Here is a 56,350-nt window from a genome sequence, read left to right on the forward strand (position 1 = left end):
AAGTCGACTGGCACTTCACCACCGACGACGCACGCGTGAAACTACGCCACCTCTACCCCACCACACAGCGAAATTAAGCTGCGACAATCTACTAGTAGGACAGACGATGCTCATGGGGCCGTCGTGCCATCCGTCACCTCGGCGATCACATGGCGGGCGATCGCGGCCATGACCGGGTTGGTGACCCGGTAGTAGCGCAGCTCCAGCAGCGCGGTCGACAGCGCCCAGCCGCGTCCGCGCGCCCAGCTGGCGTCGTCCGCCTCGGCGGGGGAGACGGCCGCGACGGCGGAGCGGAAGGCGGGGCGCGCGTGGCGGGGCAGCACGTACCAGGCGGTGATCAGGTCGACCGCGGGGTCGCCCAGCCCGAGACAGCCGAAGTCGATGACCGCGCTGAGGCGTCCGTTCGCCACCAGGACGTTGCCCGGCTGCAGGTCCGCGTGGATCCACACCCTCGCGCCGGGCCACTCGGGGGCGGCGAGCGCGGTCTCCCAGACGGCGGTCGCCGCGTCGACGTCGATCGGTTGGTGCAGTTCGCCCACCTCGTGCAGGTCCGCGATCGCGCCACGGGTGACCGCGTCGCGGGCGGAGAGGGGTTCGGCGCGGTAGGAGGCAGGGCCGCCCTCGGGGTCGATCCGGTGCAGGCTGGTGACGAACGCGGCGAGGTCGGTGGCCACCTGCCCGCCGGCCTGCCCGACGGCCGGGTTCACGCCGTCGAGCCACCCGTAGACGGACCAGGCCCAGGGATAGCCCTCGGCAGGCGTCCCCACGGCGAGCGGAGCCGGGACCGCGCACGGCAGTTGCGATGCCAGCCGCCGCAGCCAGGCCTGCTCCTTGTCGATGTCGGCGGCGGCCCCGGCGATCCGCGGCAGCTGGACGACCATCTCCTCGCCCAGCCGGAACATGGCGTTGGAGGTCCCCGCCGAGTCGACCTGCTCGACGGGCAGCCCGGCCCACTGCGGGAACTGGTCGGCGACCAGCCGACGGACGAGGGTCAGATCGATGTCCCTCTCGTGCGCGTGCATCTTTTCGGCGGCCATGGGGCCATCCGATCGTTTGCGCGCGGAACGGGTCAACTCATTTGGGCCGCTCATTCGGGCCGCGCGGCCAGACGCCGTATGTCCCGCACGCCGCGCGGCGGACGCGTCCGGCGGGCAGACTGCCGAGTGGCCCGTCCCGACGACGCGAGGGATCCTGACATGCGAGCCGACATCGTGCCCGGCGGGGTCTTCCCCGACTACGAGCTGACCGACCACACCAAGGCCCGTCGACGGCTGAGCGAGATCCAGGGCATCGATCCGATGATCCTGATCCTGTCCCGGGGCCACTTCTGCCCCAAGGACCACCAGCAGCACCTGCAGTTGGCGGCGCACTACCCGGAGATCGCCGTGGCCTACACGCAGGTCGTCACCATCGCGACCGACAACCTCTTCGAACTCAACGAGTTCCGCGCCTCGGTCGGCGCGCAGTGGACCTTCCTCTCCGACATCGGGCGCAAGGTGCAGCGGGACCTGGAGATCCAGGAGTACACCGACAGCCACCACGACCCGATGGTCCCGCACACCCTGGTGCTCAAGCCGGGCCTGGTCGTGCACAGCGTCTACAACGGCTACTGGTACTGGGGACGTCCGTCGATCGAGGACCTGCGCCGCGACCTGCGCCACGTGACCAGCGAGATCCGCCCGGACTGGGACCCGAGCCTTCCGGAGCTCCGCGCCGCCTGGGAGGCGGGCGACCACAGCAAGCACTACCCCTATCAGCCCCACCAGTGAGCCCTGTTCGTGAGCCTGACGAGTGAGGGAGCCGTGATGCGGGAGTTCCTGGTCGAGATGACCACCGTGATCCCCGAGGGAACCGCCCAGGAGGAGGTGGACCGGCGGCGGGCCGCCGAGCGGGTGCGGGCCGGGGAGCTGGCCGCCACCGGGCACCTGTTCCGGCTCTGGCGGCCGGTCGGCGAAGCGCGCAGCATCGGCGTCTGGTGCGCGGAGGACGAGGCCGACCTGGAAGAGAGCGTGCTCGGGACGCTGCCGCTGCGGCCCTGGATGACCGCCGTGGTCACCCCGCTCGAGTCGCACCCCAACGACCCCGGCCTGGCCGGGAACCACCCTGCGGCCGAGAACCATCCAGAGGCCGGGATCCACCCTGCGGCCGGGAACCACCCTGAGGAGGACCACTGATGACCACCTACCGAGTCGCCCAGGCAGCACAGCAGGGCGGTCCGCTGGAGCTCGTGGAGCGGGAGGTGCGGCAGCTGGGATCGGGGCAGGTCCGGGTCGCCGTCGACGCGTGCGGGATCTGCCACAGCGACGCCGGCTTCGTCAGCGGCGGCTTTCCCGGCCTGCGCTTCCCTCTCGTCCCCGGCCACGAGATCGCCGGACGGATCGAGGAGCTCGGCGAGGGAGCCGCCGGTCCGCAGGGTCCGCGCGGGACGGAGACGGTCTGGCGCGTCGGCGACCGGGTCGCGGTCGGCTGGTTCGGTGGCAGTTGCGGCTTCTGCCCGGCGTGCCGGAGGGGCGACTTCGTCGTCTGCAGCCGCCTTCAGGTGCCCGGCTGGGCCTACGACGGCGGCTATGCCGACGAGGTGGTCGTGCCGGTGGACGCGCTGGCCCGGATCCCGGACGAGCTGAGCGCCGCCGAGGCCGGACCGCTGGCCTGCGCCGGGGTGACCAGCTTCAACGCCCTGCGGCACAGCCCGGCCCGTCCGGGCGACCTGGTCGCGGTGCTCGGCCTGGGCGGCCTTGGGCACCTGGGTGTCCAGTACGCGGCGGCGATGGGTTTCGAGACCGTGGCCATCGCCCGCGGCGGGGACAAGGCGGCGTTCGCCCGGCAGTTGGGCGCGCACCACTACGTCGACAGCACGGGCGACACACCGGTCGCGGAGGCACTGCAGGCGCTGGGCGGGGCCAGGGCGGTGCTGGCGACGGCGACCAGCTCCGCGGCCATCGCGGCGGCGATGGACGGGCTCGGCCCGCGCGGCGAGCTGATCGTGGTCGGGGTGGACACCGAACCGCTGGGCATCACCCCGGTCCAACTGGTGCTGCACGGCAAGGTCGTGCGCGGTCACCCGTCCGGCACGGCGCAGGACGTGGAGGACACCATGCGGTTCAGCGCCCTGCACGGCATCCGGCCGATGGTGGAGCTGATGCCGCTGGACCAGGCACAGGCGGCCTACGACCGGATGCTCTCGGGCGCGGCCCGGTTCCGGATGGTGCTCAGCGTCCGGTAGAGCTTGCCCGGTCGAGCCTGTCTGGCCGAACCTGTCTGGCCGAGCCTGGCCGGACGCAGCCCGGCAGGACCGGAACTGTGAAGGAGACCGCCGTGACCTCGCCCCTCGCCGCTCTGGGAGCCCTCGGAGCCGCACTGCCGATCGTCGCGGCGCCCATGGCGGGCGGTCCGACCACGCCGGGGCTGGTCGTCGCCGCGGCGCGGGCCGGTGGCCTCGGCTTCCTGGCCGCCGGGTACAAGACGCCGGAGGCGGTCGCCGAGGAGGTGGCACAGGTGCGCGCGGAGGGGGTGCCGTTCGGGGTGAACGTCTTCGCGCCCAACCCCGTGCCCGTCGACCCGGCCTCGTTCCGCCGCTACGCCGAGGCGCTGGCCTCGGAGGCTCGCGCCGTCGGGCTGGAGCCCGAAGCCCTGGTCGCCGGGCGCATCGTCGAGGACGACGACCGGTGGGCGGAGAAGATCGACCTGCTGCTCTCCGACCCGGTGCCGGTGGTCAGCTTCACCTTCGGGATTCCCGAGACGGGTGTCGTCGCCGCGCTGCGGAAGGCGGGCAGCGTCGTCGTACTGACCGTCACCTCCGCGCCGGAGGCGGAGCTCGCGGCGGCGGCCGGGGCGGACCTGCTGGTCGTCCAGGCGTCCGCGGCAGGCGGGCACTCGGGCACGTTGACGCCCGAACTGCTGCCCGCCACCACGGCGTTGACGGAGCTGGTCGGGCTGCCGCTGATCGCCGCCGGAGGTGTGGCGACGCCGGAGACGGTGGCCGAGGCGCTGGCCGCCGGGGCGGTGGCGGTCGCGGTCGGCACGGTGCTACTGCGCTCGGACGAGGCGGGGACCTCCGCACCGTACCGGGCGGCGCTGGCCGATCCGGCGCGTCAGGAGACCTTGGTGACCCGCGCCTTCACCGGGCGTCCGGCGCGTGCGCTGCGCAACCGGTTCACCGACCGGTACACCGTGATCGCCCCGGACGGCTATCCCGCGCTGCATCACCTGACCAGCCCGGTTCGCCGGGCGGCGGTCGCGGCGGGCGACGCGGAGCGGATCAACCTCTGGGCGGGCACCGGCCACCGCCATGCGACGGACGAGCCCGCCGCGCGCATCCTGTCCCGGCTGGTCGGGCGGGCGTGACCGGGGTATGACCGGGGGTGTGACCCGATTCACCCCGCTGAGGCCGCTTTGGCCCCATTGCCACTGAAATCGCATGACCGCTGAAGTCGCGGAGTCGGCGGCCCGGTTGGGCTGACTTCACAGAACCTCCACGGAAAAGACAGCCGTTCGCCCCCAAGTGAAGGTATTTCGCAGAAGGGAACACATGTGCCCACGGCGCGTTGACGCCCTCACGGCCTGAACTAGTGTGAGCGGACCCCCGCAGCTCACCCCCTCAGGTGTCGACCGGCCTTCGGCACATGAGGCAAACCTTCAGTCTGTTCCCTAAGGACCTCCAGGCGTGAACGTCTCGTTGCTCCACCCCCACGGCGTGGGATCTCGTCCTGTGCACCGGAACCGGAATGTCGAGGGCCGTCGGTGAAATTCGGACGGCGCAGGGCCAGGCCGGGAGAGGTCGACGACTGGTCCCCTTCCGAGGAGTTGGACCCGCTCGGTCTGGGCATGCGGCCCGAGGTCCCCGAGACTCCCGTGATTCCGGCGCAGTACACCCCGGACTCCCTGTACGAGTACGGCTTCGAGGAGCCGGCCACCCCGCCGCCGCTGACGGACCGGGAGGTCGCGCAGCTGCGCGCCAGCCTGGAGCTGGTCAGTCCGCTGGCGTCCGACCTGACCGTGTACTTCTACGCGATCCTGTTCCAGCGGCACCCCGAGGTCCGGCAGCTCTTCCCGGCCAACATGGACGTCCAGCGGGACCGGCTGCTGCGCGGCCTGCTGCGGATCGTGGACCTGGTCGACGACCCGGACAACCTGGTGCGCTTCTGCGCCCGACTCGGCCGCGACCACCGCAAGTTCGGCACGCTGGCCGGTCACTTCCCGGCCGTCGGCGACGCGTTGCTCGACGCGCTGGCCCGCTTCGCCGGGGACCGGTGGACGCTGCAGCTGGGCGACATCTGGGCGCGCGCGTACGGCGTGGTCGCCCAGGTGATGATCGACGCGGCGGAGGAGGACGCGGCGCTGGGCCCGGCCGTCTGGGAGGCCGACATCATCGCCCACCGCCTGCGCGGACCGGGCATCGCCGAGATCACCCTGCTGCCGCGCGCGCCCTACCCGTTCGCCGCCGGGCAGTACGCCGCCGTCGAGACACCGTGGCAGCCGCGGATGTGGCGGCACTACTCGCTCGCCAACGCCCCGCGCGACGACGGCACGTTGACGCTGCACGTGCGCGCCGTGGAGGGCGGGCAGGTCAGCCCGGCGCTGGTGCACCAGGCGCAGCCCGGCCACGTGCTGCACCTCGGCGCGGCACAGGGTGAGTTGACGCTGGACCCGCAGATGGAGCGCGACCTTCTCTGCGTCGCCGGAGGGACCGGGTTGGCCCCCGTCAAGGCCCTGGTCGAGCAGGTCGCGAAGAACGGCGGCGAGCGCTTCGTCGACGTGTTCATCGGCGCGCGTACCTCCGAGGAGCTCTACGGGTTCGACGACATGCTGAGGCTGGCGCAGCGCAACCACTGGCTGTCGGTGCGCGCCGCCGTCTCGGACGAGCCCATCGCCGGGCTCAACGGCTCGCTGCCCGAAGTGCTGCGTCAGTTCGGGCCGTTCCACCGGCACGAGGTCTACCTGGCCGGGCCCAGCGAGATGGTCACCACCGCGGCGCAGACCCTCGTCCGCCAGGGCGTGCGGCGCGATCGGATCCACCACGACCCGTTCGACGTACCCGTGTTGGAAGCCGCGCTGCTTCCCGGTCGGCTCCACGCGGGGGTGCCCGCATGACGACCACCGCGGCAGGCGGGGACGTGCTGACGGCCGCCGCCTCCTTCGTGCGCGACTTCGACCGCGAGTACCCGGGGGCGATCGACCCCCGGGCGCGGCTGCGGGAGATCGAAGCCTCGGTCACCGCCTACGGCACCTACAGCCACACGCCGGAGGAGCTCGCCCACGGCGCTCGCGTGGCCTGGCGCAACTCCGCGCGCTGCATAGGACGGCTCTACTGGAACAACCTGATGGTGCGTGACCTGCGCCATATCAGCCATCCCGACGAGATCGCCCGCGAGTGCTTCGAGCATCTGCGGATGGCCACCAACGGGGGCCGGGTGAGACCCGTCATCAGCGTCTTCGCACCGGACCTGCCGCACCGCCCGGCCGCCCGCATCCTGGGTGAGCAGCTCGTCCGCTACGCCGACGACCCGGCGAGCACCGAACGCCGGGCCCTGGCCAAGGACTTGGGCTGGAAGGGCGGCGAGGAGCGGTTCGAGGTGCTGCCCCTGCTGATCCAGACCTCGCCGGACCGGGCTCCGGAGTTCTACGAACTCCCCGACGACGTGGCGCTTGAGGTTCCGCTGTCGCACCCGTACCACTTCGGCTTCGCCGAGCTGGGCCTGCGCTGGTACGCGGTGCCCGCGGTGTCGGACATGACCCTGGAGATCGGCGGCATCACCTATCCGGCCGCGCCCTTCAACGGCTGGTACATGGGCACCGAGATCGGCTCCCGGAACCTCGCCGACACCGACCGGTACAACCTGCTGCCGACCGTCGCCGCGCTGTTCGGCCTGGACACCCGCAACGAGCGCACCCTGTGGCGCGACCGCGCGCTGGTGGAGCTGAACCTGGCGGTGCTGCACTCGTTCCAGGAGGCCGGGGTGACCCTGGCCGACCACCACAGCGAGTCCGAGCGGTTCCTGGCCCACATCGAGCGCGAGGAGCGCCACGGACGACGGGTGCCCGCCGACTGGACGTGGATCGTGCCGCCGCTGTCGAGCGGCTCGACCGCGGTCTTCCACCGCTACTACGACCCGCCGGACCCGACGGCCCGCCCGGCCTTCCTGCGCCGGCCCACGCCGTGGGCGGCGGCCCACCCCGACGGCTGCCCGTTCACGGGCGGCGGGGGCGGCGCCGGGCACCCCGGGGGCGAGGTCGGCTACGGCGGTGGCGAGGCCGGGTACGGCGGGGGCGGCGCCGGGTACGCCGGGGGTGCTCAGAGCTCTCGCGGTCGTCACAGCGGCAACGGTCATGGCGGCAGCGGTTTCGGGGGCGAGGACCTGCCTGCGGGCTGGTGAACACAGACCCCGTGTCCGCCCGGCTGCCCTCGGGCGGACACGGTCAGCCCGCCGCCGGGCCCCCGTCGGGAGTGACCAGCGGCGGGGGCTCGGGCAGACCGTGGGCGACGGCCCAGGCGCGGGCGTGGGCGATGCGGTCGACGGTGGTCGGATGGCTGCCGAAGAGCAGCGCCGCCAGCCGATGCGGCTCCAGATCCGCCAGGTTGAGCACCGCGAGCCTGCGCTGCATCGCGACGACCGTCCCCGGCTCGCGCGTCAGGTCCAGCGCGAAACCGTCGGCGCGGGTCTCCACGCGGCGGCTGAAGACCAGGTGGAGCGGCCCGACCAGGGTGCCGAAGACCGTGGCCAGGGCCAGCACCAGGGCCAGCGAGCGGGGATCGTCGGCCCGGTCGACACCGGCCGCGTCCAGCAGCGCGGGCCAGTGCAGCGCGCCCGCGACCACGCCGACGGTGGCGGCGGCGTGCACGGCGCCGAGCAGGGTCCCGGCCGGCACGTCACGGTGGGCGGCGTGGCCGAGTTCGTGCGCGGTCACCGCGGCGACCTCCTCCGGCGGCGCCTGCTCGACGGTGGTGTCCCAGACCACCACGCGCCGGGTGCGCCCGATGCCGGAGACGTACGCGTTGGTCGCGGTCGTCCGGCGGGAGGCGTCGCTGACCAGAATGTCCCGGACCGGCACCCCGGATGCCGCCACCAGCGTCGTCAGGCGGTGGCGCAGCTCGCCGTCGGGCAGCGGCGTGAACCGGTTGAAGAGCGGCTCGACCAGCACGGGCAGCAGGAACGAGAAGAGGAGGACCAGCACGGCCGCGCCGACCGCCGCCAGGATCCACCAACTCCCGGGCAGCGCCCGCATCGCCGCGTAGAGGGCGACCGCGATCCCGGCGAAGAGGACCGCGCCGATCGCGAAGGACTTGGCCGCATCGGCGGCGAAGAGCCGCCAGGAGCGCGTGGACAGCGACCAACGCCGGTTGATCCGCTCCGTCCGCGCGGAGACCGGCAGCGCGAGCAGCCAGGAGACCAACTGCAGGGCGACCGCGCCGAGCGCGGCGGTGGCGATCCAACTGCCGCCCGCGAGCCGCCCGGCGGCGTGGACGAGCCCGGCGCCGAGCGGGGTGAACCCCAGCACGCAGGGAGCCACCAGGCCGAGCGCCGCGGAGGTGTAGCGCAGCGGCATCACCTCGCGCTTGCGCGCGCGGGAGCGGTCGATCTGCTCGGGGGTGAAGTCGTCCTCCGGACCAGGCATGGGTCCAGTGTGGGGCGTCGCCTCGACCTGCGGAAATCCGGTGCCCAAAGGGTGTGGAAAACGGGCGCGATCCCGGCCGCCGGACGCCGAGCTGACGCACCACCACGCTTTGTGGTTCAGTGTGGGTCGGCAGCAAGGCAACGGGAGGGTACGGGTGGAAAGTCCCAAGGTCGAGGCATGGAGCCTCCCTTCGCAGCAGGAGTCGATGCCCAAGGTCGATCTGCGCACCGACATCGCGCACTCGGCCCGGGTCTACGACTACATGCTGGGCGGCAAGACCAACTTCCCGGCCGACCGCGAGGCCGGTGACCGGATCCTCGCGGAGTGGCCCGAGGCCCGGGACTCGGCCCGTGCGGCCCGCACCGTGATGCACCGGATGGTCCGCCGGCTCGCCGAGGTGCACGGCATCCGGCAGTTCCTGGACATCGGCACCGGTATCCCGACCGCGCCCAACGTCCACGAGATCGTCCAGGCCGTCGAGCCGAGCAGTCGCGTGGTCTATGTCGACAACGACCCGATCGTCCTCGCCCACGCGCGCGCCCTGCTCTCCAGCACGCCGGAAGGCCGCACCGCCTACGTCGAGGGCGACCTGCGCGATCCCGACGCGATCCTGGCCGACGTGGAGAAGCGGGGCACGCTGGACTTCACCCGGCCGGTCGCGCTGACCCTGATCAACCTCGTCCACTTCTACTCCGACGAGGCCGTCCAGGAGCTGGTGCCCCGGCTGCTGGCCCCGCTCGCGCCGGGCAGCTTCCTCGCGCTGACCGCCGGTACCGCCGACGCCGCGCCGAAGCGGGCGGAGATCGCCTCGCGCCGCTACACCGAGGCGGGCATCGAGAACCACCTGCGCACCCGCGTCCAGGTGGAGCGCTTCTTCAGGGGTCTGGAGCTGGACGAGCCGGGCGTCGCACTGATCAATCACTGGCACCCGGACGTCGACGACGAGACGGTCCTCCCGGACGACGAGACCATGGCCTACGCGGGCATCGGCCGCAAGGCGTAGCCGAGGCGTCCAGCGCGGGGCCGCGCAGCGGCGGCGCGGCGTAGAAATATTTCTCGCGGAATCTCGTCGAGGATGTCGAAAGCACGGGGCGTGCTTCTACCTACCCGTGAGAGCCAGCCCCGTCGGGGCGGGCACGACGACGAGGAGCGGGACCATGAAGTACATGCTGCTGATGCAGTTCAGCGAGAAGAACGTCGACTTCCCCGCGATCTTCGAGTGGAAGCCGGAGGAGATCCAGGCGCACATCCGGTTCATGAAGGAGACCAACACCGCCCTGGCCGCCTCCGGCGAGCTGGTCGACGCGCAGGGACTGGCCATGCCGGACACCGCGCGGATCGTCCGCTCGCACAGCGGCGGCGCGCCGGTGGTTACCGAGGGCCCGTTCCCGGAGTCGAAGGAGTGGGTCGCCGGCTGGTGGATCGTCGACTGCGAGACCGAGCAGCGGGCCATCGAGATCGCCGCGGAGGTCTCGGCCGCGCCCGGCCCGGGCGGGCGGCCGATCAACATGCCGATCGAGGTGCGTCAGGTGATGGCGGCGCCGCCCACCGAGGTGTGAGCATGGCCGGGTGACCACGCACGAGCCTGCCGATCCGGCCGACCTGGCCGATGCTGTCGACGACCTGCTGCGCACGCTCGCGCCGCAGGTCGTCGGCGTGCTGACCCGCCGTTACGGGGACTTCGCCGCGGCCGAGGACGCCGTGCAGGAGGCGATGCTGGCGGCGGCGACGCAGTGGCCGAAGGAGGGGCTGCCGGACAACCCGCGCGGCTGGCTGGTCCAGGTGGCCAACCGGCGGATGACCGAGCAGGTCCGGAGCGAGCAGGCACGGCGTCGGCGCGAGGAGCTGGTGGCCGCCCGGGAGCCGGGCGACCGCCGCTCCGCGCCCGGCGCGGACGCGGTATTCGAGGGAACGGGTGAGGAGGGCGCGCAGGACGACACCCTCGCGCTGCTCTTCCTCTGCTGCCACCCGGCCCTCTCCCCGGCGTCCGCCATCGCGCTGACGCTGCGTTCGGTCGGCGGTCTGACGACGGGCGAGATCGCCCGCGCGTTCCTGGTTCCGGAGGCGACCATGGGACAGCGGATCTCGCGTGCCAAGCGGGGCATCAAGGCCTCGGGCGGCACCTTCCGGATGCCGGACGCGGCCGAGTTCCCGGCCCGGCTGGACGCGGTGCTGCACGTGCTCTACCTGATCTTCAACGAGGGCTACGCCAGCAGCACCGGCGCCGAACTGCGCCGGGTCGAGCTCTCCCGGGAGGCGATCCGGCTCACCCGGGCCGTCCACGCGCTGCTGCCGGACGACGCCGAGGTGGCGGGCCTGCTCGCGCTGATGCTGCTGACCGAGGCCCGTGGCCCGGCCCGCACCGGCCCGGACGGGGAGGTGGTCCCGCTGGCCGAGCAGGACCGCGCCCGGTGGGACGCGGCGGCGATCGCCGAGGGCGTCGCCCTGATCACCGCCGCCCTGCCGCGCGGCCCGGTCGGCCCGTACCAGGTGCAGGCGGCGATCGCGGCGGTCCACGACGAGGTGCCCAGCGCCGACGAGACGGACTGGCCGCAGATCCTGGCCCTCTACGGCGTGCTGGCGAGGATCTCCGACAACCCGCTGATCACCCTGAACCGCGCGGTCGCGACCGCGATGGTGGACGGCCCCGCGGCCGGGCTCGCCCTGCTGGCCGACCCGCCGCCCGAATTGGCCGGTCACCACCGGCTCTTCGCGGTCCGCGCCCACCTGCACGAGCTCGCGGGGGAGCGCGAGGCCGCGATCGCCGACTACCGCGCCGCCGCGCGGCGTACGGCGAGCCTCCCGGAGCGGCACCATCTGAGCCTCTGCGCGGCCCGGTTGGCGGAGTCGGCAAGCTGACCATCCGTCGGAGCCGGTGCGCTGACGCTCCGTCAGGGCGTCACGGACACCTGTAGGTCGAAGCGGCCGTTCGCGCCGGTGCAGCGCATCGCCTCGCCGCAGATGATGCGGGTGGCGATGACCGAGGTCTGGCCGGCGCTCACCGCCGTGTAGTCCGCTGTCGCGTCGCCGCATCCAGCGGCGCCCATGGGAGGCGGGCAGCTGGCCTGTGCCGTCGCCACGCCGGTGGCGTCCGTCCGGAGCAACTTCGGTGCGCCCACGGGCTGGAAGGTCCAGAAGGGGGTGACCAGGTCCACGTGGAGCTGCTGGCCCACGTGCAGGACGACGGACTTGCCGTTCGCGGCGAAGGTCACCTTCACCGGGCCGGCCGACCCGCCGCCGCCCGGGCTGCTCGGGCCGGTCGCGCCACCCGATGGCGAGGTGGTGCCGGGCGCGCTGGGTGAGCCGCTCGTGGACGGTGAGTTCGACGGTGCGGTGGTCGGGCCCGGACCGGGTGTGGCGGTGGAACTGCATCCGGCCATGGCCAGGGTCGCCGTGAGGGCGCAGCAGAGCAAGGGGAGGCGCAGCTTTCTGTCCACGGAGGGACCGTCCTGTCTGATCGGAGCCGCCAGCGTCGACGACGGTCGACGACTGTTCTCTGCTCCGACGGGGCCGGTGCCACTCGGGTTCCGATGCGCCCTGATTGTGGAGGTCCGGTGACGAATCGTTCACGACGTGACCTCTGGGCGACAAGACCGGGCTGCCCTAGCGTGTCACCTCGGCTGTGCCGTTCTGCTCGGCAACCGCCAAGCGCGGCACCGCAGTTGAGGAGGGGGACCTTTCTTCATGGGAAAGACCTGGTTATCGCGACCACGGGTCGCGGTGGGGGTGCTCGCGTCGACGGCGATGCTGCTGCTCGGCGTTCAGGGTGCTCCCGCGCCGACGACCCCGGCCGGTTCCGCGGCCGGCTCTGCGGTCTCGGGCGGCTCCGCGGCTTCGGGCGCGAACAGACCGGCCGCCGTGGTCCCGCACCTGCCGATGGTGCGCACGGGGGCGAAGCGCTCGGCGGCGGTTCCGGTGCGTGCGGTGAACATGCCGCAGACATCGGGCGGCGCCATCGGTCCGGTGGTGCCGTCCCACCCGGACGCGAACGGCACGTACGGCGCTGCCTGGGCACTTCCGCCAGGCGGCGCGTCCGTTCGCGCCACAACGACCGCGGGTTACACGCATCAACCCGGGGTGGGCAGTGAGAACAACCTGCCGCGCGGCACCGGGCCGGTGATGCACAACCCCTCGCTCGCGCTGATCTTCTGGCTGCCGCAGGGGATGCACTACGCGACCGACGGCACCTCCGACACCGCGTACGAGAACGAGCTGACGCAGTGGGTCAAGGACGCCGGCGGAACGCCGTACTTCAACATCGCCACGCAGTACTACGACGGCAGCGGCAACATCGCCAACTCGCTCGACTACGGCGGCTCCTGGGTCGACACCCAGGCCTACCCGCAGGCCGGGACCGCCGCCGACCCGCTGCAGCAGACCGACATCACGGCCGAGATCACGCATGCCGCCACTGTCAACGGCTGGCCGGTGGACGGTTCGCACATCTACGCCGTCTTCACTGCCAGCGGCATCCAGGAGTGCATGCCCAACAACGGAGGGTGCACCCCGCCGCCCGCATCCTCGCCGCCGGCGACCTCTTCCGAGCAGTTCTGCGGCTACCACGGGAACGACGGCAACATCCGCTTCGAGTACCTCTACGACGACCCCGACGCCAACCCGGTCTGCGGGAGGCAGAGCGCGCCGACGCCCAGCGGTGACCCGACCGCCGACGCCCAGGTGAGCATCGTGTCGCACGAGACCATGGAGTCGGTGACCGATCCGATCCCCAACGAATCGTGGACGGACCCCACGAAGGACACCGGCGGTGAGATCGGTGACAAGTGCGGGTACAACTACACCCCCAAGAACGCCCAGGGCGCCGACGTCTACCTCCACGGCGACCCGTACTACATCCAGCAGGAGTGGAGCAACGCCGCCCGCACCTGCGCCATGGACTACTGCCCGACCAGCGTGGCCAAGGACGCCGTCTGCGCGCCGCAGGTCTCGGCGGTGGAGTCGGTGGACAACCCGAATCCCGTGATCGGGTCGACCGTCACCTACACGGTCAAGGTGCAGAACACCAGTGACACCGCGGCGGCGACCGCCGTCGACGTCAACGGTCCGCTGCCCAGCGGTTACGTCGTGACCGGATTGCAGGCACCGGGGTCGACCTCGTCGAGCAACACGTCGAGTTCGTTCACCGTCGGCTACGACACGTTGCCGGTCCACTCGGCCGAGACCATCACCGTGACGGCGACCGTGCCGAACCAGGTGGGGCAGTCCGCCTCGGCCTGCTCGTCGGTCTCGTTCGGCGACCTGCTGGGCGCCGCCCTGTCGCCCGTCGAGTCCAGCCCGTGCGGCGGCACCACGCCGGGCAAGATCCCGACCTCGGTGACGTACACCGGGGCCGTCACCGCCGACTACCACGACGCCTTCACCGCGAGTGGCAACGTCAGCGGTCAGGGCTCGCCGGTCTCCGGCGGTTCGGTCACGTTCAAGCTCGGCGGCGCGAGTTGCACCGGGACCACGGACAGTTCGGGCAACGCCTCCTGTTCGCTGACTCCGGTCGACCCGGCGGGCACGGTGACGCTGCAGGCCGCCTACGCCGGTGACGCGACGCACGAGGCCAGCTCGACGACGGCCTCGTTCACCATCACCAGGGAGGAGACCACTCTCGCCTACACTGGTCCCGCGCACGTCGCCAACGGCGTGCCCGCGACGCTCTCGGGCGTGCTGAAGGAGGACGGTGCCACGGCCGTCGCCGGGCGCAGCGTCCAGATCGCCCTCGGCACCGGCACGACGCAGCAGATCTGCACCGGCACCACCGGCGCGGACGGCACGGCCAGCTGCACCATCGCCTCGGTGGACCAGCCACTGAACGACACGGCCACCGTGCCGGTCGCGGTCACCTTCGCCGGTGACGGGTACTACCTGCCGTCCAACGCCTCGGCGACGGTCCGGCTGGAGTACTACACCGGACGCGCCTACGGGCTCTCCGCGAACGTCGACCTCACGTTGGCACAGCTGACGATCCCGCCGACGCCGGACACGGGCCCGATCCGCACCGCGCAGGCGTCCAGCACGAACGTCCCCTGCACGGCGACCGTCAGCACGCTGCTCATCTCGGCCGACGCGCTCTGTGTCAACAACACCACGAAGTTGGCGCCGGGCAGCTCGACCACGACCTCGACGGTCCAGGACGCGACGATCGGGATCCCCGGCCTGCCGGTGATCGGCATCTCCGGTCTCACCGCGACCTCGGTCAGCTCCTGCACCGGTACCAGCGGGTCCGCCACGCTGACCCTCACCCTCGCGGGCGTTCCGGTGACCGTTCCGACCGCGCCCAACAGCGTGATCGGCCTGCCGGGCGGCGCCCGGCTGGTGGTGAACGAGCAGACGCCGGTTCCCGGCGCCGACTTCGGCACCACGGTCAACGCCGTCCACCTGATCGTCCCCGGCCTGTTGGGCGGGGCGAACACGGTGGACGTGGTCCTCGGCTCGGCCACCAGCGACGCGCACAACTGCAGCTGAGCTGCGGCTGAGCCGTAACCGGTGAGGAGGCCCTCCGCCGGTCGCGATGTCTGCGACCGTCGGAGGGCCTCGTCGTACGACGCGCCGCCGCCTTGGCACCAGGCCGAGCTGACGGTGTGTCAGGGTAGGTGAATGACTGCAGACTGTCTCTTCTGCGCGGTGGCGGCCGGGGACGTCGAGGTGCACCGGGTCTACGAGGACGACGCGGTGGTCGCCTTCCTGGACCACCGGCCGCTCTTCCCCGGCCATGTGCTGGTGGTCCCGCGCCGCCACGTCGAGACGCTGACGGACCTCGCTCCGGAGGAGGTCGGCCCGTACTTCCGGCAGGTCCAGCGGATCACCGGCGCCGTCGAGCGGGGGATGGCCGCGCGCGGCAGCTTCGTAGCGGAGAACAACCGTGTCAGCCAGTCCGTGCCCCATCTGCACGTCCATGTCGTGCCGCGCAATCCGCGCGACGGACTGCGCGGCTTCTTCTGGCCGCGCGGGCGGTACGCCGACGCCGCCGAAGCAGCGGCCACGGCGGCGCGGGTGAGGGTTGCGCTGGAGCCGGACCCCGGGTGACGTGATGTCAGGTGTGCGCGGCGTCCATCTCCCACGGGGACTGCGGCAGCGTCTCGCCGGTCTCCAGCAGGGACTTGAGGTTGGCCAGCACGGCCGGCCAGCCGCTGGAGATGCCGGCGAGCATCTCCGGGTTGGGGAGCTTCTCGTGGGTCACGGTCAGCCGGACGATGTCCTGATGCGGCTCGACGAGGAAGGTGACCACCGAGGGCTCGCGTTCGAGTTCGGCCTCGGGCTTGTCCTCGAAGGTGATGACCAGCCGGGTCGGCGGCTCGGCCGTGAGCACGCGGCCGACCACGTCGACCGCGCCCGAACCGTCGGCCCGGCGGTGCTCCCAGCGTGAACCCGGCTGCCAGTCCGAGACGTTGGCGTGGCCCCAGTAGCGGGCGGTGAGGTCCGCGTCGGTCAGGGCCTGCCAGACCTGCTTCGCACTGGCGCGGATGTAGGTGACGTAGACGTAGGTCGGCACGGGGGCCGGTCCGTTGGCCGTTTCGTTGGCCGGTTCGTTGGTCATGGCGTACTCCTCTGCCTGGCTCCTGAGCGCGCTGAGCGCCTGCAGGCGGGGTCTGTCGAACCCGGAGATCCAGCGTTCCTCGATCTCGTGGATCGGGACCGGGTTGAGGTAGTGGAGCCGCTCGCGTCCGCGGCGGACGACGGCGACGAGGTTGGCCTGCACCAGGATGTCCAGGTGCTGGGTCACGGACTGGCGCGCCATCTCCAGGCGGTCGCACAGCTCGCGCAGCGTCTGGCCGTTCTGCTCGCGCAGGCGGTCGAGCAGCAGGCGCCGGGTGGGATCGGCCAGCGCTTTGAAGACCGAGTCCATGGCTCTTGCTTCCATGCTCATGCCCTCATTATGCAGGCAAACACCTGCCTATTGTCAACGGCGGGCCAGCCCGGGCCGATCAGCGAAGGTCGACGTCGGCGCTGTCAGCGCGGCGGGGATTCGGCGAGGCGCTCCATGAGGCGTCCGGTCCGGCCATCTCCGTCGCCTGGCAGCTGACCCCGGTCCGGGCGTTCCGACTGCCCCTGCGCGAGCTGGCCCGCGAGACATACGCACCCGCGTCAGCCGAAGCCGTCGTCGCCGCGAGCGTCGTGACGCTGCGCCGCAGCCTGGCCTCCGGCTCCCGGCCACAGCTCGCGGAACTACCCTCCGGGTCCGAGGACTTCGGCCCACTGGAGGACATCGATCCGGCCCTCAACCGCCTTGCCCGCGCCCTGTCGGCAGCCGGCTGAAGCCGGATCACTCACGCCCGCACAGGAACGCCCGGAACCTTGGGCCCCTGGACGTGGTCCTCGTACAGGTGGCGGTTGTACGCCTCACGCTGCGGCGAACCCGTCAGCAGGTCGTCCGTCTTCACACACTGACATTGGACTCCCTCCTCCTCCGTGCGCCGCTGTCGCCTAAGATCAGTCGCTTCTGCGATGGCATGCCGAGCGGCAATGTCCTGCTCCGAGCGGGACCACGCAGTCGATGCTTGGGGAGGCAGGCCGTGAACGCGGTACGCAGGGTTGCCACACGAGATCGTCTGGCAGGCGTCGCCCGTGCGGCTCTTGGCACCGAGCATCGCCTCGAGGGCGTCTCCCGGCTCCGAGGCGGCAGCAAGAAGGGCGTGTACCGCCTCACCCTCGACAATGACTCCACTGCCATCGTCTACGTCTGGGACGACGCCGAGAACTACTGGCCCACCATGCGGGCCGACCAGGCCGACAACCATGCGGACCCGTTCTCGCCCGCCTCCGGCATCGAGCTCTTCGAAGCCGCGCACCGGCAACTGGACACGTTGGGAATCCGCACGCCCCGCATCCTCCTGGCTGACCGAAGCCGGAGCCGCTACCCGGCAGACATCGCGGTGGTCGAGGACGTACCGGGCGAGAACCTCGAAACTCTGCTCCGCCAAGACCCGCGCAGGCTGGAAACAACGATGACGCGGCTCGCTGAGGCACTCGGTGCGATGCAGCGGCACCAGGGCCCGCGCTTCGGGAAAGTCGCCCTGATCGACAAGGGCGGCACCTCCGAGGGCAGCTCATGCGAGCAGGTCGTCCTCGACCGTGCGCTCAATGACCTGGCCGAAGCCGCTTCTCGCGACCCGCGGATCACGCGCTCTCGCACCCACCTTGAGAGCGTAGTTCGCGCACTGGCCGCCGCCGTGCGCCCGCGCTCGCAGCACGGGCTCATCCACGGGGAACTCGGACCGGACCACGTGCTGGTGGACCGGGACGGGCAACCGGTCCTCATCGACATCGAGGGGCTGATGTTCTTCGACGTCGAGTGGGAGCACGCGTTCCTGCGACTGCGTTTCGGTGAGCACTACCAGTGGCTGGACCGCAGTGACCTCGACCAACAGCGCCTGACGTTCTACACGCTGGCGATGCGTCTGTCCCTCGTCGCCGGGCCACTGCGGCTCCTCGACGGCGACTTCCCCGACCGCGCCTTCATGAGGGGCATCGTGGAGCACAACCTCCAAGAGGCGCTCGCCTTCCTGTCCCCAGACAACCGCTGACCTCCTGAACTGCCACCGATGGCCGCCACCACGCCGAAGCACACGCCGCGGCGGCCATCGACGGCAGCGTTCAAGATCTTCGACTTCGCCCTGCATCACCGGGGCCAGGATTTGAGCCGCCAGCGCGGGGCTGCCGGCGCAGGCGCGTCGTCGAGCCCGGCCCGACGGATGACGACGTCACTCACGGCCACACTCCCGCAGGCCGATCTGCCGGGAATGAAACCGCATCACGAGCGCGCGGTCACCCCTTGGCATTGATCATCTAGTCGGTGGTGGTGAAGTCGCCCAGGTCGTCCAGGTACCGCTGGATCGCCGGGCTGTCGGTGGCGATCTCGGCGAGTGGTTCGCCGACGATCCGGGAGGCCAGCTCGGTGGAGAGGTCTGCGACGGCGACGCGCAGCGACGCTTCGACGAGCGCGCGGTCGGCGGCGAACTCGGCCTCGGCGGCGGCGATCATGCGGGCGCGTTCCTGTAGGGCCTGTTGCCGGGCCTCGTCGATCAGCAGGGCGCCCTGCTCCTTCGCCTCCTGGACGATCCGCGCGGCCTCGCGCCGGGCCCCGCTCAGCTGGAGGCGGTACTCCTCCAGCGTGGCGGCGGCCTCCTGGCGGGCGTTCCCGGCGCGGTCCATGCCGCCCTCGATCGCGTCCGCGCGCTCGTCCAGTACGCGCCGGGCGCGGGGGAGCAGGACGCGTCCCAGGACTCCGTAGATCGTGAAAAAGCAGATCAGGGCGATGACAAGTTCGGCCTTGCTCGGATTCAGTGGGCCCATGTGATCAACCTAGCTGTGCGGCACTGACGTTGACCATGGGTGCACACGAAGTTCTCCAGCTGGAGATGACTGAGCCTCAAGTCCTGGGAGCAGACGGGAGTTTGGGCGTAAGTCAGGTCAGCGGGTTCTGCCCCGCCCAAGGGCCGAGGGGGACCGAGGCGGTGCTGCGTCCGGAGGGGGCGAGCAGGTGGCCCATGCGCTTGACCGCGCGCAGCGCGAGCGCGCGGTCGGTGACGCGGACGGCGGGGTGACGGGCGACCAGCTCGGACTCGATGCGGTGCACCTCCTCGATCGAGCGGAGCCAGAAGGTGGCCAGCAGGTTGTCCGGTCCGGCGAGCGTGGCGACGAACCGGACGCTGGTCAGGGCGGTCAGTGAGCGCGCCGTCGCGGCGAGGTCGGACGCCGGGACCTGGGCGTGCAGCGACAGGGTGACCGGCCGTCCGAATAGCGGGGCGGCGATGTCGCAGCGCAGGGCGGCCTCCTCGGTGGCGAGGAGGCGCTCGACCCGGCGGCGGGCGGTGGCCGCGCTGGTTCCTGTCGTCCCTGCCAGCCGATCCCACGGCTGACGTCCGTCCGCGCCGAGCGCGGTGAGCAACCGCAGGTCCAGTTCGGAGAGCTGACGGGCTGTCGGGCGCTCCGACGACCTTGTCGTCCGCGGATGTGCCGCGTCGGCCAGTGCGGAGCTCGCGCGTGGCTCGAGGGCGTCCAGACGCCAGCGGCTGGCCTCGGTGACGACATGGGTGGCCACCGCGACCGACGCCTGCGTGACGCCGGGGAGCTTCTCGACGCGTGCGAGCAGGTACTGCGTGAACGCGGCCAGGTCCGCGGTGATGACCTCGACGAAGAGGTCGAAGCTGCCTGCGGTGAGCTCGATGGTCACCGCCTCGGGGTCCTGTGCGAGGCGGGCGGCGACCGCTTCGCGGTGACCGGCCGCGCAGCGCAGCCGGACGAAGGCGGTGAACGCGGCGCAGCGCGCGCCGGGGACCGCAGTGACCCAGGCGATCCCCTCTTCGTGCAGCCGCTGCCAGCGGCGCGACGCGGTCACGGTCGTGCAGTCGAGGACGTCGGCGAGGTCCGTCCAGGTGGCCCGGGGCTGGACCTGGAGCGCATGGACCAGCGCCAGCTCGTCCTCGCTGATCGCGCTGCTGCTGGCGCTGCTGCTGGCGCTGCTGCTGGCGCTGTTGATCGCGTCGACGGTGCTTGATTCGTTCACTGGAATACGCCCTGGTGAAGGATTCCTGTCATCTGGATCCCTATTGTGCCCGGCTTCGCATCATCGATCCCACCGGATCCGGCAGAGCGCGCCGAGGGATGCCGCGGAAATGCCGAGGAACGCCGAGGAATAGGGAGTGCGGATGGGACTGCTGGACGACGCGCGGGAGATGGCGCCGGAGCTGGTCGCGCTGCGCCGCGCCGTGCACCGGGAGCCGGAGGTGGGGCTGCACCTGCCCCGCACGCAGGAGCGGATCCTGGCAGGTCTGCAGGGTGTGCCCGGCACGGTGACGACCGGGCGCGCCCTGTCCTCGGTGACCGCCGTGCTGCGCGGCAGCCGCCCCGGCCCGACCGTGCTGCTGCGCGCGGACATGGACGCGCTGCCGCTGACCGAGCAGGCGGACGTCCCCTACCGCTCGCGCGACGACTCGGCCATGCACGCCTGCGGGCACGACCTGCACACGGCGATGCTCGTCGGCGCCGCGCACCTGCTCGCCGCCCGGGCGGACCGGCTGGCCGGAAAGGTGGTGCTGATGTTCCAGCCGGGGGAGGAGGGCCAGGACGGGGCACGGCTGATGCTCGACGAGGGCGTGTTGGAGGCGGGTCAGCAGGCAGACGGCACGGAGGGCAGTCTGCCGACGGCCGCCTACGCGCTGCACGTCAGCTCGCGTCACTGGGCGCGGGGCCGCTTCGCCACCCGGCCGGGGGCGGTGATGGCGGCCTCGGACCGGCTCGTCGTCACTGTCCACGGGACCGGCGGCCACGGCTCCGCCCCGCACCACGCGCGCAACCCCATCCCCGCCGCCTGCGCGATGGTCGGGGAGCTGTCGGGCGCCGTGGTGCGGGCCGTCGACCCGATGGAGCCGGTCACCTTCAGTGTCGGGGCGATCCACGCGGGCACGGCGGCCAACATCATCCCCGAGAGCGCCTCCTTCGAGGCCACCGTCCGCACCTTCAGCCGCGACGCCGGGGCCCAACTCGCCGCCGCTGTCACCGCGTTGTGCCGGGGTGTGGCGGAGGCCCACGGTGTGGCGGCGGAGGTGCGCTATCTCCGCGAGTACCCGCCGACCATCGCCACGGCCGCCGAGTCCGCGTTCGCCGCCGACGTCGCCCGCGAGCTGTTCGGCGAGGAGCGGTACGAGGAGATGCGCCAACCCCTCACCGCCTCCGAGGACTTCTCCCGCGTCCTCGCCCGCGTCCCCGGCACGGTCGTCCAGCTCGGCGCGACGCCGGAGGGACAGGACCACCGGACCGCTCCCGGAAACCACTCGCCGCACGTCGTCTTCGACGACGCCCTCGTCGCCGACGGCGCGGCCCTCTACGCCGGGCTGGCGCTGCAACGCCTGGCCCGGGCACAACCCCCCGTCCGCTGCACCTCGTGACGTTCCCTGCACGGCCACCGACGGCACCCCCACCCCCTCGCCGTCCTGACGGAAGGCTGGTTCCCACCGATGAGCGACACTTCCCGCAGATCGTCTGAAACGCGCAGAGCCCCTGCCATCGAGCAGCACGCGATCGACTACGTGCCGCCGGACGAGCGGCACGGCAAGCCCTGGCACCTGTTCACCCTCTGGTTCGCCGGCAATGTGCAGATCACCGGCCTGGTCAACGGCGCGCTGGCCGTCACCGTCGGGCTCGACCTGCCGTGGGCGATCGCCGCCATCCTGATCGGCAACCTGGTGGGCGGTCTCTTCATGGCCTACCACTCCGTGCAGGGGCCGCGGTTGGGCATCCCGCAGATGATCCAGTCCCGGGCCCAGTTCGGCTTCTACGGCGCGGTCGTGCCGGTCGCGATCGTGGTGGTGATGTACTTCGGCTTCTCGCTGGAGGGCAGCGTCGTCAACGGGCACGCGGTGGCCGACTGGCTCCATCTCCCTTACGCCGCAGGCGTGATCACCACCAACCTGGCCACCCTGGTGGTCGCGGTGGTCGGTTACAAGCTGATCCACGCGGTCAGCAAGTACCTGTCCGTGGTGTCGGGCGTGGTCTTCCTGGCCCTCTTCGTCCAACTGGCGCGGCACCTTCCGGCGCACTACCACGGCACCTCGGTCAACGTCGGGACGGTGCTGCTGGCGATCTCCATCTTCGCCTCCTGGCAGATCACCTGGGCCCCCTACGTCTCGGACTACTCGCGCTACCTGCCCGAGGACACCCCGCCGAAGGCGACGTTCTGGTGGACCTACCTGGGCGCGGCGGTCGGCGGTTCGTGGGTCATGGTGATCGGCGCGTTCGCGGCCGTGGTCGGCGGCAACGCGCTCGGCAACGACTCCATCGGGTTCCTGGCGCACCAGTTCCCGGCCGTCTCCTGGCTGTTGGTCGCCGCGCTGATCCTGGGCGGCGTGCCCGGCTCCGCGCAGAGCCCGTACGGCGCGTTCCTGACCGTACTGACCGCGATCTCGCCCACCGGCCGCGTGGGCGCCGGCCCACGCGCCCGGATGCTGTTCGCGATCTGCTTCGTCTCGGTGACCACGGTCCTGGCGATCCTGGCCGACTCGCACACGATGGACCTGTTCCAGAACATCATCCTGATCCTGCTCTACCTGCTGGTGCCCTGGACCGCGATCAACCTGACGGACTACTACCTGGTCCGGCACGGCGACTACGACGTCGAGTCCTTCTTCCGGATCGACGGCCCCTACGGACGGGTCGACTGGGGCTCGGTGGTCATCTTCCTGGGCTGCATCGCGGTGGAGGTGCCGTTCGTCAACAGCCCCGTCTACGAGGGCCCGCTGGCCAAGGCCCTGGGCGGCGCGGACATCTCCTGGATCGTGGCCCTGATCCTCGGCTGCGCGGTCTACTACGCCTACGCCCTGCGCCGCGCCCGGCGCAGGGACGGTGAGCAGCGCGGCGACGTGCCGTCGGAGCACCCGGTGGTGACGCACTGACAGATCCTGCTGCCGGTACCGCCGTTGCGACGGATGGTGGGGCGAGATCCCCTGTGCAGGCGTGGATATGACGGGCTTTCATGCGCGCCGTCAGCTTGCCGTGAGGCGACGCGCGCGGGACTCCAGGTAGCGCTGTTCGGCGAGGCTGGCCGTGGCCTTTGCGGCGCGGCGGTAGTGGTCGTGGGCGGCGGTTGTGTCGCCCGAGCGTTCCAGGAGGTGGGCGCGGACCGAGAGGAGGCGGTGGTGGCCGGTCATACGGGCGTCGTCGTCCAGGGTGGCGAGCAGGTCGAGACCGGCCTGCGGGCCCTCGGTCTCGGCGAGGGCGATGGCGCGGTTGAGGGTGACCATCGGGTTGGGCGCGATCCGTTCGAGGATCAGGTAGAGGGCGTGGACCTGGGACCAGTCGGTCTCCGCGGCCGTGTCCGCGGCGGCGTGGGTGGCGGCGATGGCGGCCTGGAGTTGGTAGGGCCCGAGTGCCGGACCGGCGAGCGCGGACTTGACCAGGTCGGGGCCCTCGTTGATCAACCCGCGGTCCCACCGCGAGCGGTCCTGATCGGCCAGCGGGACGAGGTCGCCCGCGGCGGTCGTCCGGGCCTCGCGGCGGGCGTGGGTGAGCAGCATCAGCGCGAGCAGTCCGGTCACCTCGCCGTCCTCGGGCAGCTGCACGCGCACCGACCGGGCCAGCCGGATCGCCTCCTGGGCCAGGTCGGTGCGCTGCAGGTCTCGGCCGGAGGAGGCGGTGTAGCCCTCGTTGAAGATCAGGTAGAGGACGTGCAGGACGACCCGGAGCCGCTCCTCGCGCTCGGAGCCTTCCGGGCCCTCCGGCAGGGTGAACGAGGCGCCCGCCGCCTTGATGCGCTGCTTGGCGCGGCTGATCCGGGCGGCCATGGTCGTCTCCGGGACCAGGAACGCGCGGGCGATCTGGGCCGTGGTCAGGCCGCCGACCGCGCGCAGGGTCAGTGCCGTCTGCGACGCGGGCGTCAGCGTGGGATGGCAGCAGAGGAAGAGCAGGACGAGGGTGTCGTCGGTGTCCGGCACGTCCTCCGGCACCGCCTCGGTGGCGTTCGCCGACTCCCGTTCGCGGCGCGCGTGGTCGCTGCGGAGCTGGTCGATGAAGCGTCGGGAGGCCACGGTGAGCAGCCAGCCGCGCGGGTTGTCCGGCACGCCCTGCTCCGGCCACTGGAGGGCGGCGGCGAGGACGGCCTCCTGCACCGCGTCCTCGCAGTCCTCGAAACCGCCGTGGCGGCGCACCAGCGCGCCGAGGACCTGCGGCGTCAGTTCACGCAGCAGGTCCTTGACGGTGCTCCCCCGGCGCTCCGGGTGTTCAGCGGCTTCGCTCATGCCTCCAATTGTCCGTCGGAGAACATGACCTGCCGGACCTCGACACCCAGACCCTGGATCGCGGCGTCCGGGATCTGCGCGGCCAACTCGACCGCGCGCTCCTTGTTCTCGCAGTCGACCAGGTAGAAGCCGCCCAGGAACTCCTTCGACTCCAGGAACGGCCCGTCGGTCACCACCGGCTGGTCGTTCCGGACGGTCACCACCGCGGCCTGCGACGGGTCGACCAGCGCCTGCGTGGTGATCAGCTCACCGGACTGCTTCAGCGCCTCGATGAACCGGCCGTGGCCGGCACCGATGGCCGCCTTCTCGTCGTCGGTCAGCGCATCCAGCACGGCGGGGTTGATGTGCAGGCTGATCAGGAACTTCATCAGGTGCTCCCTGTGGGTTCGCGGGTCCCGTTCGGGCCCTCTCGACCAGTGGTCGGAGCCGACGCCCGCGTCTTGACATCGCTCGACGGAACTTTCGCCACTTTTCCACGTCCGGGCCGCTCTGGCCCGCTCCGGCGCGCTCCGGCGAGCCGGTGGCGCGGGTCGGCCGGGCCGGCGCCGGACTGCTCGTCGACCACCTCACCCGCGCGGGGGCGGCGGCAGCCGCGGACCGCGCCGGTACGGAGAACCCGGCCCGGCTCGCGGCCGACACGGTCCTGCTCGACCCCTACCACGCAGGCGACCGGAACCGCTTCCTCGCGGCCCTGCGCCGCGCGCTGGACCTGGAGTGCGCCGTCGTCTTCGATCGCGCAGGACGACGGCGGCTGGTCACGCGACGGCGGCGGTGGGGTGACGGAGGTTCAGCGCCCGCCGACGCCGTGGTTCCTGCGGCGGCCGGACCAGACCGGCTCGACCTGCTCCCACTCGTCGCCCCAGCTGCGGAAGTCGCGGCGGTCCACCCGACGCCGCGCCACCCAGGTGCCCGTCAGCACCAGACCCGCGCCCGCGCTCATGGTGGCCACCCCGACCAGGAGGGTGAGCAGCGCCAGGTCGGCCGGGCCCGCAGGGGGCGTGACGGGTGAGCCGGATGCGTCCACCCAGACCTCGACGGCCGTCCCGGCGGCGCGCCCGCGCGGGACACTCGCAGCCCCGGTGTGCCGGACGCCGGGCGGGTCCTGCCAGCCCACCGGGGTGGTGACGTAGGCGACGACACCACCGCGCAGTGCGGTCTGCTTGAGCGGCACCGCGGCGACCAGGGTAGTCGCCCGCACCTCGTGCCCGCCGACGCGCTCGCGTGCGGCGGCGGCGGCGTCACCGGCCCAGGTCGTGGCACCGGCCGCGACGGCGCCGAGCGCGGCCAGCGCCAGCAGGCAGGACCGCAGACGACGCAGTCGGCGTCGGACCCGATCGGTGAGCCGCAGCAGCGGGTTGAGCTCCCGCACGGCCTCGTCCGCCGCCTGATCGGCGCGACGGCGCGCCGCCGCTGCCAGCACTCGGCCGAGCAACGCGGCGCCGAGAAGCACGGCCAGCGGGAGCAGGTCCGGCCCGGGACGACCGCCCAACTGCGCATGGCGGTGCACGAAGAAGCCGTCGAGGAAGCACCAGTTGGTCCCGGCCACCAACGGCACCGCCGCGAACGGTCCGGCAGCCGCGCATGCCGCCGCCAGCGCCGCGAAGACCGTCAGCATGGCCGTCGGATCGCCGCTCCCACCGGCCGACGCGCCCAGCAGACCGACACAGGCTGCGGCGAGGAAGCTCACTCCCCAGGCCGCCGGGGTCTCCAGCATGCGTTGACGCCGACGTCGGCGTCCGGCCCGGGCGCGCCCACTGCTCATGATGTATCCCTCCGGACCGTACTCTCGCGCCTGCCGCGACGCCTCGGAGCAGCCCATGACGATGCTCTGACGTCGCGGCGGGGGATCGATGCGTTTCCTTAGCGACATGCGGAGCGCGCCGCGCAAAGCGCGCGTACGGGTTTCTGGGCCGAACGGATACATCGGCGTCAAAACGCTCGACGGCGGACGCGTGGGGGCGCTGAGCTGTGCGCCGTGGCACTTCTGTCGCGTCTTCCGACTCCGGTCCGGCCCTCGGCCGCCGAGTCGTGGTTCGAGCGTTGGTTCGTCCCGGAGATCCCGGGGCCATCGGTACTCGCTGAGCACGTACTGACCACCGGCTGCGGTGACTGGCGGGTCGACGACCTGCGCTCGCCCCGGGTGGTCCTGGTCCGCGCGGGTGGACAGCGCCTGCTGCGCGGCGACCCGGACCGGATGCCGGAGGCATGGTTCCCGCTGCTTGCGCGTGGACAGGTCAGCGTTCCGGCGCGCTTCCTGCCGGTGCTGGGACAGCGTTTCGCCTCGGTGACGCCGTGGCGGCGGAGGGTGCTGGTGCAGTGGCGGCCCGGCCTGCCGCATCCGCGGCCCGGCTCGGCGTACACGCTGCGCGCGCTCGGCCCCGCCGATCAGGCCGAGCTCGCCGGGGCGCACCCGGCGCTGCACTGGATCTGGGAGACCTGGGGTTCGCCCGCCGCGCTCACGCGCAGTGGTGCGGCCCGGGGTGCCTTCCTCGGCGCGGATCTGGTCGCGCTGGCCTGCACCTACCTGCGCGGACGGCACCACGAGGACGTCGCCGTCGCGACCGCTCCCGACCACCGACGCCGAGGCCTGGCCGCCGCGCTCGCCGCGCAGCTCGCGTCCGAGATCCGGGGCAGGGGCCGGGACGCGACCTGGACCGCGCCGACCTCCAACTCCGCCAGCCTGGCCGTGGCCGCCGCCCTCGGCTTCCAGCCGCAGCGGACCGAGACGGCGTACTGGCTCGGCGCGCTCGCAGGTGACGCCCGGAACACGGAGGAAGTCGTGAGTCAGGGCTTGCGCGCCACCAGCACGTAGCCGTCCTGGGAGACGAGGGTGGTTTCCGCGTCCGGCTCCGGACGCCACCCGCCCGGGGTGACGATGCCGGGCTCGACGAGGTCCAGCCCCTGCGCCAGGACGGCGACCTCGTCGCGGCTGCGCGGGTGGATGCCGACGCCGCCGCTGCGGTAGGTCGAGCCCGCCCGGCCCACCTGGTTCGGGCTGGCGTCGGCGGTCGCGTGGCTCAGGACCAGCCAGCTGCCGGACGGGAGCGCGTCCAGCAGCGTGCGCACGATAGCCCGCGGGTCGTCCTCGTCGGCGAGGAAGTGGACCACCGCGCTGAGGACCAGCGCCACCGGACGGGTGAGGTCGAGTGCCGCGTCCGGTCCGGCCAGGCAGCGGTGGGCGAGGATCTCCTTCGGGCCGCGCAGGTCGGCGGCGAGGAAGTCGATCCGGCCCTCGGGCGTGCTGGTGAGCAGGGCGCGGGTGTGCGCGTGCACGATCGGGTCGTTGTCGATGGAGACGATCCGTGCCGCCGGGTTCACCCGCTGCACGATCTCGTGGACGTTCGGGCTGGTCGGGATGCCCGCGCCGATGTCCAGGAACTGGTCGACGCCCTCACGGGCCAGGAACTCGACGGCGCGGCCGAGGAAGGAGCGTCCCGCCCGGACGACGTCACTGACGCCGGGGAAGCCTTCCAGCGCCTTGGCCGCGACCTCCCGGTCGGGGGCGAAGTTGGTCTTGCCACCCAACAGGTACTCGTACATCCGGGCCGACTGCGGCCGGTCGGTGTGCAGGTCGACGCGCTCGACGGGTTCCTGCTGCACCGCGGTGCTCATCCAGCCGCTCGGGCTCCAGTGGTCCACGCTCCGGCTGTCCGCGCTCGGGCTGTCCACGGCCCGGTGCCCCCTCCGCCGATCAAGGTCAACGGGGAGCACTTTAGCGGCACTTGGCCGGCCTGCGGCCGTGCCGTCTGCTGTGCCTTCTGCCGTCGCGCTCAGGGCACCTCCGCGTCCTCGGCTTCCTCGCTCTCCTCGGGAGGCTCGCCCAGCGCGGGATCGGGACGCTCCTGCGCCAGCCGCGCGTCGAGGCTCTCGCCGGACCGGCCCTCGCCGACCGTCACCCCGTCCCGCAGCGACCCGAGCGGGCGCCCGCGCGGCACGTAGCCCTCCTCCAGCGGGTTCTCCCCGCCGACCAGGGTGTCCTCCGGGTCCAGGAGCCCCTCGAAGTCCGGCGGCTCGTCCCCGTCGGGCCGGTAGACCTCGTCGCCCCAGCTTTCACTCACGGCTCGCTCCTTCCGGGTCCCGAGGACTCCATTGTGATCCCGAAGGTGGGCGGAGTGCCGAGCAATGTTCCGCCGGTCGGCGCTACGCGAAGCTCGCCGGGCGATGACTACACGAAGATGTTGTCGTGCTTGAGCAGGAACTCCATCCGCTCCTGCTCGGACATCGGCGGGCGGTTCTGCGCGGCGCGCTCCACCAGCATCTCGAAGTACTCCTCACGCGGCGCGCCCGGCGAGAACATCAGCAGCATCGACGCCTCCTCGCCCGACTCGTTGCGGAACGCGTGGATGCCGCCCTCGGGCACGTAGAGGAAGTCCCCGGCCGTGGCGTCGATCCACTTCTCGCCGTTGAAGAGCCGGACCGTGCCGGAGAGGATGAAGAACGACTCGGAGATGGTCCGGTGGATGTGCGGGGCCGGACCGCTCGGCGACTCGCCGAAGTCCCAGCGGTAGAGGCCGAACTTGCCCTCGGTGAGCGAGCCCTTGGCCAGGTAGCTGACCTGGTTGCCGTTCGGATAGGTCAGCTCGGGGGTCTCCGCGCCGGAGCGGTGCACGGCGGACACCTCCCCCTCGCCGGTGTACCGGATGGGCGGATAGGGGCTTATGGCGTTGAGTTCGGCGTCGTTCGGCAGGGACATCGTGCAGCCCTTCTGGGAGGCGCAGGACGGATCGGTCGTTCACGAGCGAAAGCGAAAGGAACTGTACCGACGCGTTCAGATGAACTCAACGGTTCACTTCTGCCGCGGCTAGCCTGAAACCGCCCGAAACTGCCTGAAGCGGCAGAGGGCGAAGGAAGGGGTGAGCGATGCCGGCGGGTGACCGGGCCGAGCGCAAGCGCGCGGCGATCGTGCGGGCCGCCGCGGACGTCTTCGTACGCGAGGGCTACGGCGCCGGGGTGGACCGGATCGCCGCCGAGGCGGGCGTCTCGAAGGTGACCGTCTACAACCACTTCGGCAGCAAGGAAACCTTGTTCGTCGAGGTGGTGACCGGGGCGCTCGACGATGCCCTCAGTGCCGCCGTCGCGGGCGCCGAGGCCAGGCTGGCCGCGTCGGCGGACCTGCGTGAGGCGCTGGTCCTCGCGTCGCGTGAGTGGGTCGTGGGGGTGACCGCGCCGAACGTGGTCGGTCTGCGTCGGCTCGTCGCCGACGAGGTGCGCACCTTTCCCGAGCTCGGCGCGGCCTGGCGGCGCAGTGGCCCGGACCGTGCCCACCCCGCCCTGGCCGCCGCGTTCCGACGGCTGGCCGACGAGGGCCGCCTGGAGATGCCCGACCCCGGACTGGCGGTGACGCAGCTCCTCGCGCTGGTGCTCTACCCGCACCTGGTGCAGGGCGCCTGCGGCGACGAGATCAGCGCGACGACCACCGAGGACCTGATCCGCAGCGGCGTGGAGATGTTCCTGGCGTACTACCGGTACCGCGAACCGGGGGCGGGCACTCGGCCCACCCCCGGTCCGGGGTGAAACACCTGTCAGCGATCAGTCCGATCAGTGCGATCAGTCTGATCCGGCGTCAGTGCAGGATCGCGTGCGAGATGGCGCAGGAGTTGGTGTCGTTGGACCAGCTGGCCTGCTCGGCGAAGGTGCCGAAGGAGCCGAACTTGACGTTCGCCGCGCCACCCGCCGTGCCGGGGGAGAGCCAGGCGCACTCGTCGGAGTTCTCCTCGCCGTTGTAGGAGCTGCCCGTGTTGTTGGTCCAGCCGCCCGCCGGGTTCTTGTCGGACATCATCTCGTGCCACTCGTGGCCGAGGGTCATGGTGTACCCGTCCAGCGTGCCGGGGGAGTTGATGAAGCCGACACCGCAGCTGGCGCCGAGGTCCATGTTGTAGGGCTGGTTGGAGAACGCGATGTCGCCGTAGGGCGAGGACACCGGTCCGCCGGTCAGGCTGGTGTCGCCGTTGTAGTCGTGCCAGGCGCAGTACCCGGTGCTCGGGTTCTGGTAGCCGTCCGGGTCGGTGCCGTGGGGCGACAGGATGACGTAGTAGGTGTCGCGGTTGGCGGCGGCCGTCTTGTTGCCGAAGTGGGCCGCGGCGGCGACCGCCTCCACGCCGAGCTGGTGGCCGGTCGCGTTGGTCGGCTCGGCCTTGGAGTTGTCGTACCAGACGCCGGCCAGCACGCCACCGGTCTGGTAGGGGATGAACGCGGCGTTGCTCGGGCAGCTGGTGGCCCCAGCCTTGACGTTCGGGCCGTCACACCACTGGGTCAGGTCGGCCGACCACTTCTCGCCGTTGGTGCCGATGCCCTTGAACATCTGCTGCGCGGCGGACGCGGCCTTGTCGGGGTCCTTGGAGAAGGCGGCGTCACCGTTGGAGGCGGTGGTCTTGGTGCCCCACTGGGTTCCGTAGAAGACCAGGTAGACCTTGGCGTGGCCGCTCAGCACGCCGATGCCGTCGACCCCGCCGCCGTAGGACAGCGTCTCGGGGCCGGTGGTGGCGGCGGGGTGGGCCTTCGCCCAGGCGTTCATGTTGGCGGTCTCGGTGCGCGTGGCTATCACACCGTGCCGGTAGGCGTGGCCGGCCTGCGGGTTGTACGGGTTCGCCATCGGCGCCGGGTGCGCGCTGCTCGCCGCCACCGCCGTCGTGGACTGCGCCGCGACCAGCGCACCGGCGGTGATCAGGGTCAACGAAGCGACCCCGGTGACGATCTTGCGGCGCGAGCCGCGCTTGTCGGAGAGACCCATGGGAGTCCGATCCTCTCTTCGCTCGCCAAAAGGCGTGTCGGGAACGGTGCGTGGGGAAGTGTCCGGAGTGTGAACGACCGGTGCACCACTGGTCGTGGTGGTAGCGAACCAGACGTGTTCGTGTCAGGTCAATCCCCCGGAGGTAACACGTAACACGGGGCCTGGGCGCCGAGGGCCCGCGCAGGGGGGTGCGGCCGTGATCGGCCGACGGAATTCCCCTCGGGGCGGCATTCGACGGGGTGATGATGTCCCGTCAGGCTCTGCACTATGTCAGCGCATGCGCCCGGGCCGAACTGGCTGTTTCCGAAGCCTGCCCGGAACATCTGACGACGCGAAGGGCGAAAACCAAACCGGATTAATGCGTTCCAGGTCTGGAATCGCACCGTGAAATGTAACGCGGATTCCGTGCCGGATCCGCGCGCGGTCAGATCCGGTTGCGCGACTGCAGGCGCAGTGCGCGAAGAGCGACCTCAATACCGAATCGCTCGTCGGGATCGCTGAGGCGCGGACCGAAAATCCGCTCCAGAACGCGCAGCCGATAACGGATCGTCTGCGGGTGGACGCCGAGTTCCTCGGCCATCTGCGGTGCGGTGTCGCGGGTGGACAGCCAGCTGCGCAACGTGTCGCTGAGGCGCGAGCGCTGAGTGGGCGTCAGACTCTCGAGCGGGCGCAGGTAGCGCTTGCCGAACTGCCGCAGCAGCGGCGGGTCGCCCAGCAGCCAGAGTTGCAGCAGGTGGTCCTCGCAGAAGACCACGGGCAGGTCGGTGAGGACGCCGGTCTCGGAGAGCGCCAGCGCCTGCCGCGCCCAGCGCAGCGAGTCCGGCGCCTCGCTGAGCGTCGTGGTCAGACCGACGGCGGCCCGGCAGCCGGTCAGCGCCAGGCTGAGCGAGATCCGGCGCATGTCGTCGAGGTGGCCGGGGACGAGCAGGTGCGGCTCGGGATCGGCCAGATCGGCGAGTATCTCGCCGTCCAGCTCGGAGCGCTTGGGCCGGCTGCCCGGATGCAGGGCCACCATGGTCACTTCCTCGGGAAGCGTCCAGTTCGCTTGCTGCGCAAGTTCCTTGAGCGTCGCCCGGCTCATCGGGGCACCGGCCAGGATGCGGCGCAGCAGGCGGCGTCTGCGGTTGTCGGGCTCCTCGCCGAGCTCGACCAGGGCCTGGCGGTAGCCCTCGCGGGAGAGTTCGGCGATCTCGCCCATATAGGCGAAGAGCGCGTCCGCGAAGGTCATCAGCAGCGCGGCGGACAGGTTGTAGCGGCGGCCGACCACGCGGACCCGGCGCAGCGCGACCTGGCAGGCGATCCGGTAAGCCTCCAACAGCCGGTCCAGATTGCGGCCTTCGTAGGCCTCGAAGCGGCCGAACTGCCGGCAGATCTCGTCCCGGCTCGGCATCGTTCCGGTGGTGCGTTGTGGCGGCAGGCCGACCTGTTCGACGAAGGCGACGACGTTCTGCTCGATGCCGCGCCGGATCACCCGGGCGCCCTGACCGTCCAGCAGGTCGGCGTACTCCGGTATGGCGCCGACGATCTCCTCCAGCATCTCCTTGAGTAGGCTGGGGAGTTCGGGACGCATGATGGTGGTGAGCTCGCGCGGGATCGCGCTGAGCGCGGAGACGCGTGGAGCGGAGTGCTGACCCGGCGCCGTCATGCCTCTCCCTCGCGTGGGCAGGGGCGTGCCGCAGTTCCGCCGCGCCGGTTGGGGTGGGGCGGGAGCAGGCGGAACGCCGGTGACTTCGTTGGCTACTGAAACATAGACCACCGTGTGTGTGCGGCGCAGCACCTCGGAACCCGGAAGTTCGTGTGGAGCGAGGCTTACTGGCCGGTCATGCTCACTTACCGACAAATTCTGTGGCGGCCCTCCTGCCGCCGGGCACAAGAACGGGGCCGCGGGGCGAGCTGGCTGAGCAGATCTCGGCGCAGACGGTTGCGGTGGCGGTTACCCGTGCGTAGCGTCACTCGGCACGAGGAATCGCCCGACGAATTCGGCGGGAGAATCCGGGAATTGGTCCGCGGCCGTCCCACCCAGCGGCGGCGCATGAATTCGTTCACCTTTTCCGTATGCTCGGAAGGGAAGAGATCGTGTACAGAATCACCAAGGGGACCGTCGTTGCAGCAGCCGTGGCGGCGGCCGTCGTCGGTCTGGGGACGACCGAGGCGAGCGCGGCCGGCACCTACACGGTGACCGGGGGCGGCAGCTTCACCGGCACGTCGACCGACACGCTGCTGACGGACACCACCACGGGCACTGTGCTGACCTGTACGACCGCATCGGCGAGCGGCAGCGCGACCAACGGCACCGGCCTGTCCGGCACCGACATCGCCACCGTCAGCGGCGCGACGTTCAGCAGCTGCACCGGACCGGCGGGGATCACCTTCACCGTCAGCGCGAGCAACCTGCCGTGGGCCTTCAATGCCACCAGCTACGCGAGCGGGGTCACCACCGGCACGCTGACGGGCGTCGAGGCCAGCATCTCCGGGGCCTGCAACGCAACGTTCGGCGGCACCACCAGCGGCGGACCGGCCACCCTCACCGGGTCCTACAACAACTCCACCCACACGCTGAGCATCACCGGCGGCACCCTCATCGCCGAGAACGTCAGCGGTCTCTGCCTGGGCCTGATCAACAACGGCGACTCCAACACCTTCACCGGCGACTACGCACTCTCGCCGGCCACGCTGCAGGTCACCTCGCCGTGATCACCACCGCACGACGCAGGTCGTGACAAACGCCGGTGACGGCGCTTGTCACCCGATGACAAGGGACGGGACGCGGGGGACGTCGCGCGGAGTCTCCTGATCCCTTCCCTTGTCGCGGGGTGCGCGCGGGACATAGTGTCCCGCGCCACCGAGCTGATCACCTGTCATCGACCAAGTCACGGACCATGTCATCAGCCAGGGCGTCGGAGAGGGAGGCGGCATGCGAGGGCGACCGGGACGCGGGAGCGGTCGGAGGATGCTGCGCCTCTCGGGAGTTGCCGCGGCGGCGCTCGTCGCCGGACTCGTGCCCAGTATGAATTCCTCCGCCGGATCCGCGAATTACGTGACTTCCTTGCGTTATTCGTGTCGCTTTCCGACGGGGGTTGTTCCGGTCACCGCCGTTGTCCGGCCGCAATTTCCGGAGCCGGGACATCCGGGTTCTGCGGTGCAACCGGACAGCGTCGACGTCGAGTTGACGCTGCCCCGGTCGGCGGTCGCACCGGGGAGCGGTGCCGCTGTGGTGGCTGTCGACGCGGACCTCGCGGTGAGCGTGGTCCAGGGGAGCGGCAGCAGCCAGATGCAGTGGAGCGGGCTGACCGGCCCGGCCGCGAACGTCGGTGCGGGAAGCAGCGATGTGACGCTCGGGCTGTCCGGGCGTCCGCCCACGGTGACCGCAGGGGAAGGCGGCACCGTGCTGTTCACTGCGGGGACCCTCAGCCTCGACGTGACCAGTGTGCCCGCATCGACCTCGGCCGGCACGGCGGCAACACCCGCCAGTGCACCGGCTCCCGCTGCCTCGATGCTGCCTGCCCCGGCCACGGTGTCGCCGTCGACTGCTGCTGCGACACCTTCGATGTCGGCAAGCGCCGCGACGAGCGCATCGGCCTCACCGTCCGGGACGCCCTCGGCGACGGTGTCGGCCCCGGCGTCTGCTCCGGGTTCGCCGCCCGCCTCGCCTCCTGCCTCGACACCACCGACCGGGCCGGTGACTACCCACGTGGTCTGCGCGCTCGACCCGGGCCAGCAGGGCATCCTCGGTTCCGTCCCCGTCGTCGGCGGGGGAGGCGGCCGGGCCGCGCAGCTGGTCGTGCCCGGGGTCGACTCCCACGTCAGCACCTGCCCGCCGCTGCCGACGGGGTCGCTGGACCCGCGACAGCTGCCGCCGGTGCCGCCGGGGGCGATAGTGAGGAGCTTCCCGGAGGTGCCGGAGTGCGCCTTCGCGGTGGGGTGGTCGAACATCGGCAAGCAGGGCGAGGCGACCGCCGTCAACGACCCCTACCAGCGCCCGGCGTTGGCGTCTCTCTCCACGGTCCGAGAGGTCCTGGTCCTGCCGAACAAGCCGAACCCCTACTTCGAGATCGACTCGCTCGGCAACCTGACCCTGCCTCCGTCTCAGACAACCTTCCTGACCTTCGGCTTCATGCCGACGTCGGCCACGCTCACCTTCCAGTCCGTCTCACCGCTGACTGTGGTCGCAACCGGGTGGGGGCCGGCGCTCAAGCAGGCCTCCAACACGACCATCAGCGGCTACCAGGAGATCAGCATCTCGAACGTGAAGGTCAACGGGGTGCCACTGGACGTCGGCCCCGACTGTCGGACCTCCGCACCGGTGCACCTGGAGCTGCACGGCCGGGCGGACAGTTACCTGTCCGGCGGTGGTGACGGTCTGCCCGACTACACCGTGACCGCCGGAGGCCCGCTGTACCAGACCGACCTCTACATCCCGCCGTTCACGGGATGCGCCTCCAACGGCCAGAACTACGACGCGCTGTTCACCGCGGCCGTCTCCGGCTCGGACAACTCGCTCTACTTCGAGCAGGGTCCGGCCTGCCTCCCCCTGTCCCACTACCAGTGCCTGCCGGAGATCGGCCTGCCGAACCTTCCCAGCATCAGCGCCAGCAGCACCGAGCTCGGCATCACGCCCAAGGCCAGGAGGTGACATGGGCATCGAGGTCGTCGTCGAAGGACTGACCAAGTCCTTCGGGCTCCAAACGGTCTGGCACGACGTCAGCCTGACTCTGCCCGCCGGGCGGATCAGCGTACTGCTCGGGCCGTCGGGGACCGGCAAGACCGTGTTCCTCAAGTCCGTCATCGGGTTGGTCCAGCCCGAGCGCGGGCGGGTGATGGTCGACGGGGTCGACATGGTCAACAGCCCGGACCGGGACGTCTTCCGGGCTCGGAAGCTGTTCGGGGTGATGTTCCAGGACGGTGCGCTGTTCGGGTCCATGAACCTCTTCGACAACATCGCCTTCCCGCTGCGCGAGCACACCCGGCGCAGCGAGCGCGACATCCGACGGATCGTCATGGACCAGATGGAGCGGGTCGGCCTCGGCGGTGCCGGGGACAAGCTGCCCGGGGAGATATCCGGCGGCATGCGCAAGCGCGCCGGGCTGGCCCGCGCGTTGGTGCTGGACCCACAGATCATCCTCTGCGACGAGCCCGACTCCGGACTCGACCCGGTCCGCACCTCGTTCCTCTCCCAGCTGCTCGTCGACCTCAACGTTCAGATCGACGCGACGATGCTGATCGTCACCCACAACCTCGACATCGCCTCGACCGTGCCCGACCACGTCGGCATGCTCTACCGGGGCGAGTTGGTGGGTTTCGGGCCGAGAGAGCAGCTGTTCGGCAGCCGGGACCCGGCCGTGCGGCAGTTCCTCTCCGGCCGCGTGACGGGTCCCATCGGCATGTCGGAGGAGAAGGACGCCGCCGACCTGGCGAGCGAAGCTGCGGGCGCGGGCGATCCGTTGCCGCCCCCTCCCGCGCTGCCGCCGCTGCTCCAGCCCTCGGCCGGACTTCCGCGTCGCCGTCCGCCGGACGCTGCGGGCGGCCACGGCTTGGAGACTGCTACGACGGCGACGCTGCCGGTCGTGCATCTTCGGGCAGGTGAGCCGTCGTGACGGCCGCCAGAGCGCGTGACCGGATCGCGCAGGCACCGGTCGCGGCGCTGCGGGAGAGCGGGCAGCTCTTCGCGCTCGGCGCGCAGACGGTCCGGGACACCTTCCGGCGGCCGTTCCAACTGCGCGAGTTCGTCGAGCAGTTCTGGTTCGTCGCCAGCGTCACCATTCTCCCGGCCGCTCTCGTCTCCATCCCCTTCGGCGCGGTGATCGCGCTTCAGGTCGGGTCGCTGACCCAGCAGTTGGGCGCGCAGTCGTTCACCGGCGGCGCCAGCGTGCTGGCCGTGATCCAGCAGGCCAGCCCGCTGATCGTGGCGCTGCTGATCGCCGGTGCGGGTGGCTCGGCGATCTGCGCGGACCTGGGCTCGCGCAAGATCCGCGAGGAGCTGGACGCGATGGAGGTGATGGGCATCTCCCCGGTGCAGCGGCTGATCGTGCCCAGGGTGCTCGCCACCATGTCGGTCGCGGTGCTGCTCAACGGCCTGGTGTCGGTGGTCGGCGTGCTCGGCGGCTACTACTTCAACGTCGTGATGCAGCACGGCACGCCCGGCTCCTACCTCTCCAGCTTCAACACGCTGGCGCAGGTGCCCGACCTCTACATCAGCGAGATCAAGGCCGTGGTCTTCGGCTTCATCGCGGGCATCGTCGCCGCCTACCGGGGCCTGCACCCGCGTGGTGGACCGAAGGGCGTCGGCGACGCGGTCAACCAGTCGGTGGTGATCACCTTCCTGCTGCTCTTCGTCACCAACGTCCTGCTCACCGCCGTCTACCTGCAGCTCGTGCCGCCGAAGGGGGTCTGACCGATGGCACTCACCGAGAAGGACCCCGCCGGACCCGCCGCTTCAGGCACCCGGCAGGCACAGGCACACGAAGGACGTCCCCGCCGCACCTTCGCTCCGCTCCGGTGGCTCGACCGCTCCGGCGAGCAGCTGATCTTCCACCTCAGCGCCCTGCTCTGGCTGCCGCGCGCGATACGCCGCTACTTCAAGGAGATACTGCGGCTGCTGGCCGAGGTCTCCTTCGGCAGCGGCGGGCTGAGCGTCATCGGCGGCACCGTCGGCGTGATGATCGGGATGACGCTGGCCACCGGCACCGTCGTCGGCCTTCAGGGCTACGCGGCGATGAACCAGATCGGCACCACCGCCTTCACCGGCTTCATCTCCGCCTACTTCAACACCCGCGAGATCGCCCCACTGGTCGCGGGCCTCGCGCTCTCCGCCACCGTCGGCGCCGGCTTCACCGCGCAGCTGGGCGCGATGCGGATCAACGAGGAGGTCGACGCGCTGGAGGGGATGGGCATCCGCAGCGTCCCCTACCTGGTCACCACCCGGATCGTCGCGGGCGTGGTCGCCATCATCCCGCTCTACGGCGTCGGGCTGCTCAGCTCCTACTTCGCCTCACGCGTCGTCACCGTCTTCGTCAAGGGCCAGTCCGCAGGCACCTACGACCACTACTTCAACCTCTTCCTCTCGCCCACGGACGTGCTGCTCTCCATGCTGAAGGTGCTGATCTTCAGCGTGGCGGTGATCCTGGCCCACTGCTACTACGGCTTCCACGCCGAGGGAGGTCCGGCGGGCGTCGGCATCGCCGTGGGGCGGTCGGTGCGCAACGCCATCGTGGTCATCAGCGTCACCGACTTCTTCGTCAGCCTGGCGCTCTGGGGTGCGACCACCACCGTGCGGGTGACCGGATGAGCCCCCGCCGGGCGGCGTCCGCGTCCCCGCTGCTGCGGCGCACCGCAGGACTGGTCTTCGTGCTGGTGCCCGCGTTGCTGGCGTGGCTGGCGATCGCCGTCTACGACAAGGACTTCACCCACGACGACACCGTCACCGTGCTCACCGACAGAGTGGGCAACGAGATGCATCTGGGCGCGGACGTCAAACTGCGCGGCGTGGTGATCGGCCAGGTCCGGCAGATCACCGCCGACGGGCAGGGCGCGCGGCTGACGCTGGCGATCGACCCAGGTCGGATGGCCCAGATTCCGTCCGACGTCACCGCGCAGATGCTGCCGACCACGCTCTTCGGCGAGCGCTACGTCGACCTGGTCGCGCCCGCCGACGCATCGGCCACGGCGCTGACCGATGACACCACCATCCCGCAGGACCGGTCGGCGAGCGCGGTCGAGCTGGAGCAGGTCTTCAGCAACCTCATGCCGCTGCTGACCGCCGTCCAGCCGCAGAAGCTCGCCGCGACGCTCAACGCGGTGGCCGAGGCGCTCAGTGGCCGTGGCGCGGAGCTCGGGTCGACACTCCGTCAGCTGGACTCGTACCTGCACACGCTCAACCCGCAACTGCCCGCCCTGGTCGACGACGTGCAGCAGCTGGTCCAGGTCAGCGCCACCTACAACCAGGCCGCACCCGACCTGGTGCAGGCGCTCACGGACTTCACCAAGACCAGCAGCACCATCGCCCAGCAGCAGAGCCAGCTCGACACCCTCTACGGCACCACGACCGCCACCGCCGGCCAGCTGACCTCGTGGCTCCAGGCCAACCGGCAGAACCTGATCAGCCTGGCCGTCGACAGCACCGGCACGCTGGCCGTGCTGAGCCGCTACGCGCCCGAGTTCCCCTGCACGCTGCGGGCGCTGGCCGCCTTCGTGCCGGTGATGGACAAGGCGCTCGGCAAGGGCACCGACGAGCCCGGACTGCACGTCGACCTCACCGTCGTCCCCGCCCGCGCCGCCTACGTGCCGGGCAAGGACACGCCCGTCTACAACGGGGACAGCGGACCCTCCTGCTACGGCCTCCCATACACCGGCCACACGGTCTCCGCGACCGCGCAGAGCGCCGCGACGCTCGGCCTGGCGAACTCCCCGCAGGAGAACGAACTGGTCACCGAGCTGTTCACCGCCGGCCTGCCCAGCGCTTCACAACACGCCGGCCTGCCCGACTGGAGCAGCCTGCTGGCCGGACCGCTGCTGCGCGGAACGGAGGTGACGCTGCGATGAGCCGCCGCAGTCTGGCCGGACCGCTGGCCAAGTCCTTCGTCTTCGTCACCGTCACCGCGCTGGCGACGACCGGCCTGGCGCTCAGCATCGCCAACACCACGGTCGGCAGCACCGTCAGCTACTACGCCGACTTCACCGACGCCACCGGCGTCGCGCCCGGCGACGCCGTCCGGATCGCGGGCGTCGAGGTCGGCCAGGTGCAGGACGTCACGCTCGTCCAACGCCGTGTCGCCCAGGTGCACTTCAGCGTGGAACGCGGCAGGACCCTGCCCGCGTCGGTGCAGGCGACCATCAAGTACGAGAACCTGGTGGGCCAGCGCTATGTGGAACTCAGCCAGGGCACCGGACCGGTCGACCAAAGCCTCCCGCCCGGCGGCACCATCCCGGAGCAGGACACCACCCCGGCGGTCGACCTGACCGAGCTGTTCAACGGCTTCCAGCCGCTGCTGCAGGGCCTGGCCCCGGACGAGATCAACCAGCTGACGGGTGAGATCGTCCAGGTGCTCCAGGGCGAGGGCGGAACGGTGGACCAACTGGTCTCCACCATCGGCTCGTTGACCACCACGCTGGCCGCCAAGGACCAGGTCGTCGGCCAGGTGATCGACAACCTCAACCAGGTCGTCACCACCGTCAACGACAACACCAGCGGCTTCACCACCCTGGTCGCCACCCTCCAGGAGCTGGTCAGCGGCTTCGCCCAGGACCGGACCGCCATCGGCGACTCGGTCTCGGCGCTGTCGCAACTGACCACCAGCACGGCCGGGTTGCTCACCGACGGCCGGGCGCCGCTGCAGGCCTCGCTGACCCAGCTCGGCCGGCTCTCCACCAACCTCGCGAACGGGACACCGCAGTTGGAGGACTTCCTGCAGCAGACGCCCGCCAAGATGACCGCGATCGGACGCGCCGCCTCGTACGGGTCCTGGCTCAACCTCTACCTGTGCCAGGCCACGGTCGGCGGGGTCACCACCACCGACGGCAGCAAGGCGCCGACCGGTGTCTCCATCAGCCAGGCCAGGTGCGGCTCATGACTCCTCGTCAAAGCTCGTGGAAGCGCGGTCCGCTGTTCCGGCCGCTGCGCGACCGCAACCCCGTGATCGTGGGCGTGGTCGGGCTGGTGGTGCTGCTGCTGGTCGGGCTGCTGGCCTACAACGCCGACGCGCTGCCGTTCGTCGGCGGAGGCACCCACTACAGCGCCGACTTCACCGAGGCAGCCGGGCTGACCTCGGGTGACGAGGTCCGCGTCGCGGGGGTCACCGTCGGCAAGGTCACCGGTGTGGCGCTGGACGGGGCCCAGGTCCGGGTCGACTTCCAGGTCAGCGGCGCGTGGGTGGGCAACACCAGCACGCTCTCCATCGCCATCAAGACGCTGCTGGGCGCCAAGTACCTGGCCGTCGACCCGCTGGGTACTGCCGCGCAGAACCCGTCCGCCACCATCCCGCGCAGCCGCACCACCTCGCCCTACGACGTCGCGGTCGCGTTGAACGGGCTCGGGCAGACGCTCGGCCAGCTCGACGAGAAGCAGCTGGCGCAGAGCTTCCAGGCGCTCTCCGACACCTTCCGCAACACCCCCGCCTCCGTGCGGACCGCGCTGACCGGGCTCTCCTCGCTGTCGCGGACCATCTCCAGCCGGGACGCGGAGCTCTCCCAACTGCTCCAGGGCACCAGCGCGTTGACGGGAACCCTGGCGGACCAGAACTCCCGCCTGCAGACGCTGCTCAGCGACGGCAACCTGCTGCTCGCCGAGATCCAGCAGCGTCGCGACGCGATCCACCAGCTCCTGGTCGGGACGACGGCGCTCGGCACCCAGCTCACCGGGCTCGTCCAGGACAACCAGGCGCAGCTCACCCCGACACTCACCGCGCTGAACCGGGTGGTGAGCGTCCTCCAGGCCAACCTGGGCCAGCTGAACCAGGTGCTGGCCCTGGCCGGCCCGTACTACCGGCTGGTCACCAACGCGCTCGGCAACGGCCCCTGGTTCGACGCCTACCTCTGCGGGCTGGTCCCGAGGAACTACCTCCCGCCCGGGACGCAGCCCAGCACGGGTTGCATGCCGCCCAAGGCCGGTGGCACCACCGCGTCGGCCACGCCTACCGGGAGCCGACGATGAACCTTCCGCGTCACCGACGAGGTTCCCTCGCCGTCGCCTGGGGCGCCGTGCTCGTCCTGGTCGCCGCGGGCGTCACCGTGGGCGTGAGCCAGGCGTCCGGTCCGCCGCAGCAGCACCTGAGCGTCGACTTCTCCCGTGCCGTCGGCGTCTACCCCGGCTCCGACGTGCGGATCCTCGGCGTCAAGGTGGGCACGGTGAGTGCCGTCCGGCCCGACGGGACCATGGTGGTCGCCAGCCTCAGCGTCGACGGCAACGTCAGGATCCCGGCGAACGCCGGGGCCGTCGTCGTCGCGCCGACGCTGGTCGCCGACCGCTACGTGCAGCTCACCCCGGCCTGGACGAGCGGGCCGCAGCTGGCGGACGGCGCCACCATCCCGCTGTCCCGCACCGCTACGCCGACCGAGATCGACCAGCTCTACCAGAGCATCACCCAGCTCAGCCAGGACCTCGGGCCGGGCGGCGCCAACTCCACCGGCGCGCTGTCGAACCTGCTCAACGTCGGTGCGGCCAACCTCGCCGGGAACGGCACCGACCTCGGTAACACCATCGACCAGCTCGGCCAGGCGTCGAAGACCCTGGGCGGCGACAGCAACGACCTGTTCTCCACCCTCACCTCGCTCGAGTCCTTCACCTCCATGCTGAAGACCAACGACACCAACGTCCGCACCGCACTCGGTCAACTCTCCAGCGTCAGCGGCTTCCTGGCCGCCGACCGGCAGGACCTCGGATCCGCCCTGCAGCAGTTGGCCACCGCGCTCGCGCAGGTGCAGCAGTTCATCCAGAGCAACCGGGCCCAGCTCAAGAACGCCGTGGACTCGTTGGTGCCGATCACCCAGACCCTGGTCAACCAGCGCTCCTCGCTGGCCGAACTGCTGGACACCGCGCCGCTGGCGGCGGGCAATCTGCTGGGTGCCTACGACCCGCAGCACGGCACCCTCGACGGCCGCGGCGACCTCAACGAACTGAGCCTCGGCGGCAGCGTCGACCCACCGCTGCCGCTGCCGAACACCGGAGGCGCAGGATGAGACAGCCCTCACGGCTTCCCGCGCGCCTCCCCATGGTGGGCGTCCTCGCCACCGTGTCGCTGCTGCTGGCGGGCTGCTCCGCGCCGATGACGACCATCCAGGACCTGCCGCTGCCCGGCGGGGCGGCCCTCGGCAGCCATCCCTACCAGGTGCGCGCCCAGTTCGCCGACGCGCTCAACCTGGTCGCGCAGGCGGACGTCAAGGTCAACGACGTCGCCGTCGGACGCGTCACCGGCATCGCCCTGGCCCCGGACGGCTGGACCGCCGAGGTCACCATGGAGGTCAACGGCGATGTCCACCTGCCCGCCGACGCCTACGCCGAACTGCAGCAGTCCAGCCTGCTCGGCGAGAAGTTCGTCCAGCTCACCGCCCCGCCCGCCGACGTCCCCGCCACCGGCACGCTGGAGACCGGTGCGCAGATCCCCCTCTCCCGCACCGACCGGGCGCCGGAGGTCGAGGAGATCTTCGGGGCGCTGTCGCTGCTGCTCAATGGCGGTGGCCTGAACCAGATCCACACGATCGCCGTCGAGCTCAACAAGGCGTTGGCCGGCAACACCTCCCAGATCCGCGATCTGCTGCCCCAACTCGACACCCTTGTCTCCACCCTGAACGCGCACCGGCAGGACCTCACCGCCGCGCTCGACGGCGTCGACCGGCTCTCCACCACGCTCGCCGCCCGCGACCAGCAGATCGGCACCGTGCTCAACGACCTCGGCCCCGGCCTCCAGGTGCTCAGCCAGCAGCGCGGCCAACTGGTCACCATGCTCCAGTCCCTGGACACCCTTTCCACCGTGGCCGACGACACGGTCAACCGCAGCAAGGACGCCGTCGTCGCCGACCTCAAGTCGCTCGCGCCGACGCTGCAGCAGTTGGCGGACGCGGGCAGCGCCCTGCCCAACTCGCTCCAGGTGCTGGCCACCTATCCGTTCACCGACCAGGTGCTGCAGGGCATCAAGGGCGACTACCTCAACACCTACCTCAGCGTCACCGCCGCCAAGGGCACGCAGGTCAGCCCGATCGTGCCGGTGCCCAGCGGTGCAGCCGGCTCCGCGCCGTCGACGGGAGGGCAGTGATGCTCACCGCAGCCACGAAGATCAAGAACCTGGCCTTCGTCGCCGTCGCCGTGCTGGCGCTCGGCGACATCGGCATCCGCTACGCCGACCTCGGCCACGCCGTCGGGCTCAGCGGCACCTACGACGTCCACGTCCAACTCGCGCAGACGGGAGGGCTGTTCCAGGACGCGGACGTCACCTACCGGGGCGTCTCCGTCGGCCGGGTCGGCCCGATCACGCTCACGCCGCAGGGCGTGGACGCGGACCTGCGGATCAACGACTCCGCCCCGCACATTCCCGACCACCTGCACGCCGTCGTCGCCAGCCTGTCGGCGGTGGGGGAGCAGTACCTGGACCTGCAACCGACCACCGGTACCGGCCCGTACCTGCACAACGGCTCCGTCGTCCCGCAGGACGTCACCCAGACTCCGCCCCCGGTCTCGACCATGCTGACCAGCGTCAACGCGCTGGCCCAGTCCGTGCCGCTGCAGTCCTTGCAGACCGTCGTCGACGAGCTGGGCAAGGGCTTCGCCGGGCAGGGGTCGAACCTCCAGGCGCTGCTGGACACGAGCCACGAGTTCCTCACCGCCGCGCAGCGTGCCGCTCCGGCCACCACCCAGCTGATCACGGACGGGTCGAGCGTGCTGGCCACGCAGCAGGCCGAGAGCGGAGCGATCACCAGCTTCGCCACCTCCGCCGACCAGCTCGCCGCGCAGCTCGACGCGTCCGACACCGACCTGCGGCGGCTGATCACCGCCGTGCCGGAGGCGGACACCCAGATCACCGGCCTGTTGCAGGACCTGGACCCGCAGTTGAGCGTGCTGCTGGCCAACCTGACCACGACGGCCGACGTCGCCATGACCCGGCAGAACGGCATCGAGGAGCTGCTGGTCGAGCTCCCGCCGGCGGTGGCGGCGGGTTCCACGGCGATCACGTCCAGCGGCGCGCACATGGGCCTGTCGCTGACCTTCTTCGCACCGCTGCCCTGTACGGCGGGCTACGGCGGTACCGAGTACCGCAACGGCCTCGACACCGGTCAGGCTCCGCCGCTCAACACGGCGGCGAGCTGCACCGAGCCCGCGTCCAGCGGCATCGACGTCCGCGGCGCGGCCCACGCACCCGCCCCGGCCGTCCCCGCGCCGACCGTCCCCGGCGAGCTGGCGCACACGGCGACCGGCGGTTCGGCGGCCCTGCTCGGCGCGTCGGCCGCGGGGCCGAAGGACCTGGCCGGGCTGCTCGGGATGGGAGACCTGACGCCATGACCTTCCGTGAACGCCTACTGCGCCCACCCGTCGTGGCTGTGCTGCTCGCCCTGGCGTGCTGTGCGGGCTGCCTCGGCTGGTACCTACACGCCAGCGGCAACCCGGACCTGGCCTTCGGGACCGCCAGGGACACCGCCCTCGCCCAGGGGCGCACCGACGTCGCCACGCTGAGCAGCGTCGACGTGTCCCATCCGGCCGCGGCGCTGGCCGCATGGCTGACCGTCACCACCGGCACGCTGCACGACCAGCTGCGCTCCGAGACGGGAGCGGACGAGCACGCCGTGACTCAGGCCGGCACGTCCACGCAGGCCCAGGTGACCGACGCGGCGCTGACCGCGCTCGACACCCGGGCCGGAACGGCGACGCTGATCGCCACCGTCCAGATCCAGGTGACCCACCAGGGCAGCTCGGTCGGCACCCAACGCAAGCGGCTGGAGGCGACGCTCGCCGGCACCGCCTCCGGCTGGAAGATCACCTCGCTCACGGCCGTGGCGTGACCGGGCTCGGTTGAGTTCAGGGAGGAGCGACATGCAGGTTGACGAAGCGTCAGTAACGGTGGCGCCCGCAGGCGTTGACGATCCGCCCGGCCCCCGGCGGCGGTGGGTCGGATGGAGTCGCGCGCGCGGCGTGCTCGCGGCGGCGGTGGCCGTGCCGTTGGTCGCCGCCGCGCTGGTGGGCTGGCGTGCCACCCATCTCCCCGGCTCCGCGTCGCTGGCCAACCGGGCGCTGACCGACACCGCCGCCACCGCCCAGGTGGAGAGCCAGGTCGGCAGTGCCCTCGACCAGGTCCTCAGCTACACCCCCGACGACACCAACGCCACCGCGCAGGCGGCGAACCAACTGCTCACCGGCCAGGCCGCGTCCCAGTACCGGACTCTCTTCAGGCAGGTCGCCCCACGCGTACAGGCGCAGCGGCTCACCCTCACCACCACCGTGGCGCGGATCGGCGTCGAGTCACTGACGGGCCGTCAGGCACGGCTGCTCGTCTTCCTCGACCAGACCGCCCAGCGCCAGGGCGCGGCGCCCAGCACCGTCCCGGCCCAGCTCGCGGTGGCCGCCGTCCAGCGCGGCGGCCGTTGGCTGGTCTCGTCCCTCGACGTGCGCTGACCGCGCGCACCACCGCTTGCACCACCGCTCGCCGACCGGAAAGGGAACGACGCAGAATGACGGAACAAAGGCTCCGACGCGCGTCGGCCGTGCTGCTCCTGCTCGCGACCGGGTTCGCAGCCTGGTTCGGCTACGGCTGGTACGCGGCGGCGCACGACCAGTCCGCCGCGTTCGGGCAGAGCCGCGACCGGGTCCTGGCGGCCGGTGAGCAGGCGGTGCAGAACCTCAACACGCTGGACTACCGCAACGTCTCCTCCGGGCTGAAGGTCTGGCTCGACTCGACGACCGGTGACCTGCACACCCAACTCACCCAGGGCAGTTCGACGTTCACCTCCCAGGTGCAGCAGGCCAAGTCGGTCACCACGGCGTCCGTGCTGGACGGCGCGGTCACCCAGCTCGACGACCGGGCGGGCACGGCGAGCGTGATGGTCGCGCTGCGGATCACTGTGCAGACCGGGAGCGGCACGCCCGCGGTCAAGGAGAGCCGGATGCTCGGCCAGCTCACCCGCACCTCCTCGGGCTGGAAGCTCAGCGCGCTGGAACAGGCGCCCGTCGGCACCGCGACCACCCCGGCGAACTGACCGCGTACACGGACCGCGCGCGAACCGCAGAGATCGAGGAACCGCCATGTCGATGTCCCGCCACACGGTCAACCGCCGCCGCCGACTGGCCGCCCGGGAGGAACGCGGCACGGCCGTCGCTACGAGCACGATGGCTACGACGGCCACCCTGGACCGGCCGGAACGCGCCCGTCCCCGCACTTCTGCAACGGCCGCTCCGACCCCCAGGCGACGGCTGCGCCTCCCCCTCCCCGTCCTCTTCGCCGTGCTGACGGTGCTGCTCGGCGCGTTCGCCGCCTGGTCGGGCACCCAGGCCGCCGCCGACCGCGCCGGCGCGGACGCCGACAACACCGCACTGACGGACACCGGCCGGACCAGCCAGGTCACCGGCTCGGTCTCGCAGGCGGTCAACCAGCTCTTCTCCTACTCCTGGACCGACCCCACCCGCACCGACCAGGCCGCCCACACCCTGCTGACCGGCAGCGCGGTCCACCAGTACGCCACGCTGATGGCCACCGTCCGCGCCCAGGGCCCGCGCGAGAAACTTGTGTTGAGTACAACGGTCACCGACTGCGGCGTCGACGTCCTCGCCGGCAACCGCGCCCACGTGCTCGTCTACGCTGACCAGACCAGCGTCAGCACCGCCGCAGGCGCCTCGAACGGCGCCTCCAACGACGGCGCGGCGATGCTTGCCGTCGACGCGATCCTTCAGAACGGCACCTGGCGCATCGCCGACTTCGACACCCTGGGCGCGTGACTCCTGGCCGTCGAGGGCCTCCTGCATGCGTGGCTCGCCGAGGTGTCACCCGTTGGGGTGAATGAAGGCGTCGGCGGCGACGAGTCCGGCCGCGACGGCGAACCAGGCCGCCACGACGCGGATCCTCAGGTGCTGGTACCGGGTCGTGTACTCGCGTTGGAGCTGGCGGGCCCGGCGGGCCATGCGTTCGACGAAGGCGCGCGAGCTGTCCAGGCGCTCCTGCCGGTGGAGGCGGACGACCTCCTCGCGCTGACCGGCCGTCAGCCAGGGCAGCAGGTCGGCGAACCGCTCGGCCTCCTGCTGCGCGCGGTCGGTCTCCGCCTGCCAGTAGAGGTAGCCCTCCAACATCCGCAGCCCGGCGGCGGTGTCGGGGGCCTGGCCGGTGTCGTCGGCGGCCACGGCGGGGCCTCCTGTTTCTCTCCCGGTTCTCTCAGTTCCGTCGGACGTCCTACTCCTCGTCCCTCCGCGCGCGCTCGATCGCGGACGACAGGTAGGCCGGGACCTCGCCGACGTTCTCCATGTAGTCCTGCGCCGCGATCGACGGGTTGTGGAGCTCGAAGGCAGGGGATTCGGAGCGGATCCGCGGCAGGGTGAGGAAGTTGTGGCGCGGCGGCGGGCAGGAGGTCGCCCACTCCAGTGAGCGGCCGTAGCCCCACGGGTCGTCCTCGGTGACGCGGGTTCCGTACTTGCCTGTCTTCCACACGTTGTAGAGGAACGGCAGGACCGACAGCCCGAGCAGGAAGGAGCCCGCAGAGGAGATGACGTTCAGCGTGGTGAAGCCGTCCTGCGGCAGGTAGGTGGCGTAGCGGCGCGGCATGCCCTCCGCGCCCAGCCAGTGCTGGACCAGGAAGGTGGTGTGGAAGCCGATGAAGAGCATCCAGAACTGGATCTTGCCCAGGCGCTCGTCGAGCATCTTCCCGGTCCACTTGGGCCACCAGAAGAAGAACCCGGCGAACATGGCGAAGACGACGGTGCCGAAGACCACGTAGTGGAAGTGGGCGACCACGAAGTACGAGTCCGACACGTGGAAGTCCAGCGGCGGCGACGCGAGAATGACGCCGGTGAGACCGCCGAAGAGAAAGGTCACCAGGAAGCCGACGGTCCACAGCATCGGCGTCTCGAAGCTGAGCGACCCGCGCCACATCGTGCCGATCCAGTTGAAGAACTTGACCCCGGTCGGGACGGCGATCAGGAACGTCATGAAGGAGAAGAACGGCAGCAGTACGGCGCCGGTGACGTACATGTGGTGCGCCCACACCGTGACCGAGAGGCCGGCGATGGCGATGGTGGCCGCGATCAGCGACTGGTAGCCGAACATCGGCTTGCGCGAGAAGACCGGGATCACCTCGGAGACGATGCCGAAGAACGGCAGCGCGATGATGTAGACCTCCGGGTGCCCGAAGAACCAGAACAGGTGCTGCCACAGGATCGCCCCGCCGTTGGCCGGGTCGTAGACGTGGGCGCCGAACTTGCGGTCCGCCTCCAGTGCCAGCAGCGCGGCGGCCAGTACGGGGAAGGCGAGCAGCACCAGCACCGCGGTGAGCAGGACGTTCCAGACGAAGATCGGCATCCGGAACATCGTCATTCCAGGGGCCCGCAAGCAGAGGATGGTGGTGATGAAGTTGACCGAGCCGAGGATGGTGCCGAAGCCGGAGAAGGTCAGACCCATGATCCACATGTCGCTGCCGACACCGGGACTGTGGATCGCGGAGTTCAGCGGCGCGTAGGCGAACCAGCCGAAGTCGGCCGCGCCCTGCGGGGTGATGAACCCCGCCACGACGATCAGCGAGCCGAAGAGGTAGAGCCAGTAGGCGAAGGCGTTCAGGCGCGGAAAGGCGACGTCGGGCGCGCCGATCTGCAGAGGCATGATCCAGTTCGCGAAGCCCGCGAAGAGCGGCGTGGCGAACATCAGCAGCATGATCGTGCCGTGGATGGTGAAGGCCTGGTTGAACTGCTCGTTGGAGAGCAGGGAGTTGTCCGGCTGGATCAGCTGACCGCGGATCATCAGCGCCATGACGCCGCCCACCAGGAAGAAGGCGAACGAGGTCACGGTGTAGAGCGTGCCGATCTCCTTGTGGTCGGTCGTGGTCATCCACTTGATGATCGTCTGACCGGCCGTCACCGGCTTGGTCTCACCGAGCGCCTCGTCGGTGCTGGTGGCGGGTTGTACGTACACGCGTCTCCTCGTGCCCAGATGGGTGTGGCCCGCCGGCCGGTGTCGGGATGTCCGCCGATGGCCGCGGTCTGCCGGGCGCTCGGAAGGCTAGTGAGCGGGAGAGCGGCGAGGCGCCGACACACCCGGCGACGCGTCGGCGTTCGACCGAAACGGTGACGACGGCAGAGCCGTTCGGCAGCCCGAAAACCGGTTGCCGCCCGCCGCAGTCGGTCGAAGCATGGTGTGCTGTGAGGACTGAGGACGGGAACGCCGCATCCGCCGAACCGCGCCCGGTCGCGCTGGTGACCGGAGTGGGCCGCACGGTCGGCATCGGTGCCGGGATCGCCCGGCGATTGGCGGCGGCGGGCTGGGACGTCGCGTTCACCTACTGGGCGCCCTACGACGCCCGGATGCCGTGGGGCGTGGAGCGCGGCGCGGCCGACGAGATCGCCGCGGAGTTGGCCGGGCGCGGTGCCGACACGCTGGCTGTGGAGGCGGACCTGGCCGATCCAGCCACGCCGGAGAGGATCTTCGACGAGGTGGAGGAAGGTCTCGGCGGCGTCACGGCGCTGGTGATGTGCCACTGCGAGTCGGTCGACTCCGGCCTGCTCGACACGTCCGTCGAGAGCTTCGACCGTCACTTCGCGGTGAACGCGCGGGCCACCTGGCTACTGATCCGCGCGTACGGACGGCGCTTCCAGGGCGTGCCTGGTACCGGCCGGGTGATCGCGCTGACCAGCGACCACACCGTCGGCAACCTGCCCTACGGCGCGAGCAAGGGCGCGCTCGACCGGATCACGCTGGCCGCCGCGCACGAGCTCGCGCACCTCGGGATCAGCGCCAACGTGATCAACCCCGGCCCGGTGGACACCGGCTGGATGTCGGACGACGTGAGGGAGCACCTGACGGGTCGGACCCCGCTCGGTCGGCTGGGCACGCCGCAGGACACCGCCCACCTGGTGGAGTTCCTCTGCTCGCCGCAGGGCGGGTGGATCAACGGGCAGTTGCTGCTGAGCAACGGCGGTTTCACGAACTGACGCGAGCCCCGGGCCCGACTCACAGCCGGACGACGCGGTCACCGCTCAGTCGTCCCGTGGTGTCGAAGAGCAGCCGGGATACCTTGGCCAGCGTCGGCAGGTCGTAGCCGCTGTGGGCTTGGAGCAGCACGACCAGGTCGGCCTCGGTGGCGGCCGTGAGGGGGTCGGCGTGGCGCCGCAGCCGGGGATCGGCGAGCGGCAGGGCCGCGGCGTGCGGGTCGTGCCAGGTGACCTCGACGCCCAGGTCCAGCAGGCCGCGCGCGACGTCCAGTGTGGGTGACTCGCGCACGTCGTCCGTGTCCGGCTTGTAGGCCGCTCCCAGCAGCGTGACCCGGGCGCGCGCCGCAGGCAGTCCTTCGGCTTCGAGCAACTCGACTGCGCGCGCCACGACATGACCGGGCATGACGTGGTTCGCGCGCAGGGCCGCCCGGACGACGGCGAAGGAGTCGGCGGGCGCGCCGTGCAGCAGGTAGACCGGGTCGACCGGGATGCAGTGCCCGCCGACCCCTGGGCCGGGGCGGAAGGACTGGAAGCCGAAAGGTTTCGTCCCCGCGCACGCCACCACGTCCCACACGTCCGCCCCGACCGCGTGGCAGTAGCGGGCGAACTCGTTGACCAGGGCGATGTTGACGCTGCGGTAGGTGTTCTCCAGCAGCTTGGCCAGCTCCGCCTCGCGGGTGCCGCGGGCCACGACCACGGTGTCGACGAAGCGCTCGTACAGCGCCGCGCACTGCTTGGCGCAGACCGGCGTCACGCCGGAGACCACCTTGGGTGTGTTGCCGATGCCGAACTGCCGGTTGGCGGGGTCGACCCGCTCGGGGGAGTAGCCGAGATGGAAGTCGACGCCCGCGACCAGGCCGGAGGCCTCCAGTAGCGGGCGCGCCAACTCCTCGGTGGTGCCGGGGAACGAGGTCGACTCGAGCACGACCAGCATCCCGGACCGCAGCCGCTCGGCGACCGTGCGGCAGGCGGCGGTGAGCGGGCCTAGGTCCGGTTGCCCTTCGGGCGACAGGCCGGTGGGGACGCAGAGCGCCACGGCCTGTGCCTGCGTCAGCAGCTCCGGATCGTCAGCGGGGGTGAAGCCGGCGTCGAGCATCCGGGCCACGTCCGCGTCGGTGACGTCGCGGACCGGGGAGCGGCCCGCGCGCAGTGCCGCGACGGTGGTTGGCGCGATGTCGTATCCGGCCACGGAAAGCCCCGCGTCGCTTGCGGCGCGAGCGAGCGGAAGCCCCACATAACCGAGGCCCACGATCAGCAGATCAAATGACATGACCGAACTCCCCTGGAACAGTGGGCACAGCGAAAGGGCGAGCCCGGGAATTTACTCGGGTCCGCTCGCAGCGATCCTGCCAACTGGCCGCCCCGCCATACACGGCGAGCTGCCGAACCGACCACCAGGCGGGTGAATTCTTCACCCTGCCGGATGATGATCTTGGAGGCCCCAAAGCCTTGGTCCCTTCGTGTCCAAGGCTTTGCGCGGGCCGTCAAATCCCCGGTTTCAAGGCCGACTTGAGACAGGTTCGTGGACGACACGTCGACCCAGCAAGGGTCGCTCCGTGCACGGAGCATGTGGTGCACTGTGCTGCGAACCCGGGCAAACGGCCCGGGCCGTTCGAGGAGTATTCATGTCCCGTTTTGTCACGGTGAAGCGTGCCGCGCTCGTCGCCGCCGCGGCGGGTGCCGCTGCTGTCGCCCTGGTCGCCGGTTCGACCGGGAGCGCCAGTGCCGCTCACCTGCGTGCCGTCGCGCCGCCCGCGCTGACTCTGGACTTCAGCGGCAACAACGACGAGGCCGGTGCCGCCAGCGCGGTGGGCGCGGGCTTCGGCGGCGGCGCCGCGGTCAAGGACTCCACCGGGGCCGCGGTCGGCAAGGCCTACGACCTGTGCGACAAGGACTCCATCACCCCGAGCTCGGTGACCGCCTTCTGCCACGCGGACATCGTCTTCAACACCGGTGACCAGGTCGCCCTCTCGGTGGTCTTCCCGATCCAGAACCCGGTCACCGCCACCTACCCGAAGGCCTTCGACGGCGTCATCGAGGGTGGCACCGGCGCCTACAAGGGCCTCACCGGCACCGCCCACTTCAACAACCGCTCCCTCGCGGTCTACGACATCACGTGGGACGCCTCCTGACGCGTCCTGACGCGTCCGCACCACCCAGGTGGGCCGCCGTCCGCGGCGGCGGCCCACCGCCGTGTCACCGTCCGTTGTTCGCTCCGTCGTTCCCGGAGAAGTCATGCCCGTCGCCAGCCCTGACACGCCCACGCCCACGGCCGCCACCGGCGAAGTACCAGAAGGCGCCTACGCCTTCGACAACGACAGCCCCCACGCCGACGAGCAGCACCGCTGTCTGGGCGCCGCGCACGACGGAATCACCACCGCGCGCCTGACGGAGAGCGGCGTCGGACCGGGCTGGGACTGCCTGGAGGTGGGCGCGGGCGGCGGCAGCGTCGCGCTGTGGCTGGCCGAACGCACCGCGCCCGGCGGCAGCGTGCTGGCCACCGACGTCAAGCCCGAGCACATCCCCGCCCGTCCGGGTCTGACGGTGCGCCGGCACGACGTCGTCCAGGACCCGCTCCCCGAGGCGGCCTTCGACCTGGTCCACTCCCGGCTGGTGCTGACCCACCTGCCGCAACGGCAGGCCGTCCTGGGTCGATTGCTGCGCGCCCTGCGGCCGGGCGGTTGGCTGCAGTTGGAGGAGTTCGACATCGACTATGCGCCGGTGCTGCTCGCCCCCGACCGGCGCACCCGCGAGGGCTACGAGGCGTTCCAGGTCGCCAAGGGCCGCGCCCTGCGCGCCGCCGGAGCTGACCCGTCGTGGGGACGGACCTGCGCGGAGGACCTGCGGGCGGCGGGTTTCACGGACGTCGAACCGGTGCCGCATCTGCTGCCGTGGACGGCGGACTCGCCTGGACTGCAACTCCAGCTGCACCACACGTTCCACCTGCGCGAGGCGTTGCTGGAGCAGGGGTTGACGGAGGATCAACTGCTCGCGGCCCGTGAGGCGATGGGGCATCCGGGCTTCCGTGCCGCCTCCTGCGTCCTGTACTGCGTGCAGGCGAGGCGCCCGGCATGACGACCTCCGCAGTGGCCCAGGTTCGCGCCGGGACCGCCGCTTCGGACGTCGCTCCGGACGTCGCTCCGGACGTCGCTCCGGACGCCGCTCCGGGCGTCGCCGCGCGGCTCGCCGTCGCGCAGCTGCGGGCGCTCGGATGGCGCGTCAGGCCGGAACTGCCGGGCGGGAGCCGGGCGTTCACCGCGCAGGCCGGGTCGTTCAGGGCGCGCTGCACGCTCAGCTGGGCCGGGCCGGTCCACCTTGCCCTCGGCAGCGAGGCCGACGTCCAGGCCGCCTGCGGGCTGATGCACGTCCACGGCCGCCGCTACGGTCGCCCGACCCCGCTCGGCATCGACTATGCGAGCGCGCTCGCGGGCACGCTCGCCGCGACCGGGACGCTGGCGGCGCTCGTCGCCCAAGCCCGGTCCACCGGGCAGGGGCGCGACGGAAGCGACGGTAGCCACGGAGGCGACGAGCCCTGCGTCAGCACGTCGGTGGCGCAGGCGGGGCTGCTCTCCGTCGGCCAGTACCTGGCCGCCGCCACGGCCACCGACGGCGACGACTGGCCCGCCCACTCCGGCCCGGGCGGTCCGCCGTTCGAGGCTGCCGACGGCGTCCGGTTCGAGCTGGAGACGCTCGATCCCGAGACGTGGCGCGGGTTCTGGGCGGCGGCGGGTGCGGACCGATCCGATGCCGGCCGCGGTTGGCTGCCGTTCCAGCAGCGTTACGGCACCGCCGTCTGCCTGCTCCCGGCCGGTCTGCTGGAGGCGACGAAACGGTTGACGTTCGCTGACCTCGAACGGCTGGCCCGCGAATCAGGAGTGGACCTGACGCCGGTAGCCACCGGGTGCGGGGAACTGGAACCCGACGGATCGCCCTGGCGACTGGTGCCGGGACGTTCGGTGGCCAGCCCGGTGACGGGAGGCGCGTGGACCGTCGGCCGCGCACCGCTGGCCGGGGTGACTGTGGTGGAGGTCTGTCGCCGTGTCCAAGGCCCGCTGGCCGGTCACCTGTTGCAGCTGCTCGGTGCACGCGTGGTCCGCGTCGAGCCGCCCGGCGGCGACCCGATGCGTGGGATGCCGCCGATGGCAGGCGACTGCTCGGCGCGCTTCGTGGCACTGAACCATGGCAAGGAGAACCTGGAGGCGGATCTCGCAAGCGCCTCCGGACGCGCGGCGGTACGCGAACTCGCCACCGGGGCCGACGTGTTCCTGCACAGCCTCGCTCCCGGCAAGGACCTGCGGCTCGGCCTCGACGCGGACGCGCTGGCGGAGGTGAAGCCGGGACTGGTCCACGCCGCCGCCTCCGGCTGGGGTGAGGCGCGCGGTCAACAGCCGCCCGTGGGAACGGACTTTCCGGTCCAGGCCTGGTCCGGACTGGCCGCGCTGGTCACGCCGCCCGGTCTCCCGCCGACGGCGTCCCTGTTCACGCTCACCGACGTGCTCGGCGGAGTCGTCTGCGCGGAGGGCGTGGTCGCGGGGCTGCTCGCGACTGGGCTAACCGGGCGCGGGCAGGCCATCACCTCCTCGCTGCTCTCGGCCGCCCGGATGCTGTGCCTGCCCGAGCTGCGATCGGCAGCCGTCCAGCCCGCTGCAGCCGTCTGCACCGATCTGACGGACCTTGGGGCGAACCCGCGCTTCGCCGCCGCCCTCGACCGGGACGGTTCCTGCACCCAGGTCCGCAGCCCCTGGGAGTTCCACCGATGACCACGCCTACGACCATGCCGATGACCTCGCCCACGCGGACCTGGCGCTCAGGCAACGGTCTGGTCCTGCGCGACACCGTCCCCGCGCGGCTGCGCCTGCAGTGGGTGCAGCGCGGCGACTGCCCGGACACCGACCTCTATCAGGCCTTCGCCGAGCGCGTGCGCGTCCACGGCGAACGCCTTGCCGTCCGCACGCCCGACACATGTCTGACGTATCGTCAACTCAACTCGCACGTACGGAGCATGGCCGCAGCTCTCGGCGGTCTGGGTGCAGGCCCCGGCGACATCGTCGGCATCCGGCTTCCGAGCGGCTGGCGCGCCCTGGCCGTGGACCTCGCCGTCGCCGCCGTCGGCGCGGTCGCCCTGCCGTGGCCCGCAGGTCAGGGCAGTCGCGAGAGCCATGCGCTGCTGGAGCTGTCCCGGGCCCGGTTCCTGGTCACCGACGCCGACGCCGACACCGACACCGAGGCAGGCACCGACACCAACGCCGACACCGGCCTCGAACGAGGGCACGGGCCCCTCGCCCACCTGGAGCACGTCGTCACGGTCGATGGCCTCCTGCGCGGCGATCCCGACGCGTTCCGCCCTGCGCGCGTCGACCCCGAGGACCCGGCCCGGATCCTGGTCTCCTCAGGCTCGGAGGCTGCGCCGAAGATGACCGCCTACAGCCACAACGCGCTGCTGGGCGGACGCGGCACCTACGTCGCCGCCGTCCTCGGCCTCGAACCCGACGCCGAAGCAGAGCACGCCCCCGCCGCGCTCGTCCTGGCCCCGCTCGCGTCCTCCTACGGCTCGCTCGGGCTCGTGGCACTGGCCCGCTGCGGGGCGACGCTCCACCTGCTGGAGCGGTTCGACCCCGACGCGGTCCTGCGCGCCGTCACCGCATGGCGGCCGACGCACCTCGTCGGAGT

The 56,350-nt window shown here is 71.3% G+C and carries 55 protein-coding genes (1 of these 55 cut by a window edge); 37 read left to right on the top strand and 18 right to left on the bottom strand.

The window, feature by feature from the left end:
- Positions 1-110 precede the first annotated feature (110 nt).
- Positions 111-1,037, bottom strand: coding sequence for an aminoglycoside phosphotransferase family protein (locus ABH928_RS15870; RefSeq protein WP_370066662.1), 927 nt, complete (start codon positions 1,035-1,037; stop codon positions 111-113).
- Positions 1,038-1,196: 159 nt separating this feature from the next.
- On the opposite strand from ABH928_RS15870, the gene ABH928_RS15875 reads away from it, so the two are divergent.
- The 6 genes from ABH928_RS15875 (at position 1,197) to ABH928_RS15900 (ending at position 7,373) form a co-directional block, all read left to right on the top strand.
- Positions 1,197-1,769, top strand: coding sequence for a redoxin domain-containing protein (locus tag ABH928_RS15875; protein ID WP_370066664.1), 573 nt, complete (start codon positions 1,197-1,199; stop codon positions 1,767-1,769).
- Positions 1,770-1,805: 36 nt separating this feature from the next.
- Positions 1,806-2,174, top strand: a complete 369-nt coding sequence (locus ABH928_RS15880; protein WP_370067105.1) for a muconolactone Delta-isomerase family protein — start codon at positions 1,806-1,808, stop codon at positions 2,172-2,174.
- Positions 2,174-3,223 (top strand): alcohol dehydrogenase catalytic domain-containing protein, encoded by a 1,050-nt coding sequence (locus ABH928_RS15885; RefSeq protein WP_370066666.1) that lies wholly within the window; start codon positions 2,174-2,176, stop codon positions 3,221-3,223. The genes ABH928_RS15880 and ABH928_RS15885 overlap by 1 nt, the downstream gene beginning before the upstream one ends.
- 92 nt (positions 3,224-3,315) lie before the next feature.
- Complete coding sequence (locus ABH928_RS15890; RefSeq protein ID WP_370066668.1) at positions 3,316-4,344, top strand: nitronate monooxygenase; 1,029 nt, start codon at positions 3,316-3,318, stop codon at positions 4,342-4,344.
- A gap of 396 nt (positions 4,345-4,740) precedes the next feature.
- A complete protein-coding gene (locus tag ABH928_RS15895; protein ID WP_370066670.1) occupies positions 4,741-6,090 on the top strand; it encodes a globin domain-containing protein in 1,350 nt (449 codons plus the stop codon).
- A complete protein-coding gene (locus ABH928_RS15900) occupies positions 6,087-7,373 on the top strand; it encodes a nitric oxide synthase oxygenase (protein ID WP_370066672.1) in 1,287 nt (428 codons plus the stop codon). The genes ABH928_RS15895 and ABH928_RS15900 overlap by 4 nt, the downstream gene beginning before the upstream one ends.
- 43 nt (positions 7,374-7,416) lie before the next feature.
- On the opposite strand, the gene ABH928_RS15905 is transcribed toward ABH928_RS15900, so the two are convergent.
- Entirely contained in the window at positions 7,417-8,613 is a 1,197-nt protein-coding gene (locus ABH928_RS15905; RefSeq protein WP_370066674.1) for a M48 family metallopeptidase, read from the bottom strand.
- Between the two features lie 205 nt (positions 8,614-8,818).
- On the opposite strand from ABH928_RS15905, the gene ABH928_RS15910 reads away from it, so the two are divergent.
- The 3 genes from ABH928_RS15910 (at position 8,819) to ABH928_RS15920 (ending at position 11,472) form a co-directional block, all read left to right on the top strand.
- Positions 8,819-9,616 (top strand): SAM-dependent methyltransferase, encoded by a 798-nt coding sequence (locus ABH928_RS15910; protein ID WP_370067107.1) that lies wholly within the window; start codon positions 8,819-8,821, stop codon positions 9,614-9,616.
- A gap of 154 nt (positions 9,617-9,770) precedes the next feature.
- Positions 9,771-10,172, top strand: a complete 402-nt coding sequence (locus ABH928_RS15915; protein ID WP_370066676.1) for a YciI family protein — start codon at positions 9,771-9,773, stop codon at positions 10,170-10,172.
- A 10-nt stretch (positions 10,173-10,182) separates the two neighbouring features.
- Complete coding sequence (locus tag ABH928_RS15920; protein ID WP_370066678.1) at positions 10,183-11,472, top strand: RNA polymerase sigma factor; 1,290 nt, start codon at positions 10,183-10,185, stop codon at positions 11,470-11,472.
- A gap of 32 nt (positions 11,473-11,504) precedes the next feature.
- On the opposite strand, the gene ABH928_RS15925 is transcribed toward ABH928_RS15920, so the two are convergent.
- Positions 11,505-12,050, bottom strand: a complete 546-nt coding sequence (locus tag ABH928_RS15925) for a hypothetical protein (protein WP_370066680.1) — start codon at positions 12,048-12,050, stop codon at positions 11,505-11,507.
- Positions 12,051-12,374: 324 nt separating this feature from the next.
- Complete coding sequence (locus ABH928_RS15930) at positions 12,375-12,569, bottom strand: hypothetical protein (RefSeq protein WP_370066682.1); 195 nt, start codon at positions 12,567-12,569, stop codon at positions 12,375-12,377.
- A 121-nt stretch (positions 12,570-12,690) separates the two neighbouring features.
- Between ABH928_RS15930 and ABH928_RS15935 the strand changes: the two genes are divergently transcribed.
- Together ABH928_RS15935 and ABH928_RS15940 are read left to right on the top strand one after the other, a co-directional pair.
- Positions 12,691-15,084, top strand: coding sequence for a choice-of-anchor P family protein (locus tag ABH928_RS15935; RefSeq protein ID WP_370066684.1), 2,394 nt, complete (start codon positions 12,691-12,693; stop codon positions 15,082-15,084).
- 132 nt (positions 15,085-15,216) lie between these two features.
- Positions 15,217-15,645 (top strand): HIT family protein, encoded by a 429-nt coding sequence (locus ABH928_RS15940; protein WP_370066686.1) that lies wholly within the window; start codon positions 15,217-15,219, stop codon positions 15,643-15,645.
- Positions 15,646-15,652: 7 nt separating this feature from the next.
- Here the strand turns inward: ABH928_RS15940 and ABH928_RS15945 are convergent, their stop codons facing one another.
- Positions 15,653-16,465 (bottom strand): ArsR/SmtB family transcription factor, encoded by an 813-nt coding sequence (locus ABH928_RS15945; protein ID WP_370067109.1) that lies wholly within the window; start codon positions 16,463-16,465, stop codon positions 15,653-15,655.
- Positions 16,466-17,132: 667 nt separating this feature from the next.
- On the opposite strand from ABH928_RS15945, the gene ABH928_RS15950 reads away from it, so the two are divergent.
- Positions 17,133-18,143 (top strand): phosphotransferase family protein, encoded by a 1,011-nt coding sequence (locus ABH928_RS15950; protein WP_370066688.1) that lies wholly within the window; start codon positions 17,133-17,135, stop codon positions 18,141-18,143.
- 18 nt (positions 18,144-18,161) lie between these two features.
- On the top strand, positions 18,162-18,401 hold the full coding sequence (locus ABH928_RS15955) for a hypothetical protein (RefSeq protein WP_370066691.1): 240 nt from the start codon (positions 18,162-18,164) through the stop codon (positions 18,399-18,401).
- A 4-nt stretch (positions 18,402-18,405) separates the two neighbouring features.
- Here the strand turns inward: ABH928_RS15955 and atpF are convergent, their stop codons facing one another.
- Positions 18,406-18,912, bottom strand: coding sequence for a F0F1 ATP synthase subunit B (atpF, locus tag ABH928_RS15960; RefSeq protein ID WP_370066693.1), 507 nt, complete (start codon positions 18,910-18,912; stop codon positions 18,406-18,408).
- A 112-nt stretch (positions 18,913-19,024) separates the two neighbouring features.
- The gene (locus ABH928_RS15965) at positions 19,025-20,125 is read right to left on the bottom strand and encodes an Lrp/AsnC family transcriptional regulator (RefSeq protein ID WP_370066695.1); all 1,101 of its coding nucleotides are present in this window, start codon (positions 20,123-20,125) and stop codon (positions 19,025-19,027) included.
- Between the two features lie 142 nt (positions 20,126-20,267).
- On the opposite strand from ABH928_RS15965, the gene ABH928_RS15970 reads away from it, so the two are divergent.
- Both ABH928_RS15970 and ABH928_RS15975 read left to right on the top strand, forming a co-directional pair.
- The gene (locus tag ABH928_RS15970; protein WP_370066697.1) at positions 20,268-21,506 is read left to right on the top strand and encodes a M20 family metallopeptidase; all 1,239 of its coding nucleotides are present in this window, start codon (positions 20,268-20,270) and stop codon (positions 21,504-21,506) included.
- A 69-nt stretch (positions 21,507-21,575) separates the two neighbouring features.
- Positions 21,576-23,009 carry a cytosine permease gene (locus ABH928_RS15975; protein ID WP_370066699.1) on the top strand — a complete coding sequence of 478 codons (1,434 nt, stop codon included), beginning with the start codon at positions 21,576-21,578 and terminating at the stop codon, positions 23,007-23,009.
- Positions 23,010-23,099: 90 nt separating this feature from the next.
- On the opposite strand, the gene ABH928_RS15980 is transcribed toward ABH928_RS15975, so the two are convergent.
- The 3 genes from ABH928_RS15980 to ABH928_RS15990 all read right to left on the bottom strand — a co-directional run bounded on the left by ABH928_RS15980 (position 23,100) and on the right by ABH928_RS15990 (position 26,112).
- Positions 23,100-24,350, bottom strand: coding sequence for an RNA polymerase sigma factor (locus ABH928_RS15980; RefSeq protein WP_370066701.1), 1,251 nt, complete (start codon positions 24,348-24,350; stop codon positions 23,100-23,102).
- Positions 24,347-24,718 (bottom strand): YciI family protein, encoded by a 372-nt coding sequence (locus ABH928_RS15985; RefSeq protein ID WP_370066703.1) that lies wholly within the window; start codon positions 24,716-24,718, stop codon positions 24,347-24,349. Before ABH928_RS15985 ends, ABH928_RS15980 begins: the two co-directional genes overlap by 4 nt.
- Before the next feature lie 419 nt (positions 24,719-25,137).
- Positions 25,138-26,112 (bottom strand): hypothetical protein, encoded by a 975-nt coding sequence (locus tag ABH928_RS15990; RefSeq protein ID WP_370066705.1) that lies wholly within the window; start codon positions 26,110-26,112, stop codon positions 25,138-25,140.
- Between the two features lie 213 nt (positions 26,113-26,325).
- Between ABH928_RS15990 and ABH928_RS15995 the strand changes: the two genes are divergently transcribed.
- On the top strand, positions 26,326-27,162 hold the full coding sequence (locus ABH928_RS15995) for a GNAT family N-acetyltransferase (RefSeq protein ID WP_370066707.1): 837 nt from the start codon (positions 26,326-26,328) through the stop codon (positions 27,160-27,162).
- Here ABH928_RS15995 and ABH928_RS16000 read toward each other — a convergent pair.
- The 3 genes from ABH928_RS16000 to ABH928_RS16010 all read right to left on the bottom strand — a co-directional run bounded on the left by ABH928_RS16000 (position 27,135) and on the right by ABH928_RS16010 (position 29,043).
- Positions 27,135-28,019: an SAM-dependent methyltransferase gene (locus ABH928_RS16000; protein ID WP_370066709.1), complete on the bottom strand. Its 885-nt coding sequence runs from the start codon at positions 28,017-28,019 to the stop codon at positions 27,135-27,137. The two genes, ABH928_RS15995 and ABH928_RS16000, sit on opposite strands and share 28 nt — an antisense overlap.
- Before the next feature lie 101 nt (positions 28,020-28,120).
- Entirely contained in the window at positions 28,121-28,408 is a 288-nt protein-coding gene (locus ABH928_RS16005; protein WP_370066711.1) for a hypothetical protein, read from the bottom strand.
- 107 nt (positions 28,409-28,515) lie between these two features.
- Positions 28,516-29,043 carry a cupin domain-containing protein gene (locus ABH928_RS16010; RefSeq protein ID WP_370066713.1) on the bottom strand — a complete coding sequence of 176 codons (528 nt, stop codon included), beginning with the start codon at positions 29,041-29,043 and terminating at the stop codon, positions 28,516-28,518.
- 167 nt (positions 29,044-29,210) lie between these two features.
- On the opposite strand from ABH928_RS16010, the gene ABH928_RS16015 reads away from it, so the two are divergent.
- Positions 29,211-29,864 (top strand): TetR/AcrR family transcriptional regulator, encoded by a 654-nt coding sequence (locus ABH928_RS16015; protein WP_370066715.1) that lies wholly within the window; start codon positions 29,211-29,213, stop codon positions 29,862-29,864.
- Between the two features lie 49 nt (positions 29,865-29,913).
- On the opposite strand, the gene ABH928_RS16020 is transcribed toward ABH928_RS16015, so the two are convergent.
- Entirely contained in the window at positions 29,914-31,080 is a 1,167-nt protein-coding gene (locus ABH928_RS16020) for a hypothetical protein (RefSeq protein WP_370066717.1), read from the bottom strand.
- 424 nt (positions 31,081-31,504) lie between these two features.
- A complete protein-coding gene (locus tag ABH928_RS16025) occupies positions 31,505-32,725 on the bottom strand; it encodes a helix-turn-helix domain-containing protein (protein WP_370066719.1) in 1,221 nt (406 codons plus the stop codon).
- A gap of 431 nt (positions 32,726-33,156) precedes the next feature.
- Between ABH928_RS16025 and ABH928_RS16030 the strand changes: the two genes are divergently transcribed.
- From ABH928_RS16030 to ABH928_RS16100, 15 genes are all read left to right on the top strand, one after another.
- A complete protein-coding gene (locus ABH928_RS16030) occupies positions 33,157-33,774 on the top strand; it encodes a hypothetical protein (protein WP_370066721.1) in 618 nt (205 codons plus the stop codon).
- Between the two features lie 313 nt (positions 33,775-34,087).
- The gene (locus ABH928_RS16035) at positions 34,088-35,713 is read left to right on the top strand and encodes a DUF6801 domain-containing protein (protein ID WP_370067111.1); all 1,626 of its coding nucleotides are present in this window, start codon (positions 34,088-34,090) and stop codon (positions 35,711-35,713) included.
- Between the two features lies 1 nt (position 35,714).
- Complete coding sequence (locus ABH928_RS16040; protein WP_370066723.1) at positions 35,715-36,674, top strand: ABC transporter ATP-binding protein; 960 nt, start codon at positions 35,715-35,717, stop codon at positions 36,672-36,674.
- The gene (locus ABH928_RS16045; RefSeq protein WP_370066725.1) at positions 36,671-37,471 is read left to right on the top strand and encodes an MlaE family ABC transporter permease; all 801 of its coding nucleotides are present in this window, start codon (positions 36,671-36,673) and stop codon (positions 37,469-37,471) included. Before ABH928_RS16040 ends, ABH928_RS16045 begins: the two co-directional genes overlap by 4 nt.
- 3 nt (positions 37,472-37,474) lie before the next feature.
- Complete coding sequence (locus ABH928_RS16050) at positions 37,475-38,365, top strand: MlaE family ABC transporter permease (protein WP_370066727.1); 891 nt, start codon at positions 37,475-37,477, stop codon at positions 38,363-38,365.
- Positions 38,362-39,618, top strand: a complete 1,257-nt coding sequence (locus ABH928_RS16055; RefSeq protein WP_370066729.1) for an MCE family protein — start codon at positions 38,362-38,364, stop codon at positions 39,616-39,618. The genes ABH928_RS16050 and ABH928_RS16055 overlap by 4 nt, the downstream gene beginning before the upstream one ends.
- Positions 39,615-40,646 carry an MCE family protein gene (locus ABH928_RS16060; RefSeq protein WP_370066731.1) on the top strand — a complete coding sequence of 344 codons (1,032 nt, stop codon included), beginning with the start codon at positions 39,615-39,617 and terminating at the stop codon, positions 40,644-40,646. The genes ABH928_RS16055 and ABH928_RS16060 overlap by 4 nt, the downstream gene beginning before the upstream one ends.
- Complete coding sequence (locus ABH928_RS16065; protein WP_370066733.1) at positions 40,643-41,725, top strand: MCE family protein; 1,083 nt, start codon at positions 40,643-40,645, stop codon at positions 41,723-41,725. Before ABH928_RS16060 ends, ABH928_RS16065 begins: the two co-directional genes overlap by 4 nt.
- Entirely contained in the window at positions 41,722-42,750 is a 1,029-nt protein-coding gene (locus ABH928_RS16070; RefSeq protein WP_370066735.1) for an MCE family protein, read from the top strand. Before ABH928_RS16065 ends, ABH928_RS16070 begins: the two co-directional genes overlap by 4 nt.
- Positions 42,747-43,823 carry an MCE family protein gene (locus tag ABH928_RS16075; protein ID WP_370066737.1) on the top strand — a complete coding sequence of 359 codons (1,077 nt, stop codon included), beginning with the start codon at positions 42,747-42,749 and terminating at the stop codon, positions 43,821-43,823. The genes ABH928_RS16070 and ABH928_RS16075 overlap by 4 nt, the downstream gene beginning before the upstream one ends.
- A complete protein-coding gene (locus tag ABH928_RS16080) occupies positions 43,823-45,064 on the top strand; it encodes an MlaD family protein (RefSeq protein WP_370066739.1) in 1,242 nt (413 codons plus the stop codon). Before ABH928_RS16075 ends, ABH928_RS16080 begins: the two co-directional genes overlap by 1 nt.
- The gene (locus ABH928_RS16085; protein WP_370066741.1) at positions 45,061-45,561 is read left to right on the top strand and encodes a hypothetical protein; all 501 of its coding nucleotides are present in this window, start codon (positions 45,061-45,063) and stop codon (positions 45,559-45,561) included. The genes ABH928_RS16080 and ABH928_RS16085 overlap by 4 nt, the downstream gene beginning before the upstream one ends.
- A 31-nt stretch (positions 45,562-45,592) precedes the next feature.
- Positions 45,593-46,171, top strand: a complete 579-nt coding sequence (locus ABH928_RS16090) for a hypothetical protein (RefSeq protein ID WP_370066743.1) — start codon at positions 45,593-45,595, stop codon at positions 46,169-46,171.
- Positions 46,172-46,227: 56 nt separating this feature from the next.
- The gene (locus ABH928_RS16095; protein WP_370066745.1) at positions 46,228-46,752 is read left to right on the top strand and encodes a hypothetical protein; all 525 of its coding nucleotides are present in this window, start codon (positions 46,228-46,230) and stop codon (positions 46,750-46,752) included.
- Between the two features lie 46 nt (positions 46,753-46,798).
- Complete coding sequence (locus tag ABH928_RS16100) at positions 46,799-47,488, top strand: hypothetical protein (protein WP_370066747.1); 690 nt, start codon at positions 46,799-46,801, stop codon at positions 47,486-47,488.
- Positions 47,489-47,533: 45 nt separating this feature from the next.
- Here the strand turns inward: ABH928_RS16100 and ABH928_RS16105 are convergent, their stop codons facing one another.
- A complete protein-coding gene (locus tag ABH928_RS16105) occupies positions 47,534-47,887 on the bottom strand; it encodes a hypothetical protein (RefSeq protein ID WP_370066749.1) in 354 nt (117 codons plus the stop codon).
- Between the two features lie 49 nt (positions 47,888-47,936).
- The gene (ctaD, locus tag ABH928_RS16110) at positions 47,937-49,610 is read right to left on the bottom strand and encodes a cytochrome c oxidase subunit I (protein WP_370067113.1); all 1,674 of its coding nucleotides are present in this window, start codon (positions 49,608-49,610) and stop codon (positions 47,937-47,939) included.
- A gap of 281 nt (positions 49,611-49,891) precedes the next feature.
- Here ctaD and ABH928_RS16115 point away from each other — a divergent pair, with 281 nt between their 5' ends.
- Complete coding sequence (locus tag ABH928_RS16115) at positions 49,892-50,680, top strand: SDR family oxidoreductase (protein WP_370066751.1); 789 nt, start codon at positions 49,892-49,894, stop codon at positions 50,678-50,680.
- 19 nt (positions 50,681-50,699) lie between these two features.
- Here the strand turns inward: ABH928_RS16115 and ABH928_RS16120 are convergent, their stop codons facing one another.
- Entirely contained in the window at positions 50,700-51,950 is a 1,251-nt protein-coding gene (locus tag ABH928_RS16120; RefSeq protein WP_370066753.1) for a nucleotide sugar dehydrogenase, read from the bottom strand.
- Positions 51,951-52,305: 355 nt separating this feature from the next.
- Between ABH928_RS16120 and ABH928_RS16125 the strand changes: the two genes are divergently transcribed.
- The 4 genes from ABH928_RS16125 to ABH928_RS16140 form a co-directional block, all read left to right on the top strand.
- A complete protein-coding gene (locus tag ABH928_RS16125) occupies positions 52,306-52,812 on the top strand; it encodes a hypothetical protein (RefSeq protein ID WP_370066755.1) in 507 nt (168 codons plus the stop codon).
- Between the two features lie 103 nt (positions 52,813-52,915).
- The gene (locus tag ABH928_RS16130) at positions 52,916-53,755 is read left to right on the top strand and encodes a class I SAM-dependent methyltransferase (RefSeq protein WP_370066757.1); all 840 of its coding nucleotides are present in this window, start codon (positions 52,916-52,918) and stop codon (positions 53,753-53,755) included.
- Positions 53,752-55,440, top strand: coding sequence for a CoA transferase (locus tag ABH928_RS16135; RefSeq protein ID WP_370066759.1), 1,689 nt, complete (start codon positions 53,752-53,754; stop codon positions 55,438-55,440). Before ABH928_RS16130 ends, ABH928_RS16135 begins: the two co-directional genes overlap by 4 nt.
- Positions 55,437-56,350 carry the 5' portion of a class I adenylate-forming enzyme family protein gene (locus ABH928_RS16140; RefSeq protein ID WP_370066761.1) on the top strand. Its footprint extends 820 nt past the window's final position, so only the first 914 of its 1,734 coding nucleotides appear in the window; the start codon lies at positions 55,437-55,439; its stop codon lies off the right edge, out of view. Before ABH928_RS16135 ends, ABH928_RS16140 begins: the two co-directional genes overlap by 4 nt.

The sequence above is a fragment of the Streptacidiphilus sp. MAP5-3 genome (assembly GCF_041262505.1).
In the GTDB taxonomy this organism is placed as follows: domain Bacteria; phylum Actinomycetota; class Actinomycetes; order Streptomycetales; family Streptomycetaceae; genus Streptacidiphilus.

Excerpts from the sequence above, each read along its gene's own strand:
- ABH928_RS15885 (WP_370066666.1), top strand. The coding sequence starts at position 2,174 with ATGACCACCTACCGAGTCGCCCAGGCAGCACAGCAGGGCGGTCCGCTG.
- ABH928_RS16075 (WP_370066737.1), top strand. The coding sequence starts at position 42,747 with ATGAGACAGCCCTCACGGCTTCCCGCGCGCCTCCCCATGGTGGGCGTC.
- atpF (WP_370066693.1), bottom strand. The coding sequence starts at position 18,912 with ATGGGCCCACTGAATCCGAGCAAGGCCGAACTTGTCATCGCCCTGATC.
- ABH928_RS16065 (WP_370066733.1), top strand. The coding sequence starts at position 40,643 with ATGACTCCTCGTCAAAGCTCGTGGAAGCGCGGTCCGCTGTTCCGGCCG.
- ABH928_RS16100 (WP_370066747.1), top strand. The coding sequence starts at position 46,799 with ATGTCGATGTCCCGCCACACGGTCAACCGCCGCCGCCGACTGGCCGCC.
- ABH928_RS16130 (WP_370066757.1), top strand. The coding sequence starts at position 52,916 with ATGCCCGTCGCCAGCCCTGACACGCCCACGCCCACGGCCGCCACCGGC.
- ABH928_RS15930 (WP_370066682.1), bottom strand. The coding sequence starts at position 12,569 with ATGGCGCCGCCCGATGTCTGCGGCATGTTCACCGCACGCACCGGAACC.
- ABH928_RS15975 (WP_370066699.1), top strand. The coding sequence starts at position 21,576 with ATGAGCGACACTTCCCGCAGATCGTCTGAAACGCGCAGAGCCCCTGCC.
- ABH928_RS15945 (WP_370067109.1), bottom strand. The coding sequence starts at position 16,465 with ATGGACTCGGTCTTCAAAGCGCTGGCCGATCCCACCCGGCGCCTGCTG.
- ABH928_RS15980 (WP_370066701.1), bottom strand. The coding sequence starts at position 24,350 with ATGAGCGAAGCCGCTGAACACCCGGAGCGCCGGGGGAGCACCGTCAAG.
- ABH928_RS16135 (WP_370066759.1), top strand. The coding sequence starts at position 53,752 with ATGACGACCTCCGCAGTGGCCCAGGTTCGCGCCGGGACCGCCGCTTCG.
- ABH928_RS15910 (WP_370067107.1), top strand. The coding sequence starts at position 8,819 with ATGCCCAAGGTCGATCTGCGCACCGACATCGCGCACTCGGCCCGGGTC.
- ABH928_RS16010 (WP_370066713.1), bottom strand. The coding sequence starts at position 29,043 with ATGTCCCTGCCGAACGACGCCGAACTCAACGCCATAAGCCCCTATCCG.
- ABH928_RS16070 (WP_370066735.1), top strand. The coding sequence starts at position 41,722 with ATGAACCTTCCGCGTCACCGACGAGGTTCCCTCGCCGTCGCCTGGGGC.
- ABH928_RS16095 (WP_370066745.1), top strand. The coding sequence starts at position 46,228 with ATGACGGAACAAAGGCTCCGACGCGCGTCGGCCGTGCTGCTCCTGCTC.
- ABH928_RS15880 (WP_370067105.1), top strand. The coding sequence starts at position 1,806 with ATGCGGGAGTTCCTGGTCGAGATGACCACCGTGATCCCCGAGGGAACC.
- ABH928_RS16090 (WP_370066743.1), top strand. The coding sequence starts at position 45,593 with ATGCAGGTTGACGAAGCGTCAGTAACGGTGGCGCCCGCAGGCGTTGAC.
- ABH928_RS16085 (WP_370066741.1), top strand. The coding sequence starts at position 45,061 with ATGACCTTCCGTGAACGCCTACTGCGCCCACCCGTCGTGGCTGTGCTG.
- ABH928_RS15875 (WP_370066664.1), top strand. The coding sequence starts at position 1,197 with ATGCGAGCCGACATCGTGCCCGGCGGGGTCTTCCCCGACTACGAGCTG.
- ABH928_RS15985 (WP_370066703.1), bottom strand. The coding sequence starts at position 24,718 with ATGAAGTTCCTGATCAGCCTGCACATCAACCCCGCCGTGCTGGATGCG.
- ABH928_RS15970 (WP_370066697.1), top strand. The coding sequence starts at position 20,268 with ATGGGACTGCTGGACGACGCGCGGGAGATGGCGCCGGAGCTGGTCGCG.
- ABH928_RS16050 (WP_370066727.1), top strand. The coding sequence starts at position 37,475 with ATGGCACTCACCGAGAAGGACCCCGCCGGACCCGCCGCTTCAGGCACC.
- ABH928_RS16055 (WP_370066729.1), top strand. The coding sequence starts at position 38,362 with ATGAGCCCCCGCCGGGCGGCGTCCGCGTCCCCGCTGCTGCGGCGCACC.
- ABH928_RS16120 (WP_370066753.1), bottom strand. The coding sequence starts at position 51,950 with ATGTCATTTGATCTGCTGATCGTGGGCCTCGGTTATGTGGGGCTTCCG.
- ABH928_RS16025 (WP_370066719.1), bottom strand. The coding sequence starts at position 32,725 with ATGACGGCGCCGGGTCAGCACTCCGCTCCACGCGTCTCCGCGCTCAGC.
- ABH928_RS15940 (WP_370066686.1), top strand. The coding sequence starts at position 15,217 with ATGACTGCAGACTGTCTCTTCTGCGCGGTGGCGGCCGGGGACGTCGAG.
- ABH928_RS16125 (WP_370066755.1), top strand. The coding sequence starts at position 52,306 with ATGTCCCGTTTTGTCACGGTGAAGCGTGCCGCGCTCGTCGCCGCCGCG.
- ABH928_RS15900 (WP_370066672.1), top strand. The coding sequence starts at position 6,087 with ATGACGACCACCGCGGCAGGCGGGGACGTGCTGACGGCCGCCGCCTCC.
- ABH928_RS16020 (WP_370066717.1), bottom strand. The coding sequence starts at position 31,080 with ATGGGTCTCTCCGACAAGCGCGGCTCGCGCCGCAAGATCGTCACCGGG.
- ABH928_RS15915 (WP_370066676.1), top strand. The coding sequence starts at position 9,771 with ATGAAGTACATGCTGCTGATGCAGTTCAGCGAGAAGAACGTCGACTTC.
- ABH928_RS16060 (WP_370066731.1), top strand. The coding sequence starts at position 39,615 with ATGAGCCGCCGCAGTCTGGCCGGACCGCTGGCCAAGTCCTTCGTCTTC.
- ABH928_RS16035 (WP_370067111.1), top strand. The coding sequence starts at position 34,088 with ATGAATTCCTCCGCCGGATCCGCGAATTACGTGACTTCCTTGCGTTAT.
- ABH928_RS15905 (WP_370066674.1), bottom strand. The coding sequence starts at position 8,613 with ATGCCTGGTCCGGAGGACGACTTCACCCCCGAGCAGATCGACCGCTCC.
- ABH928_RS16080 (WP_370066739.1), top strand. The coding sequence starts at position 43,823 with ATGCTCACCGCAGCCACGAAGATCAAGAACCTGGCCTTCGTCGCCGTC.
- ABH928_RS15955 (WP_370066691.1), top strand. The coding sequence starts at position 18,162 with ATGGCCGCCACCACGCCGAAGCACACGCCGCGGCGGCCATCGACGGCA.
- ABH928_RS15990 (WP_370066705.1), bottom strand. The coding sequence starts at position 26,112 with ATGAGCAGTGGGCGCGCCCGGGCCGGACGCCGACGTCGGCGTCAACGC.
- ABH928_RS16015 (WP_370066715.1), top strand. The coding sequence starts at position 29,211 with ATGCCGGCGGGTGACCGGGCCGAGCGCAAGCGCGCGGCGATCGTGCGG.
- ABH928_RS15870 (WP_370066662.1), bottom strand. The coding sequence starts at position 1,037 with ATGGCCGCCGAAAAGATGCACGCGCACGAGAGGGACATCGATCTGACC.
- ABH928_RS16040 (WP_370066723.1), top strand. The coding sequence starts at position 35,715 with ATGGGCATCGAGGTCGTCGTCGAAGGACTGACCAAGTCCTTCGGGCTC.